Origin of the sequence: Kitasatospora sp. NPDC085895, from assembly GCF_040702125.1 — a bacterium.
Lineage (GTDB): Bacteria > Actinomycetota > Actinomycetes > Streptomycetales > Streptomycetaceae > Kitasatospora > Kitasatospora arboriphila.
This window is the reverse complement of sequence record NZ_JBFBJY010000002.1, coordinates 57672-113552: the sequence shown is the minus strand read 5'-3', so window position 1 is coordinate 113552 and position 55881 is coordinate 57672. Positions and strand designations below refer to the sequence as shown.

Annotated in this window: 50 protein-coding genes, 4 tRNA genes and 1 pseudogene (2 of these 55 running past the window's edge); 26 read left to right on the top strand and 29 right to left on the bottom strand. The window is 73.8% G+C overall.

The genetic code is table 11. From position 1 onward, the window contains the following. Positions 1–420 carry the final stretch of a site-specific integrase gene (locus tag AB0442_RS02050; protein WP_366159982.1) on the top strand. The gene continues 714 nt to the left of window position 1, outside the view, so only the last 420 of its 1134 coding nucleotides appear in the window; its start codon lies off the left edge, out of view; it ends in the stop codon at positions 418–420. Between the two features lie 87 nt (positions 421–507). Here the strand turns inward: AB0442_RS02050 and AB0442_RS02045 are convergent. Next, a tRNA-Val gene (locus AB0442_RS02045) sits at positions 508–579 on the bottom strand. 169 nt (positions 580–748) lie between these two features. Between AB0442_RS02045 and AB0442_RS02040 the strand changes: the two genes are divergently transcribed. From AB0442_RS02040 to AB0442_RS02030, 3 genes are all read left to right on the top strand, one after another. Beyond that, positions 749–2002: a hypothetical protein gene (locus AB0442_RS02040; protein ID WP_366159981.1), complete on the top strand. Its 1254-nt coding sequence runs from the start codon at positions 749–751 to the stop codon at positions 2000–2002. A 65-nt stretch (positions 2003–2067) separates the two neighbouring features. Next, positions 2068–2646: a DUF4442 domain-containing protein gene (locus AB0442_RS02035; RefSeq protein WP_366159980.1), complete on the top strand. Its 579-nt coding sequence runs from the start codon at positions 2068–2070 to the stop codon at positions 2644–2646. Positions 2647–2671: 25 nt separating this feature from the next. Then, positions 2672–2893: a zinc ribbon domain-containing protein gene (locus tag AB0442_RS02030; RefSeq protein WP_366159979.1), complete on the top strand. Its 222-nt coding sequence runs from the start codon at positions 2672–2674 to the stop codon at positions 2891–2893. A gap of 83 nt (positions 2894–2976) precedes the next feature. Here the strand turns inward: AB0442_RS02030 and AB0442_RS02025 are convergent, their stop codons facing one another. The 3 genes and pseudogenes from AB0442_RS02025 to AB0442_RS02015 all read right to left on the bottom strand — a co-directional run bounded on the left by AB0442_RS02025 (position 2977) and on the right by AB0442_RS02015 (position 7614). Then, the gene (locus AB0442_RS02025) at positions 2977–3831 is read right to left on the bottom strand and encodes an HAD family hydrolase (RefSeq protein WP_366159978.1); all 855 of its coding nucleotides are present in this window, start codon (positions 3829–3831) and stop codon (positions 2977–2979) included. Beyond that, positions 3831–6351: pseudogene (locus AB0442_RS02020) on the bottom strand (phosphoribosyltransferase). Before AB0442_RS02020 ends, AB0442_RS02025 begins: the two are co-directional and overlap by 1 nt. 96 nt (positions 6352–6447) lie before the next feature. Next, the gene (locus tag AB0442_RS02015) at positions 6448–7614 is read right to left on the bottom strand and encodes an HpcH/HpaI aldolase/citrate lyase family protein (protein WP_366159977.1); all 1167 of its coding nucleotides are present in this window, start codon (positions 7612–7614) and stop codon (positions 6448–6450) included. Between the two features lie 320 nt (positions 7615–7934). Here AB0442_RS02015 and AB0442_RS02010 point away from each other — a divergent pair, with 320 nt between their 5' ends. After that, positions 7935–8975 (top strand): TerD family protein, encoded by a 1041-nt coding sequence (locus tag AB0442_RS02010; RefSeq protein ID WP_366159976.1) that lies wholly within the window; start codon positions 7935–7937, stop codon positions 8973–8975. A 52-nt stretch (positions 8976–9027) separates the two neighbouring features. On the opposite strand, the gene AB0442_RS02005 is transcribed toward AB0442_RS02010, so the two are convergent. After that, entirely contained in the window at positions 9028–9768 is a 741-nt protein-coding gene (locus AB0442_RS02005; protein ID WP_363539929.1) for a Tellurium resistance, read from the bottom strand. A gap of 319 nt (positions 9769–10087) precedes the next feature. On the opposite strand from AB0442_RS02005, the gene AB0442_RS02000 reads away from it, so the two are divergent. Continuing rightward, entirely contained in the window at positions 10088–11152 is a 1065-nt protein-coding gene (locus AB0442_RS02000; RefSeq protein WP_363539931.1) for a DUF2637 domain-containing protein, read from the top strand. Positions 11153–11246: 94 nt separating this feature from the next. Here AB0442_RS02000 and AB0442_RS01995 read toward each other — a convergent pair whose 3' ends face one another. The 5 genes from AB0442_RS01995 to AB0442_RS01975 form a co-directional block, all read right to left on the bottom strand. Next, positions 11247–12341, bottom strand: a complete 1095-nt coding sequence (locus tag AB0442_RS01995; protein WP_344622691.1) for a DUF475 domain-containing protein — start codon at positions 12339–12341, stop codon at positions 11247–11249. A gap of 54 nt (positions 12342–12395) precedes the next feature. Beyond that, positions 12396–12971 (bottom strand): TerD family protein, encoded by a 576-nt coding sequence (locus AB0442_RS01990; RefSeq protein WP_344622690.1) that lies wholly within the window; start codon positions 12969–12971, stop codon positions 12396–12398. Positions 12972–13209: 238 nt separating this feature from the next. Beyond that, the gene (locus AB0442_RS01985) at positions 13210–13785 is read right to left on the bottom strand and encodes a TerD family protein (protein ID WP_030267520.1); all 576 of its coding nucleotides are present in this window, start codon (positions 13783–13785) and stop codon (positions 13210–13212) included. Between the two features lie 190 nt (positions 13786–13975). Continuing rightward, the gene (locus AB0442_RS01980; RefSeq protein WP_030267523.1) at positions 13976–14434 is read right to left on the bottom strand and encodes a peroxiredoxin; all 459 of its coding nucleotides are present in this window, start codon (positions 14432–14434) and stop codon (positions 13976–13978) included. Positions 14435–14668: 234 nt separating this feature from the next. Continuing rightward, entirely contained in the window at positions 14669–15106 is a 438-nt protein-coding gene (locus AB0442_RS01975) for a DUF3052 domain-containing protein (protein ID WP_366159975.1), read from the bottom strand. Positions 15107–15628: 522 nt separating this feature from the next. Here AB0442_RS01975 and aceE point away from each other — a divergent pair. Beyond that, positions 15629–18379 (top strand): pyruvate dehydrogenase (acetyl-transferring), homodimeric type, encoded by a 2751-nt coding sequence (gene aceE, locus AB0442_RS01970; protein WP_366159974.1) that lies wholly within the window; start codon positions 15629–15631, stop codon positions 18377–18379. Between the two features lie 95 nt (positions 18380–18474). Here the strand turns inward: aceE and AB0442_RS01965 are convergent, their stop codons facing one another. Then, complete coding sequence (locus AB0442_RS01965) at positions 18475–20253, bottom strand: serine/threonine-protein kinase (RefSeq protein WP_366159973.1); 1779 nt, start codon at positions 20251–20253, stop codon at positions 18475–18477. A 200-nt stretch (positions 20254–20453) separates the two neighbouring features. Continuing rightward, positions 20454–22067: an MFS transporter gene (locus AB0442_RS01960; protein ID WP_366159972.1), complete on the bottom strand. Its 1614-nt coding sequence runs from the start codon at positions 22065–22067 to the stop codon at positions 20454–20456. Positions 22068–22295: 228 nt separating this feature from the next. On the opposite strand from AB0442_RS01960, the gene AB0442_RS01955 reads away from it, so the two are divergent. Beyond that, positions 22296–22985, top strand: a complete 690-nt coding sequence (locus AB0442_RS01955; protein WP_344622685.1) for a TetR/AcrR family transcriptional regulator — start codon at positions 22296–22298, stop codon at positions 22983–22985. Positions 22986–23433: 448 nt separating this feature from the next. After that, positions 23434–24615, top strand: coding sequence for an alpha/beta hydrolase (locus tag AB0442_RS01950; RefSeq protein ID WP_359981363.1), 1182 nt, complete (start codon positions 23434–23436; stop codon positions 24613–24615). A gap of 122 nt (positions 24616–24737) precedes the next feature. On the opposite strand, the gene AB0442_RS01945 is transcribed toward AB0442_RS01950, so the two are convergent. After that, on the bottom strand, positions 24738–25712 hold the full coding sequence (locus tag AB0442_RS01945) for a YafY family protein (RefSeq protein ID WP_366159971.1): 975 nt from the start codon (positions 25710–25712) through the stop codon (positions 24738–24740). An 89-nt stretch (positions 25713–25801) separates the two neighbouring features. Here AB0442_RS01945 and AB0442_RS01940 point away from each other — a divergent pair, with 89 nt between their 5' ends. Next, on the top strand, positions 25802–26380 hold the full coding sequence (locus AB0442_RS01940; protein ID WP_366159970.1) for a TIGR03086 family metal-binding protein: 579 nt from the start codon (positions 25802–25804) through the stop codon (positions 26378–26380). A gap of 49 nt (positions 26381–26429) precedes the next feature. On the opposite strand, the gene AB0442_RS01935 is transcribed toward AB0442_RS01940, so the two are convergent. After that, positions 26430–27434, bottom strand: coding sequence for an aldo/keto reductase (locus tag AB0442_RS01935; protein WP_366159969.1), 1005 nt, complete (start codon positions 27432–27434; stop codon positions 26430–26432). Next, positions 27431–27850, bottom strand: coding sequence for a MerR family transcriptional regulator (locus tag AB0442_RS01930; protein ID WP_366160112.1), 420 nt, complete (start codon positions 27848–27850; stop codon positions 27431–27433). Before AB0442_RS01930 ends, AB0442_RS01935 begins: the two co-directional genes overlap by 4 nt. A gap of 206 nt (positions 27851–28056) precedes the next feature. Here AB0442_RS01930 and AB0442_RS01925 point away from each other — a divergent pair, with 206 nt between their 5' ends. After that, on the top strand, positions 28057–28890 hold the full coding sequence (locus AB0442_RS01925) for a serine hydrolase domain-containing protein (protein WP_363539946.1): 834 nt from the start codon (positions 28057–28059) through the stop codon (positions 28888–28890). Positions 28891–29012: 122 nt separating this feature from the next. Continuing rightward, on the top strand, positions 29013–29777 hold the full coding sequence (locus tag AB0442_RS01920) for a hypothetical protein (protein WP_366159968.1): 765 nt from the start codon (positions 29013–29015) through the stop codon (positions 29775–29777). Positions 29778–29790: 13 nt separating this feature from the next. On the opposite strand, the gene AB0442_RS01915 is transcribed toward AB0442_RS01920, so the two are convergent. Beyond that, positions 29791–30567: a pirin family protein gene (locus tag AB0442_RS01915; protein ID WP_366159967.1), complete on the bottom strand. Its 777-nt coding sequence runs from the start codon at positions 30565–30567 to the stop codon at positions 29791–29793. Between the two features lie 267 nt (positions 30568–30834). On the opposite strand from AB0442_RS01915, the gene AB0442_RS01910 reads away from it, so the two are divergent. The 5 genes from AB0442_RS01910 (at position 30835) to fabF (ending at position 35805) form a co-directional block, all read left to right on the top strand. Further along, positions 30835–32031 (top strand): CdaR family transcriptional regulator, encoded by a 1197-nt coding sequence (locus tag AB0442_RS01910; RefSeq protein ID WP_078660900.1) that lies wholly within the window; start codon positions 30835–30837, stop codon positions 32029–32031. A 90-nt stretch (positions 32032–32121) separates the two neighbouring features. Next, positions 32122–33063 (top strand): ACP S-malonyltransferase, encoded by a 942-nt coding sequence (locus tag AB0442_RS01905; RefSeq protein ID WP_366159966.1) that lies wholly within the window; start codon positions 32122–32124, stop codon positions 33061–33063. After that, positions 33060–34091 (top strand): beta-ketoacyl-ACP synthase III, encoded by a 1032-nt coding sequence (locus tag AB0442_RS01900; protein WP_366159965.1) that lies wholly within the window; start codon positions 33060–33062, stop codon positions 34089–34091. Before AB0442_RS01905 ends, AB0442_RS01900 begins: the two co-directional genes overlap by 4 nt. 87 nt (positions 34092–34178) lie before the next feature. Continuing rightward, on the top strand, positions 34179–34421 hold the full coding sequence (locus AB0442_RS01895) for an acyl carrier protein (RefSeq protein WP_030267568.1): 243 nt from the start codon (positions 34179–34181) through the stop codon (positions 34419–34421). Between the two features lie 115 nt (positions 34422–34536). After that, positions 34537–35805 carry a beta-ketoacyl-ACP synthase II gene (fabF, locus tag AB0442_RS01890; RefSeq protein WP_344622676.1) on the top strand — a complete coding sequence of 423 codons (1269 nt, stop codon included), beginning with the start codon at positions 34537–34539 and terminating at the stop codon, positions 35803–35805. A 130-nt stretch (positions 35806–35935) separates the two neighbouring features. Here the strand turns inward: fabF and AB0442_RS01885 are convergent, their stop codons facing one another. Then, entirely contained in the window at positions 35936–36430 is a 495-nt protein-coding gene (locus tag AB0442_RS01885; protein ID WP_366159964.1) for a DUF3145 domain-containing protein, read from the bottom strand. 353 nt (positions 36431–36783) lie between these two features. After that, complete coding sequence (locus AB0442_RS01880; protein ID WP_366159963.1) at positions 36784–37803, bottom strand: NADP-dependent oxidoreductase; 1020 nt, start codon at positions 37801–37803, stop codon at positions 36784–36786. 99 nt (positions 37804–37902) lie between these two features. Between AB0442_RS01880 and AB0442_RS01875 the strand changes: the two genes are divergently transcribed. Further along, complete coding sequence (locus tag AB0442_RS01875) at positions 37903–38349, top strand: MarR family transcriptional regulator (protein WP_366159962.1); 447 nt, start codon at positions 37903–37905, stop codon at positions 38347–38349. A 177-nt stretch (positions 38350–38526) separates the two neighbouring features. Beyond that, a complete protein-coding gene (locus tag AB0442_RS01870; RefSeq protein WP_366159961.1) occupies positions 38527–40056 on the top strand; it encodes an LCP family protein in 1530 nt (509 codons plus the stop codon). Here AB0442_RS01870 and AB0442_RS01865 read toward each other — a convergent pair. The 3 genes from AB0442_RS01865 to AB0442_RS01855 all read right to left on the bottom strand — a co-directional run bounded on the left by AB0442_RS01865 (position 40043) and on the right by AB0442_RS01855 (position 42313). Then, positions 40043–40966 carry a pyridoxal-phosphate dependent enzyme gene (locus tag AB0442_RS01865; RefSeq protein WP_366159960.1) on the bottom strand — a complete coding sequence of 308 codons (924 nt, stop codon included), beginning with the start codon at positions 40964–40966 and terminating at the stop codon, positions 40043–40045. The genes AB0442_RS01870 and AB0442_RS01865 overlap by 14 nt on opposite strands. A 22-nt stretch (positions 40967–40988) precedes the next feature. After that, the gene (locus AB0442_RS01860; RefSeq protein ID WP_366159959.1) at positions 40989–41687 is read right to left on the bottom strand and encodes a class F sortase; all 699 of its coding nucleotides are present in this window, start codon (positions 41685–41687) and stop codon (positions 40989–40991) included. A gap of 164 nt (positions 41688–41851) precedes the next feature. After that, complete coding sequence (locus AB0442_RS01855; RefSeq protein WP_366159958.1) at positions 41852–42313, bottom strand: hypothetical protein; 462 nt, start codon at positions 42311–42313, stop codon at positions 41852–41854. 302 nt (positions 42314–42615) lie between these two features. Between AB0442_RS01855 and AB0442_RS01850 the strand changes: the two genes are divergently transcribed. Then, positions 42616–43404 carry a polysaccharide deacetylase family protein gene (locus AB0442_RS01850; RefSeq protein ID WP_366159957.1) on the top strand — a complete coding sequence of 263 codons (789 nt, stop codon included), beginning with the start codon at positions 42616–42618 and terminating at the stop codon, positions 43402–43404. 482 nt (positions 43405–43886) lie between these two features. Here the strand turns inward: AB0442_RS01850 and AB0442_RS01845 are convergent. Next, positions 43887–43960: transfer RNA gene (locus AB0442_RS01845), tRNA-Ile, on the bottom strand. A gap of 270 nt (positions 43961–44230) precedes the next feature. On the opposite strand from AB0442_RS01845, the gene AB0442_RS01840 reads away from it, so the two are divergent. Beyond that, a complete protein-coding gene (locus AB0442_RS01840) occupies positions 44231–44974 on the top strand; it encodes a trypsin-like peptidase domain-containing protein (protein ID WP_366159956.1) in 744 nt (247 codons plus the stop codon). Between the two features lie 116 nt (positions 44975–45090). On the opposite strand, the gene AB0442_RS01835 is transcribed toward AB0442_RS01840, so the two are convergent. Together AB0442_RS01835 and AB0442_RS01830 are read right to left on the bottom strand one after the other, a co-directional pair. Further along, positions 45091–45163 (bottom strand) — tRNA-Asn (locus AB0442_RS01835). Positions 45164–45209: 46 nt separating this feature from the next. Next, positions 45210–45282 (bottom strand) — tRNA-Asn (locus AB0442_RS01830). Between the two features lie 291 nt (positions 45283–45573). Here AB0442_RS01830 and AB0442_RS01825 point away from each other — a divergent pair. Both AB0442_RS01825 and AB0442_RS01820 read left to right on the top strand, forming a co-directional pair. Further along, entirely contained in the window at positions 45574–45867 is a 294-nt protein-coding gene (locus AB0442_RS01825) for a hypothetical protein (RefSeq protein WP_344622666.1), read from the top strand. Positions 45868–45967: 100 nt separating this feature from the next. Further along, a complete protein-coding gene (locus AB0442_RS01820) occupies positions 45968–47404 on the top strand; it encodes an FGGY family carbohydrate kinase (protein WP_366159955.1) in 1437 nt (478 codons plus the stop codon). A 29-nt stretch (positions 47405–47433) separates the two neighbouring features. On the opposite strand, the gene AB0442_RS01815 is transcribed toward AB0442_RS01820, so the two are convergent. The 4 genes from AB0442_RS01815 to AB0442_RS01800 form a co-directional block, all read right to left on the bottom strand. Further along, the gene (locus AB0442_RS01815; RefSeq protein ID WP_366160110.1) at positions 47434–48648 is read right to left on the bottom strand and encodes a sigma-70 family RNA polymerase sigma factor; all 1215 of its coding nucleotides are present in this window, start codon (positions 48646–48648) and stop codon (positions 47434–47436) included. A 146-nt stretch (positions 48649–48794) separates the two neighbouring features. After that, on the bottom strand, positions 48795–50720 hold the full coding sequence (gene dnaG, locus AB0442_RS01810) for a DNA primase (protein ID WP_366159954.1): 1926 nt from the start codon (positions 50718–50720) through the stop codon (positions 48795–48797). 36 nt (positions 50721–50756) lie between these two features. Beyond that, complete coding sequence (locus tag AB0442_RS01805; protein WP_366159953.1) at positions 50757–52037, bottom strand: deoxyguanosinetriphosphate triphosphohydrolase; 1281 nt, start codon at positions 52035–52037, stop codon at positions 50757–50759. A gap of 48 nt (positions 52038–52085) precedes the next feature. Beyond that, on the bottom strand, positions 52086–52490 hold the full coding sequence (locus tag AB0442_RS01800) for a hypothetical protein (protein ID WP_366159952.1): 405 nt from the start codon (positions 52488–52490) through the stop codon (positions 52086–52088). Positions 52491–52584: 94 nt separating this feature from the next. Here AB0442_RS01800 and AB0442_RS01795 point away from each other — a divergent pair, with 94 nt between their 5' ends. Together AB0442_RS01795 and AB0442_RS01790 are read left to right on the top strand one after the other, a co-directional pair. Then, a complete protein-coding gene (locus tag AB0442_RS01795; protein ID WP_366159951.1) occupies positions 52585–53166 on the top strand; it encodes a helix-turn-helix domain-containing protein in 582 nt (193 codons plus the stop codon). Next, positions 53163–54467 (top strand): MFS transporter, encoded by a 1305-nt coding sequence (locus tag AB0442_RS01790; RefSeq protein WP_366159950.1) that lies wholly within the window; start codon positions 53163–53165, stop codon positions 54465–54467. Before AB0442_RS01795 ends, AB0442_RS01790 begins: the two co-directional genes overlap by 4 nt. Before the next feature lie 150 nt (positions 54468–54617). Here the strand turns inward: AB0442_RS01790 and AB0442_RS01785 are convergent, their stop codons facing one another. Then, positions 54618–55421, bottom strand: a complete 804-nt coding sequence (locus AB0442_RS01785; RefSeq protein WP_366159949.1) for a CbiX/SirB N-terminal domain-containing protein — start codon at positions 55419–55421, stop codon at positions 54618–54620. 159 nt (positions 55422–55580) lie between these two features. Between AB0442_RS01785 and AB0442_RS01780 the strand changes: the two genes are divergently transcribed. Beyond that, on the top strand, positions 55581–55881 hold the start of the coding sequence (locus AB0442_RS01780; RefSeq protein WP_366159948.1) for a molybdopterin oxidoreductase family protein. It continues 1781 nt past the right edge of the window; the window shows 301 of its 2082 coding nt (coding positions 1–301); the start codon lies at positions 55581–55583; the stop codon falls past the right edge of the window.

The following is a 55881-nucleotide window of genomic DNA, read 5'->3' as shown; positions in this document are numbered from 1 at the left end:
TACAGCGGCACGACGAAGAACGGGAAGCGCCGGCCGATCCCGCTCCCCCGGATCTGCGTGGTGGCCCTGCGCTGGCACCGCATGCGGCAGGACGTCCTCCGGCATCTGGCCGGCGCCGAGTGGCAGGAGAGCGACTACGTCTTCACCACCCGGACGGGGCGGCTGGTGGAGCCGACCAACGTCTACCGGTCGTTCCGGCGGATCGCGGCGGCGGCCGGCGTCCCGGTGGTGCGGATGCACGACGCCCGGCACGGCACCGCGACGCTGCTCGTCGCCTGCGGGGTCTCGCCGCGGATCGTGATGGAGATCCTGGGCCACAGCCAGATCGGGCTGACGATGAACGTCTACGCCCACGTCACCCAGGACTCCCAGCGGGACGCCCTGGCCAACATGGACAGGCTGCTGCGTCAGCGCCGCTAGCGCCGTTGATGTCAGATTTGGATGTCAAAAGCCCCGGCGGGGAACTTCGCGTTCCTCGTCCGGGGCTTTTCCGCTGGTCACAGCCGGTGGGCGCAGACGGTTTCGAACCGCCGACATCCGCCTTGTAAGGGCGGCGCTCTACCGCTGAGCTATGCGCCCGTGCCGCGGCACACGGGGTCCCCGGGTGCACGACGGAGGCCTAGCGTACCTGGTCCGGGGGGTTGCCCGCCGCCACCGTCCGGATGGCGTCGGACGGCGGGTCCCGGGCGGTGGGGGCGATCGGGAAGAATGGGCCTGGATCAGGCGTACGAGCAGCAGGGAGCGCGTGGTGAGGGTGGCCGGCGGTGGCGGCGGGCGGGGCGGCTGGTGGCGTCGGGGCGAGGGAGCGCGGGCCGAGGCGGTGGCCGCCCGGGATGCGGCGCAGCAGACCTTCTACGAACTCGACTCGGCGCAGCGCGACGCCCAGCTCGCCCTGGAGACGATCCGTTCCGCGGAGGACAGTGCCGCGGCGGGCCGGGCGCAGGCCGATTTCCAGGCGCTGACGGGACGGATCAACGAGGTGACCGTCGGCTACCTGTCGGCGCTGGACGCGTACGACCTGGAGGATCCGGAGCTGGACTCCTCCGCGGCCGGTCGGGCCCGCCGCCAGCTGGACCAGGCCAAGCGGGACCTGGAGGCGCAACGGTCGGAGCTGGACTCCTTCGTCCAGCGGCTGCAGCCGCTGGTGCAGCACGCGGAGTCGCAGCTGATCCGGGTGACGCCGGCGGTGGAGAAGGCCCGGCAGGCGCTGCTGGCGGCGACGACGGCGCTGGAGCAGGTGCGGTCGGCCGGGCTGAAGGCGGACGACCTGGCGGCGCGGCTGGCGGAGCTCGGCCCGGAGCTGACCCGGATGAACGAGGGGGTGGCCCGGCACGGGGTGCAGGCGACCCTGCAGCGGGCCGAGGATGTGGCGCGGCGGGCCGGGGCCGTCCGCGACCAGGCGGAGCAACTGCCGCAGCGGGCGAAGGAGATCGACCGCCGGGTGGCGAGCCTGCGGACGCGGGTGCAGGCGCTGGAGACGCGCGGGGGCACGGTGGAGCCGGCACTGAGCGAGCTGCGACGGCGGTTCTCGGTCTCCTGCTGGCAGGACCTGCAACAGGTGCCTGCGCAGACGGCGGAGGCGGTGGCGACGGCCTCGCGGAAGCTGGACGAGGCGGCGCGGGCCCGCGACGAGCAGCGCTGGGCGGACGCGACCGGCGCGATCGGGACGGTGCGCGCGGTGCTGGAGACGGCGGAGGGTTCGGTGACGGCGGTCAACGACCGGCTGCGGCAGCTGAACGAGGTGTCGCACGACCCGCACAAGGAGATCGAGCGGACGCGGTTCGCCCTGCGGGACGCCCAGCGCCTGGCCATGACGGGACGCCAGACCCCGGATCCGCGGCACGCGGCGCCGCTGGACGCGGCGGTGGCGCGGCTGGACCGGGCGGTCGCGGCACTGGAGGAGGCGGGCCGGCACCCGGACTACTGGCACTTCCTGACCGAGCTGGCGGCGGTTCGGGAGACCGCGGCCGGGGTGGTGGCGATGATCCGGGGGCCGCGCTGACGGACCGCCGGGGGCGTGACCCAGCACACATTACCGACCAGTAACTTAGTGCTAGAGTCGCGCCCATGGCACGCAAGCGCACGCTCTCCGCAGCCACCTTCCGGCGTGGCATCAACCTCTGGCCGCCGTTCCTGTTCGCCGGCATCAAGGTGCTGGCGGTCGACGACGCCTTCCGCAGCGCGAAGGTCCGGCTGCGGCTCGGGCGGCTGAACCGCAACTGGGTCGGCACCCACTTCGGCGGCTCCATCTTCGCGATGACCGACCCGTTCTGGATGCTGCTGGTGATGCAGAACCTCGGCCCGGACTACTACGTGTGGGACAGCGCCGCCGAGATCGACTTCGTCTCCCCCGGCCGCGGCGACATCACCGCCGAGTTCGTGCTCACCGACGAGCGTCTGGCGGAGATCCGCGAGCTGACGGCCGACGGCAGCAAGGCGCTGGTCTGGTTCGACACCGAGGTGCTGGCACAGGACGGCTCGGTGGTCGCCCGGGTCCGCAAGCAGGTCTACGTCCGGCCCAAGCCGGAGCGGGACCGGCCGGAAGCCACCGGGCGGGGCGGGCGGGACGAGCGGGGCGGGCGGGACGAGCGGGGCGGGCGGGACGAGCGGGGTCAGCGGCCCGAACCGGTCGCTACTGCCGTCTGAGCTGCCGCCTCGGTACCCTGCCGCTATGCCTCGCTACGACTTCCGCTGCCGCTCCTGCGGAGCCACCTTCGAACTCCGCCGCACGATGGCCCAGGCCAACGACCCGGCCGTCTGCCCGGAGGGCCACGCCGACACGGTGAAGCTGCTCTCCACCGTCGCCGTGACCGGCACCGCGGGCGGCGGCGCCGCCGTGGCCCCCGCCCCGAGCGGTGGCGGCGGCTGCTGCGGCGGCGGCTGCTGCGGCTGACCCCCCGAACGGAACAAGGCCCGAACGGAACAAGGCCGGAACGGAACGGGGCCCGGCACACGGCCGGGCCCCGGGCACGATGCTCAGGCGCGGACGGCAGCCCCGGCCCGCACCCGCTCCAGCATCCGCCGGACGATCTCCTCGCCCGCCGCGACACCGACCTGGGTGAGCGCGGTGACGCCGGGCGCCGCCCAGTCGGTGTCGGCGAGTTCGCCGTGGCCGGGCCGCCAGCCCGCGTCGGCGGCGAGCAGCAGCTCGGCGTCGAGCAGCGAGTCGCCGGCGGTCAGCACGGTGGCCGCACCCGTCCGGCGCTCGACCTCGGCGAGGGCCTCGCTCTTGGTGAGCGGGGCCGGCACCGCGTACACCTTGCGGCCCTGCAGCGAGACCGTCCAGCCGCGCTCGGCGCACCAGCCGGTGAGCTCCTCCAGCCAGCCCTCGGGCAGGTCGGCACGCTCGACGACGAGGTAGGCGAAGAGGTCCTCGGCGACCCGCCGCTTGTGCGTCCACTCCGGGTCGGCCGAGATGGCCAGGTGCTCGACGACCTCGGCGAGCGGGGCGCTGGCGGCGGCGAGCCGCGAGCGCACCTCGGCGTGCCAGTCGCGGTCCCAGACGCCGTCGACCAGCACGTGGCCGCCGTTGGCGCAGATCGCGTACTTCGGGATCCACCCCGGCGTCGGGCCGGGCAGGTTGACCCGCTCGTACTGGGCCCGGGTGCGGGTGGTGGCGGGCACGAACACGGCGAGCCGGGTCAGTTCGACGAGCAGCTCGGCGGCCTGCTCGGTCATGAACGAGAGCGCCCGGCCGTCGTTGACCTCCACCGAGAGCAGCCGGGGGGCGAGCCGGTCCGGCACGTCCAGGGCGAGCGCCCGGTTGGAGTAGATCAGGGTGCGGTCGAGGTCGCTCGCGACCAGGAACTGACTCGGCTGCTGATTCGGCATCAACTTTCCTTCGTGAGAACTTCGCCGCCCTCGGCGGTGTGCACCGCCGTGCCGTCGGCGCCGGTCGCCCCGCGGGTGTAGCGGGGGTGGATCAGGCCCACGCAGGAGTACGGCAGGTCGTCCACCTCCTCCACCGGGACGCCGCGCTGTGCGGCGAGCAGCCTGACGTGGTCGAGGTCGGCTCCGGCACCGCGCCGGGCCAGCACTCGCCAGGGCACCCGGCGGAGCATGACGCGGGTGGTCTCGCCCACCCCCGGCTTCACCAGGTTGACGTTGTCGATGCCGTACTCGGCACTGATCCGCTCGACGGCCGCCCAGCCCTCCCAGGTGGGGGTGCGGTCCTCGGCGGCGAGGGCGTCGGCGGCCGCGACGGCCGCGGCCCGGACGGCCGGGAAGTGCGCGGCGACGGCGGTGAGGAAGTCGTTCGAGACGTCGGCGACGGCGAGCTCGCGGTAGAACTTGGCGCCGTGGAAGTCGTCCGGGCCGATCAGGTCGGGACGCAGCACGGTGCGCGAGATCAGGCCGGAGACGGTGGAGTTGAGGCAGGCGGACGGGATGAGGAAGTCGTCCCGGGTGCCGTAGGTGCGCACGCAGCGGCCGGGGTCGGCGAGCACCGCGAGGTCGGGGTCGAAACCGGTGCCGTGCAGCGCCTCGGAGAGTTCGCGGGTGATGGCGCCCTTGCCCGTCCAGCCGTCGACGAAGACCACCGAGCCGGCGTCGTGGTGGGCGGCGAGGTGGCGCAGCGCCACCGGGTCGATGCCGCGGCCGCGCACGATGGAGACGGTGTAGTGCGGGACGTCGAGGCCGTGGGCGAAGCCGAGCCAGCGGCGGATCAGCACGCCGACCGGGGTGCCGGCCCGGGCCAGCGAGGCGAGCACCAGGCCGCGGCCGCGCTCGTGCAGCAGCGTCTCGGCGACGGTGCCGACGGCCAGCGCGATCCGCTCGCCGGAGGCGGCGAGCGCCTGCTTGTACAGCTCCTGGTACTCGGGGCTGGGCTGGTACTCGATCGGCAGCGACTCGGCGTAGTGGGCGCCGCCGGACTGCACGGCCTCCTCGCGCTCCTCGGTCGGCGCCTCCAGCGCCACCCCGGAGAGGTCCTTGAGCAGCCAGGTCACGTCCTCGGCCGGGTATGAGGAGAACGCGGGGCCGAACAGCGGCGCGGGCAGGGTGGTCGTCATGGTCGCCTTACGTGGGGAGGTGCGCTGTCGATGGTGGGGGACGGAGGCGTCAGCGGGGTGACCCGGGCCGGTACGCGGGGAGAACGGCGAGCACCACCTGGTCGGTGACGGCCCGCAGCTGGCGCAGCAGGGCGTCCTCGCCCTCGTGCAGGGCGGCGGTGTCGCCGGGGGTGTCGACCACCAGGACGATCGCGTCGAAGCGGCGGGCGGGGTCGCTGCCGGGGGCGACGTTGTAGGCGTACCGCTCGGTGGAGCGGTCGGCGGGGTCGTCGTGGGCCGGGAAGGCCAGCCGGGTGCGGATCGCGTAGCCCGGGTCGTCCACGGCGAGCACCGGCGAGCGGGTCGTCGTGGAGAAGCGTACGCGCTCGCCGCCGAGCCGGTCGGCGAGCGCTCCGGCGAGGCGCAGCGGCGCGTACATCAGCTCCTCGAAGCCGAGGACGAGGATGCGGCGGCGGTCGGCGAGCTGCTCGGCGAGCGGGGCGGCGAGGCCGGGCAGGGCGGCGTCGAGGCGGCGGCGGTGGTCGGCGGTGAAGCCGTGCCGGCCGCCGTCGGGCAGGTCGGCCGGCCAGTCGAGCTCGGCCCGGTGGACGGGGGCGAGCGGAGCGTCGGGCAGCGGTGCGGGCGCGGGCTGCGCGTCGACGATCTCCTGGGCGCGGGCCAGCACGTCGGCGGGCAGCCGGACGCCGCCGACCGCGCCGGCGACCAGGTCGAGGCGGGCGCCGAGCTCGGCGGCCGCCTTGTCGAGGCGCTCCCGGTCGGCCCCGGTGCGCAGGTCGACCAGGGCGACCACCACGTAGCGGTCCCGGGGGTGCGCGGCGTGCAGCGCGCGGACGGTGTTGAGCACGGTGTTGCCGGTGGAGAACTCGTCGTCGACCAGGACCAGCGGCCCGTCGCCGGCGAGCAGCGCCGGGTCCTCGGGCAGCAGCAGGTGCGAGGTGGCGTGCGAGTGCTCCTCCTCGAAGCCGCCGACCGGCTCGACGCCGTCGACCGGGCGGCGGGTGGAGTGCAGGTACGGGGCGTCCAGGCCGTCGGCGACGCTGTGGCCGAGCGCGGTGGCGGTCTCCGCGTAGCCGAGGACGACCGCCCGGGCGGCGTCCTCGGGGCCGAGCAGCTCGCGGACCCGGCGGCCGAGCTCCAGTCCGGCGCCGTGCACCACGGCGGGGAGCTGCGGCACGTGCTTGCCGAGCACGTGGGAGACCAGCAGGTGGGCGCGGCGCGGGTTGCGGCGCAGGGCGAGCCCGATCAGCTCCCGCAGCTCCGGCGAGCCGGTGAGCCCGATGCCGAGCCGGTCGGTGACCCACTGGCCGGTCCACGGCGCCGGGGCGGGGTGCTGTGCGGTCAAGGCTCCTGCTTTCGGTGGTGCGGTCGTGCAGAGGTGCGGTCGTGCGGTCGTGCAAAGGTGCCCAGGGTACGCAGGGGTGCCCGGGGTACGGCGGGGTCAGCCGCAGAGGCAGGCGCCCAGCAGCTCGGCGAAACTGACGTCCTCGCGGGCCACCCCGAAGACGTCGGCGCGCAGCAGCACCCGCTCCGCCCAGGCCCGGTGCGGCTTGGCCTCGTTCATCTTGTTGGTGTACGCGGAGCGCAGCACCCCGCCGCCGTCGCGGCTGAGGATGTCCTGCGCGTCGGAGTACTCCTCGTGCGTGACCACCGAGAGGGCGTGCACGGCGGGCACGTGGCTGGGGTGGATGCAGGTCTTGCCGAGCAGGCCGTTGGCGCGGTCGAGCTCGATCTCGCGGATCAGCCCGTCCAGGTCGTGCTCGATGATGCGCTGCCGGACGCCGTCGGCCGGCGGGTGCGCCTCGGCGAACGGGGTGCGGCGCAGCTGCGGCTTGAACATGCGCTCCTGCACCGGGAAGTACTCCCAGACCGGGCCGGTCACGGTGAACCCGGTGCCGTCGGCGCGGCCGAGCACGTTGACCACGTCGCCGATGACGCCGGCGACCAGGGCCACGTCGTAGGCGGTGAGGTCGGGCGAGCGGCGCAGTCCGTACGCGGAGCACAGGTCGGTGACGCCGAGCCGGACGGCGAGGATGCGCTCGCGGTGCTTGTCGAGCAGCCGGGCGACGGCGAAGAGCTGCTCGCGGCGGGTCTCCAGGTGGGCGAGCTCGGGCGACTCCAGCACCGGCATGGCGAACAGCCGCTGGCCGGAGCGCTCCTCGGCGGCGGTGAGCGCCTCCAGGAAGGCGCCGCCGCTCTCCTCGGTGAACTTGGGCACCACGTAGCCGGCCAGCAGCCGCACCGCGGGGCCGAGCCGTGCGGTGAGGTCGGTGATCTGCGCGGCGGCGCGGACCCGCACGAACAGCAGCGGCAGGCCGGTGGCGCCGGTGGCGGCGAGGGCGCCGAGCTGGGCGACGAGGTTCTCCTCGGCGGCCGGCACCTCGTGGTCGGCGATCGCGTCCTCCAGGCAGAGCACCATGGAGACCACGCCGCGGGCGGCCTGCTTGCGGATGTCGGCGGCCAGCGTGCTGCGGGTGGCGGGGCTGTAGAGGGTCGCGCCGAGCGCGGTGGAGAGCACGGAGGGTGCGCTGCCGAGGTCGAAGTCGACCGGCTGGTGCAGGAAGAGCCGTTCGCGGACGTCGTCGGCGAGGTGGCCGAAGTGGCGCAAGCTGCACTCCCTGCAATCGTGGTGGCGGCCCGGTCACCGGGCCGGATTGGGCTGACGTCCCGACAACGGGGACGAACAGCGGGGCCCGATGGTTTCGCGGGTGGGGGCGGCGCGGTCGCCCTCGCGTCCGCCGCGTCGCGTTCGCCGAGGTGGGTGGTGTACCGGGAGCCGTTGGCCGCTAATCGTACGGTCCTTCAGGGCTTTGCAAAGACCTGAAACATCGAATTCTCGGAAGGTTACCCGGTGCGACACAAAACCCCCCTCCGGGGCGGTGGCGGCCCGCATTGTCCGCGGAGGGCGGGGCCGGGCAGGATTGGGGCATGACGCACGTGATGGCGAAGGGCGCCAACATCCCGCTGACGGCCGCCGCCGTCCGCGCCGTGCTGCGCTGGTCGGCGACGCCCGGCGCACCCGACGTGGACGTCTCCGCGCTGCTGGTCGCCGCCGACGGCAAGGTCCGTTCGGATGCCGACTTCGTCTTCTACAACCAGCCGAGGCATCCCTCGGGCCTGGTGCGCCACCTGCCCAAGCAGCAGGCCGGTGCCGGGGACGAGGTGTCGGACGCGGTCGAGATCGACCTCGGCCGGCTGGCCGAGGACGTCGACCGGGTGGTGCTGGCGGGCTCCTCCGAGGAGGGTTCCTTCCCGTCGGTGCCGCGGCTGCGGGTGCTGGTCTTCGACGTCGCGGCCGGTGAGGGCGCCGATCCGCTCGCCGAGTTCCCCGTCACCGACAGCGGCGACGTCACCGCGCTGGTGGCCGGCGAGTTCTACCGGCGGGCGGGCGGGTGGAAGTTCCGGGCGGTCGGCCAGGGCTACGCCACCGGCCTGAGCGGGCTGGCCACCGACTACGGCATCGCGGTCGAGGACGGCGAGGAGGTCGCGGACGCGCTGCCGCCCGTGGACGGCCCGCCGGCGCCCGAGCCGGCCGTGCCCGCGGCCGACCTGCCGGAGGAGCCGGACATCTACACGCTGGCACCGGCCGCTCCCCAGGCGGCCCCGGCGCCACCGCCGCCCAGCACCCCGCCGACGGTGGGCACCCCTGCGGCCCCGGCGCCCGCCGGGTACGGCTACCCGCAGCCGTCCGCCGCGCAGGCCGGCGGGTACGGCTACCCGCCACAGCAGCCCCAGCAGCCCCGGCCCGGTGGCTACGGCTACCCCCAGCAGCAGCCGGGGTACGGCTACCCGCAAGGGCAGCAGCAGCCGGCGCCCGGCTACGGGTACCCGCAGCAGCAGCCCGCCCCGCAGCCCCAGCCACAGCCACAGCCACAGGCCCAGCAGGCCGCCCAGCAGCCGGCCCCGCAGCCGACGGGTGCGCCCGGCTTCGCGCTGCCGCCGCAGGGCCCGCAGTTCCAGCCGCGCTGACCGCCGGGGGCGCGCCGTCCGCACGGCGCGCCCCCGGACGCGTCCGGCCGGATCAGGCCGCCGGGCCGGCCGGGCCCTTGTAGCCGCGCTGCCACTGCATGCCGAAGCCGTACAGCCGGTCCAGATCCGACTGGAATCCGTGCACGTAGCGCACCTCGCGGCGGACGGTGAGCTGGCCGTCGCCGGAGTTCTCGATCAGCACCACCGCGCAGGAGCGCGCGGCCGGCGCCCGCTCGTCCAGCTTGATCTCGATCCGCGGACCGGTCTGCGGCACAATCGTCACCGTGGCGTGGGTGTGGCCGAACGCGGGCGTGTCGTCGTAGATGTAGACGAAGATCAGCAGCCGCCGGAACTGGTCCTTCTTCTCCAGGTTGACGTACATCGTCTCGCCGGACGGGGCGCCGTAGACGTCGTCGCCGCTCAGCTTGACGTACGGCGGCCGGTTGAGGTCGCCGAAGTAGCCGCCGAGCGGCTGGACGACCCCGCGGCTGCCGTCGGCCAACTCGTACATGCAGGCCAGGTCCAGGTCGACGCTGACCGGCGCCCGGTCCAGCGACTGCGGCGCCATCGGACGCAGGTTCCGCAGGTCGAACAGGTTGCGCAGACCGCCACCCCCGGACGGGCGATCCGCCGACCGGGTGGTCCAGTGCAGGTTGACGTACAGATACCCGGTGGTCGCCGCCGCACCGGTCAGCGCGTGCTGCGGTTGGGACTTGGTCAGCGTGACCTTGAACTGCCCCCCGGAGTCCACTCCTCTGCGGTCCCCCTTGAGGAACTCCCAGACCGAGACCATGGCGTCCGCCCTCCCCCTCTCCCGGCCGTCCGGCCGGTGATCGCCCTCCGTCGTGCACCGTGCTCGTATCGTCCCATCAGAGCCATACCCCACCGACGACGATGAGCCACCGTCAGTCCTCCGCCTGGCGGCCGATCGCCGCCTCCCGTACCATGCCGGGCCGTCGGACGCGCTAAGGTCGGTGCCGCACAGGAGTCCCCGACGTCCCGTGCGGCGGCGTCCACGACGCCCCGTCAGGATCCCGACCCGCCCGGGCCGCCTCCTGTGCCCGACCGCGTTCCATCCCCCCGTCCTGCGGAAGTTCGAGGCCCGACCCACGATGAACCTCTCCTCCATACAGCTGGTATGGGCCGTCATCGGCGGCGCAGCCCTGCTGTTCACCGCCGTCCTGGTGGCCGTGCTGCGCGTCAAGAACAACAAGGCCGACGAGAACACCGACTCCTGGGAGCGCAGCGAGGAGCGCCGCCGCCGCAAGGAGGCGGTCTACGGCGGTGCCTCCTACGTGCTGCTGTTCTGCTGCGCCGGTGTCGCGGCCGCGCTCTCCTTCCACGGCCTGGTCGGCTTCGGCCAGGAGAACCTGGGTCTGTCCGGCGGCTGGGAGTACCTCGTCCCGTTCGGCCTCGACGGTGCCGCGATGTTCTGCTCGGTGCTCGCCGTGCGCGAGGCCAGCCACGGTGACGCGGCGCTCGGCTCGCGCCTGCTGGTCTGGCTGTTCGCGGTGGCCTCGGCCTGGTTCAACTGGGTGCACGCCCCGCGCGGCGGTGCCCACGACGGCGCCCCGCAGTTCTTCGCCGGCATGTCGATCTCGGCCGCGGTGCTGTTCGACCGGGCACTGAAGCAGACCCGCCGGGCGGCGCTGCGCGAGCAGGGCCTGATCCCGCGGCCGCTTCCGCAGATCCGCATCGTCCGCTGGCTGCGGGCGCCCCGCGAGACCTACGCGGCGTGGTCGCTGATGCTGCTGGAGAACGTGCGCAGCCTGGACGAGGCGGTCGACGAGGTCCGCGAGGAGCGGCAGGCCAAGCAGGAGGCGAAGCTGCGGGCCCGCTCGGCGGACCGCCGCGAGCGCGCCGAGCTGAAGGCGATCGCCCGCTCGCAGGGCGGGGTGCTCTCCCGGGCGCGCGGCGGCCGCCAGGTGCCGGCGCTGACCGCGGCCGGTGCGGGCGAGTCCTCCGCTACGGAGCCTGCCCTAGCCGACGAGGACCCGATGGCCAAGGTCGGCCCCTCCGCGCTGGAGCCCGCCGCCCTCACCGCCGGCCGGCGCCCCCGCGCCGCCGTCGGCAGCTCCTCCAGCATCGACCTGACGCTGGACGAGGACACCCTGTCGATGCCGAAGCTGGACTCGCTGGAGCGCAAGCTCCGCGCGATCGAGCAGCAGCTCGGCTGACCCCGGCGACGCCGTCCCCCCGGCGACGCACCGGCGACACGAAGGGCCCCGCACACCGAGGTGTGCGGGGCCCTTCGCCGTGACCGCGCCCGGATCAGACCGAGGTCGTCTCCGGTTCGGAGGTCTCCAGCGCCTGCTCGCGCCGGTTGCGGACCACCGAGGAGGCGAGCGCCGCACCGATGAAGCCGACGCCGATCAGGCCGGTGACCAGCTCCGGGATGTGGTACTCGATCGAGGCCAGCAGGATCAGCGCCAGCGCGCCGATCGCGTAGTGGGCGCCGTGCTCCAGGTACACGTAGTCGTCCAGGGTGCCCTTGCGGACCAGGAAGACGGTGAGCGAGCGGATGTACATGGCGCCGATGCCCAGACCCAGGGTGATCATGAAGATGTCCTGGGAGATGGCGAAGGCGCCGACCACGCCGTCGAAGGAGAACGACGCGTCCAGGACCTCCAGGTAGAGGAAGAGGAAGAACGCGGCCTTGCCGCCGACCTGGACGATCGACTTGCCGGTCTTCTCGGCCTCCTCCTCGGCCTCCTCCTGCGCCTCCAGGCCGGACTCGAAGACGCCCGAGAGGCCGTTGACGGCGAGGTACGTGGCGAGGCCCATCAGGCCGGCCAGCAGCACCGTCTCGGCGTGCTCGGCGGCGAAGAGGCGGGCGGAGACGGCCAGCACGACCAGCGCGATGACCGAGGAGAGGGCGTCCAGCTTGCCGATCTTCTCGAGCGGCTTCTCCAGCCAGCGCAGCCAGTTGAAGTCCTTCTCCTCGAAGATGAAGTCGAGGAAGATCATCAGCAGGAAGATGCCGCCGAAGGCCGCGATGGCCGGGTTGGCCGCCTCGAGGTAGTCGGCGTAGGTCTGGCCGTTGTAGGTCTTGGTGGAGTCCAGGGCCAGCTCGATGACCGTGCCCGGCGCGAGGTGGGCCGTCAGGCCGACCACCAGCAGCGGGAAGATCAGGCGCATGCCGAAGACCGCGATCAGGACGCCGACCGTCAGGAAGATCTTCTGCCAGAAGGCGTTCATCCGCTTCAGGACGGTGGCGTTGACGACGGCGTTGTCGAACGAGAGGGAGATCTCGAGGATCGAGAGGATCAGCACGACGCCGAACCCTTCGGCCCCCCAGATCAGGCCGGCTGCGATGAGGCCGACGATCGTGATGGCGAAGGACCATCCGAATGTGCGGAGGAACACGGGGTCAGTTACCTTTCGATTTCATGTCCACGGGCGTGTTTTCGGCGGCGGACTTTACTGGACGTTTACGCCGAAATCCAGGGCGATGCCGCGCAGGCCCGAGGCGTAGCCCTGACCGACGGCGCGGAACTTCCACTCGCCCTGGTAGCGGTAGAGCTCGCCGAAGATCATCGCGGTCTCCGTGGACGCGTCCTCGGTGAGGTCGTAGCGGGCGATCTCGCGCCCGTCCGTCAGGTTGACCACGCGGATGTAGGCGTTGGACACCTGCCCGAAGTTCTGGATCCGGGCCTCGGCGTCGTAGATCGACACCGCGAAGACGACCTTGTCGACCTGGACGGGCACCAGGTCGAGGTTCACCTGAACGACCTCGTCGTCCCCGTCGCCGTCGCCGGTGAGGTTGTCGCCCTGGTGCTCGACCGACCCCTCCGGGCTGCGCAGGTTGTTGTAGAAGACGAAGTACTCGTCGCCGAGCACCCGGCCGCCGCCGCAGAGCAGCGCGCTGGCGTCCAGGTCGAACGGCGCGCCGGTGGTCGAACGGGCGTCCCAGCCCAGTCCGATCTGCACCTGCGTCAGGTTGGGCGCGGCCTTGGTCAGCGAGACGTTGCCGCCCTTGGCCAGCGTGACACTCATCTGGATTTCCTCCCAGTCCCCCCGTCCCCGGGGCCTCTCTGCCGGGCCGGCTCGGGCCTGCGACCGGCACGACGGGACGTACCCCAGATCTACGCCCCCGCACCGTCGCGCGATCCCGCACACCGGCCTGAACTTCCTGAACTACCTGCCCGCACCGCCGCGGACACGCAGCGGCCGGGGCCGGTACGGGAGTGCACCCGTACCGGCCCCGGCCAAGAGTATGCAGCCGCCCGCGCGGTCAGACGTTCACGCCGAAGTCCTGCGCGATGCCGCGCAGGCCGGAGGCGTAGCCCTGGCCGATGGCGCGGAACTTCCACTCCGCGCCGTTGCGGTAGAGCTCGCCGAAGACCATCGCCGTCTCGGTGGAGGCGTCCTCGGAGAGGTCGTACCGGGCGATCTCGGCGCCGCCGGCCTGGTTGATCACGCGGATGAAGGCGTTGCGCACCTGGCCGAAGTTCTGCTGGCGGTTCTCGGCGTCGTAGATCGACACCGGGAAGACGATCTTGGCGACCTCGGCCGGGACGCCGGCGAGGTTGACCTTGATCTGCTCGTCGTCGCCCTCGCCCTCGCCGGTGAGGTTGTCGCCGGTGTGCTCGACCGAGCCGTCCTGGCTGGTGAGGTTGTTGAAGAAGACGAAGTCGGCGTCGGAGCGGACCTTGCCCTGGTCGGTGCAGAGCAGGGCGCTGGCGTCCAGGTCGAAATCGGTGCCGGTGGTGGTGCGGACGTCCCAGCCGAGGCCGACGATCACGGCCGTCAGGCCAGGGGCCTCCTTGGTGAGGGAGACGTTGCCGCCCTTGCTCAGGCTGACACCCACTAGTCCTCCAAAGGTGCGGGAGGCACGTGCCGGTGCCCCCGGTGGTGCAGGTCCGGGCAACCCCGTGCGGGGCACCCGTCCTGCCAACGGCCCGATCGTAGTGCCGGGTTCCCCACCGGTCCGCCAGGAAAACCCGGCGCGTCGGACAACCGTCCGAACGCGCCGGGCCCGGGCGGGGCGTCCCCGACGATCAGAGCGCGCCGAGGGCGGCCAGGTACTCCTGCTCGTCGCGGGCGTCCGGCAGCCCGTTGACCACGGACCAGCGGACGGCGCCGGCCTTGTCGATCACGAAGGTGCCGCGGACCGCGCAGCCCTTGTCCTCGGCGAAGACGCCGTAGGCGCGGGAGACCTCGCCGTGCGGCCAGAAGTCGGACAGCAGCGGGTAGTCCAGCCCCTCCTGGTCGGCGAAGACGCGCAGCGTGAACGGCGAGTCGTTGGAGACCGCCAGCACCTGGACGTCGTCGTTCTGCAGGCGCGGCAGCTCCTTCTGGATCGCGCACACCTCGCCGGTGCAGACACCGGTGAAGGCGAACGGGTAGAAGACCAGGACGACGTTCTTCTCGCCCCGGAAGTCGGAGAGCTTCACGAGCTCGCCGTGCTGGTTCTTGAGCTCGAAGTCCGGAGCCTGGGTGCCGACCTCGATGGCCATGGATGGGACCTTCCTCGTCGTGGTGCCGCGGCCGCGGAGCGCGGCCTCGGGACAGGGGCATCCTCGCATCCGTCCGGGTGGTTTCGGCCGTTCGGGTGAGATGGGCGGAGGCCCGGCCCCATGGTTCCGCCCTCGGTGAACATCCGCACCGGCGGCAGCCACAACATGGCGGGGCATGCCGAAGGACCCCGCTGGAGGATGCTCCAGCGGGGCCCTCGACGGTCGTTCCGTAGGTCAGCGCTTCCCGGAGCGCGCGGCCTTCGGGGTGGCCAGGCGGGTGCCGGCCCAGTCCTTGGCGATCGCGACCGAGCTGGTCTGCGACAGGCCTGCCGTCTTGGCGGCGTCGGCGATCTCGTGCGCCTCGACGTGGCCGTCACGGCCGGTCTTGGGCGTCAGCAGCCAGATCAGACCGCCCTCGGCGAGGTACTCCAGCGCGTCGACGAGGGCGTCGGTGAGATCCCCGTCCTCCTCGCGGTGCCACAGCAGGACGCCGTCGGCGACGTCGTCGTAGTCCTCGTCGACGAGATCGGTGCCAGTGATGGACTCGATGCCCTCGCGGAGCTCCTGGTCACTGTCTTCGTCGTACCCGAGCTCCTGGATGATCTGGCCCTCTTCGAAGCCGAGACGAGCTGCCGGGTTGGACTTGTCCGCGGGGTCCGCGGTCGCGCTCACGGGAATAACCTCCAGTATTCGGCTCGGCGTCCATGCCGAGGCTGTGGGCGTAGTCCACACGTGCGCGGCGGTTCGCGCAAGTACCCGACACCCGATCCCACCCAAAGGTTGACGTGGGGAAGGGGGACACGCCGAGTGATGTGTTGGGAATCACACCCGTTTGCCCTTTTCTGCCCCGACCAATCATGCTTCGACCCCCGGCCCAGGTCCAGCACCCGCCGCACACGTGCCCGAGATGCGAACGGCATTCGGGGTCACCGCTCCGGCGGGCGTAGAGTCTCCTGTTGGCCCTCAGCCCGACCGCCCTTCCGGGCGGGAGGGACCCAGGTCGGACCACCTCTTCGTAACACCACAACCGGGGGTGCGCAGGACGGGCGACGACGCCCCCCGCACCACCCCCCGACCGGCCCGCCCACCAGGCGGAACGGTTACCGATCGGTAGAGATGACGGATCTCCGAGTCGCGGTACACGATGGAGGCGGCGCGACACACCTCAGTTTCGACCGACAGTGAAGGAACAGCGTGGCTTCCGGATCCGATCGCAACCCGATCATCATTGGCGGCCTTCCGAGTCAGGTCCCGGACTTCGATCCCGAGGAGACCGCGGAATGGCTGGAGTCGCTCGACGCGGCCATCGACGAGCGGGGGCGTGAGCGCGCCCGCTACCTGATGCTCCGCCTGATCGAGCGCGCCCGCGAGAAGCGTGTCGCCGTGCCCGAGATGCGCAGCACGGACTACGTCAACACCATCGCGACCAAGGACGAGCCGTTCTTCCCCGGCAACGAGGAGATCGAGCGCAAGATCCTCAACGCGACCCGCTGGAACGCGGCCGTGATGGTCTCCCGGGCGCAGCGCCCGGGCATCGGCGTCGGCGGCCACATCGCCACCTTCGCCTCCTCCGCGTCCCTGTACGACGTGGGCTTCAACTACTTCTTCCGCGGCAAGGACGCCGAGGGCGAGTCCGGCGACCAGATCTTCTTCCAGGGTCACGCCTCCCCCGGCATCTACGCCCGCGCGTTCCTGCTGGACCGACTCACCGAGCAGCAGCTCGACGCGTTCCGCCAGGAGAAGTCGAAGGCCCCCTACGGCCTCTCCAGCTACCCGCACCCGCGGCTGATGCCGGACTTCTGGGAGTTCCCGACCGTGTCGATGGGCCTCGGCCCGCTCGGCGCGATCTACCAGGCCCGGATGAACCGGTACCTGGAGCACCGCGGCATCAAGGACACCTCCGACAGCCACGTCTACGCCTTCCTCGGCGACGGCGAGATGGACGAGCCCGAGTCGCTCGGCCAGCTGTCGCTCGCCGCGCGCGAGGGCCTGGACAACCTGACCTTCGTGGTCAACTGCAACCTGCAGCGCCTCGACGGCCCGGTCCGCGGCAACGGCAAGATCATCCAGGAGCTGGAGTCGCAGTTCCGCGGCGCCGGCTGGAACGTGATCAAGCTGGTCTGGGACCGCAGCTGGGACCCGCTGCTCGCGCAGGACCGCGACGGCGTCCTGGTGAACAAGCTGAACACCACGGTGGACGGCCAGTTCCAGACGTACGCCACCGAGACCGGCGCGTACATCCGCGAGCACTTCTTCGGCGGCGACCTGCGCCTGCGCGCCATGGTCGAGAACATGTCCGACCACGAGATCCAGCACCTGGGCCGCGGCGGCCACGACCACCGCAAGGTCTACGCCGCGTTCAAGGCCGCCCGCGAGCACAAGGGCCAGCCGACGGTCATCCTCGCCCAGACGGTCAAGGGCTGGACGCTCGGCCCGAACTTCGAGGGCCGCAACGCGACGCACCAGATGAAGAAGCTGACGGTCGAGGACCTGAAGCGCTTCCGCGACCGCCTGCACCTGCCGATCACCGACAAGCAGCTGGACGAGGGCTACGCGCCCTACTACCACCCGGGTCGCGACTCGGAGGAGATCCAGTACATGCACGACCGCCGGCGCGAGCTCGGCGGCTACGTGCCGACCCGCAAGGTGCGCCCGCGCAAGCTGGAGCTGCCCGGCGACGACGCGTACAAGGCGGTCAAGAAGGGCTCCGGCAACCAGACCATCGCCACCACCATGGCGTTCGTCCGGCTGCTCAAGGACCTCATGCGGGACAAGGGCATCGGCAACCGCTTCGTGCCGATCGCGCCGGACGAGTACCGCACCTTCGGCATGGACTCGCTCTTCCCGTCCGCCAAGATCTACAACCCGCTCGGCCAGACCTACGAGTCGGTCGACCGCGAGCTGCTGCTGGCGTACAAGGAGTCCCCGACCGGCCAGATGCTGCACGACGGCATCTCCGAGGCGGGCTGCACCGCCTCGCTGATCGCCGCCGGCTCGTCCTACGCGACGCACGGCGAGCCGCTGATCCCGGTGTACGTCTTCTACTCGATGTTCGGGTTCCAGCGCACCGGCGACCAGTTCTGGCAGATGGCCGACCAGCTGGCCCGCGGCTTCGTGCTCGGCGCCACCGCCGGCCGCACCACCCTGACCGGTGAGGGCCTGCAGCACGCCGACGGCCACTCGCACCTGCTGGCCTCGACCAACCCCGGCGTCGTCGCGTACGACCCGGCGTACGGCTACGAGATCGCGCACATCGTGCAGGACGGCCTGCGCCGGATGTACGGCTCCAGCGCGGAGTTCCCGAACGGCGAGGACGTCTTCTACTACCTCACCGTCTACAACGAGCCCATCAAGATGCCGGCCGAGCCGGAGGGCGTCGACACCGACGGCATCCTCAAGGGCCTGTACCGGCTCAAGGGCGGCGAGGCCGGGGCGATCCCGGCGCAGATCCTCGCCTCCGGCGTGGCCGTGCCGTGGGCCCTGGAGGCCCAGCGCATCCTCGCCGAGGAGTGGAACGTCAAGGCCGACGTGTGGTCCGCGACCTCGTGGAACGAGCTGCGCCGCGACGCCGTCGAGGTGGAGGAGTTCAACCTGCTCCACCCGGAGGAGCCGCAGCGCGTCCCGTACGTGACCGCCAAGCTCCAGGGCGCCGAGGGCCCGTTCGTCGCGGTGTCCGACTGGATGCGCGCGGTGCCGGACCAGATCTCGCGCTGGGTGCCGGGCACCTGGCAGTCGCTGGGTGCGGACGGCTTCGGCTTCGCCGACACCCGCGGTGCGGCCCGTCGCTTCTTCCACATCGACGCGCAGTCGGTCGTCCTCGCGGTGCTCACCGAGCTCGCCAAGCAGGGCAAGGTCGAGCGCAGCGTGCTGAAGTCCGCGATCGACCGCTACCAGCTGCTCGACGTGGCCTCGGCCGACCCGGGTGCGGCCGGCGGCGACGCCTGATCCGCTGAATCCGGTCCGGAGGGCCGGCCGCCCCGCAGGGGGTGGCCGGCCCTCCGGCGTTCCCGGCTCACGCCGTCCGGTTCACGCCACGTCGTTCACGTCACGGTGAAGGTGTTCAGGACGGTGGAGAACTGCTGCCGGGCGACCGTCCAGTCCTCCTCGGGCGAGGCCGCGTAGATCGCGTACTCGGTGCCGTCCGGGGCGATGAACGCCTGGTCGATCGCGTGCCGCGGGTTGCCCTGCCGGTCGGTGGAGGTGAACTCCCAGAGCGCGCCCTCGCGGCCCCGGTAGACGTTCGACTGCAGGACGACCCGGGTGTAGTCGGGCTGGGCGGAGACGGTCTGCTCCAGCTCCAGGAAGTGCGCCTCGGGCGACTGGGCGGCACCCGGTGCGACGCCGAAGCGCAGCAGGTGCAGGCCGCCGTCCGGGGAGTAGTCGATCTGGCCGCCCGACTCGCTGCGGGTCCAGCCCTGCGGCACGGCCACCCGGAATCCCGCCGGGTCGTCGCTCCACCGGAAGCCCGCCGGGGCCGGGGTGCCGGCCGGCGTGGGCGTGGGCGTCGGGCTGGGTGTCGGACTCGGCGTGGGGGTGGGCGTCGGGGTGGGCGTGGGGGTCGGGGTGGGTGTGGGGGTCAGGGTGGGCGTCGGCGTCGCGGTGGGGGCGGTCGCGGTCGGGGAACCGGCGGTCGAGGAGGTGTCGGGCTCGTCCGAGCCGCCGAGCAGGGCGAAGGCCACGCCGCCGGCCAGTGCCGCCGCCACCAGCAGGGCTGCGGCGATCAGCCAGGCCCGGCGTCGGCCGCGCGTCGGCCCGGCCCCGTCGGCGGGCTCCTGCGGCGGTTCCGCGGCTGTCGGCTCCCCCGACGGCGGGGCGGCCGCGGACAGCGCTGCCGGGGCGGGGACGGGTGTCGGCGGCGTCGCCACGGTGGGCACGCCGAGGACGGGAGTGGCCCGCTCGGTGGGCGCCTGCACGGCCCGCGGCCGGCCTCCCGCGAGCTCGTGCAGCATCGCCAGGGCCTCGGGGGCGGTGGGCCGCTCGGCCGGGTCCTTGCGCAGCAGCGCCTCCAGGACGGGCGCCAGCGGGCCCGCGTTGCGCGGCTCCGGCAGCGGGTCGGCCACCACCGCCTGCAGGGTGCTCATGGTGGTCGTCCGGTGGAAGGGCGACTGCCCCTCGACCGCCGCGTACAGCGTCGCGCCGAGCGACCAGAGGTCGGACTCGGGACCGGGCCGGTGGCCGGTGACCCGCTCCGGGGCCACGTAGTCGGGCGAGCCCACGATGTCGCCGGTGCGGGTCAGACCGGGGGCGCCGGCCAGCACGGCGATGCCGAAGTCGGTGAGGACGGCCCGTCCGCCGCGCTCCAGCAGGATGTTGGCGGGCTTGACGTCGCGGTGCAGCACGCCGTTGCGGTGCGCCTCGTCGAGGGCGGCGAGCACCTGCTCGCCGATCCGGGCGGCGTCCTTGGGCAGCAGGGTGCCCTCCTCGGCGACGACCTCGGCGAGCGAGCGGCCGTCGATCAGCTCCATGACGATCCACGGCCGGCCGGCCTCCTCCAGCACGTCGTACACGGTGATCACACCGGGGTGCTTGAGCATCGCGGCCGCGCGGGCCTCCTGCTCCATCCGCGCCCGCACGGCGGCGAGGTCCTCCTCGGGCAGGCCCGCGACGCTCAGCTCCTTGACCGCGACCTGGCGGGCGAGCTTGTCGTCCCGGGCCACCCAGACCGTGCCCATGCCGCCGCGGCCGAGCCGCCGCCCGAGCCGGTAGCGCCCCGCGAGCAGACGGCCGTCGGCGCCGCCCGCGTCACCCGTGCCGTGCGTGCCGTTCGAGTCGTCCGCCCCGCCGTCCGCCGGGGGCCCGCCGCTGTCCGCTGGGTCCATCGCCGTCCCCTGTGCCCCGTCAGAAAATCCGTCCCGCCGCTCCGGCCGGACGGCCCCGCCCGGCTCCCAGTCTGGGCCCGGTGCCCCGGCCCGGCGACCGGGAGCGGCGGGACGGCGACGCAGCGCACCCGGCCGGGAGCGGACTCCCGACCGGGTGCGTGGGTGGTGCGACGGGCCGTGGTGCGCGGGCTGCTCGGGCGTCAGATGTGGACGGCCGGACCGGCGTCGTTGGCGCCGCGCTTGGTGAGCAGGCCGAGGCCGGCGGCGGCGAGCGCCACCACGGCGGCGACCACGAAGGCGAGTGACATGCCGCTGACGAAGGAGGTGTGGACGGCGTTCGCCATCGCGTCCACCGCCTGCTGCGGGGTGCCGGCCGGGGCGGGCGGGGCGATGCCGAGCTGGGCGGCCTGGTTGAGGCCCTCGGCCTGGGCGCCCCGGACGGGCGGCAGACCGGCCTTCGCCCAGTTCTCCGGCAGCACGTCGGTGACCTTGGAGGCCATCACGGCGCCGAGCACGGCGGTGCCGAGGCTGCCGCCGACCTGCATGGCCGCCTGCTGCAGGCCGCCGGCCACGCCGGACAGCTCCAGCGGGGCGTTGCCGACGATCACCTCGGTGGCGCCGACCATGACCGGGCTCAGGCCCAGGCCCATCAGCACGAACCAGAGCGACATCACGCCGGTGCCGGAGTCGGTGGAGAGGGTCGACATGCCGAGCATGGCGGCGGTGGTGAAGAGCATGCCGGCGACGATCGGGATGCGCGGGCCGAGCTTGCCGATCGCGGCACCGGCGACCGGGGCGCCGACGATCATCATGCCGGTCATCGGCAGCAGGTGGACACCGGCGTCGACCGGGGCCATGCCGTGCACGTTCTGCAGGTAGAAGGTGACGAAGAAGACGCCGCCGAAGAAGGCGAAGGCCATCAGCACCATGAGCAGGGTGCCGGCCGACAGCGGCACCGAGCGGAACAGGCTGAGCGGGATCAGCGGCTCCTTGGCCTTCGTCTGCCAGAAGGCGAAGACGGCCATCGCGAGGACGGCGCCGCCGAGGAAGACCAGGGTCGCCGGGTCGCCCCAGCCCCAGACCGGGGCCTTGATGATGCCCCAGACCAGCATGAACATCGCCCCGGAGAGCAGCACGATGCCGGGGACGTCGAAGGACTTCGCGGCGTTCTCGGTCCTCACGTCGCGCAGGATCCACAGGCCGAGTGCCAGGGCGATCAGGCCGACCGGGATGTTGATGAAGAAGACCGACTCCCAGTTGACGTGCTCGACCAGCAGGCCGCCGACGATCGGGCCGGCCGCGGTGGAGGCGCCGATCACGCCGCCCCAGATGCCGATCGCCATGTTCAGCTTCTCGGCCGGGAAGGCGCCGCGCAGCAGGCCGAGCGCGGCGGGCTGCAGCAGCGCGCCGAACAGGCCCTGCAGCACGCGGAACAGGATGACGGTCCGGATGCTGCCGGCGAAGCCGATCGCGGCGGAGGTGGCGGCGAAGCCGGCCGCACCCACCAGGAAGGTCGACTTGTGGCCGAACCGGTCACCGATCTTGCCGGCGGTGATCAGGAAGACCGCCAGCGCCAGCAGGTAGCCGCTGGTCACCCACTGGATGTCGGCGGGCGAAGCGCCGAGGTCGGCCTGGATGGCCGGGTTGGCGATGGCGACGACGGTGCCGTCGAGGGCCACCATCATCACGCCGACCGCGACGGTCAGCAGGGTCAGCCAGGGGTGGCCCTGGAGGCCCCGGGAGCCGGTCGGCGGGGTGCCGGCGGACCGCGACGGCGCGTCCGCCTTCCCGGTCTTGACGACGGACGAACTCATGCGTGCCCTCCGGGCTTTCGGACGAGACGAGGGTGACGTGCTGCGGACGTGGCGAGGTGGCGCCGCGGGCCCACCCGTCCCCACGGCTGTCCGGCCCCGGCGGCGCCACTCGCGGGAACATTATGTCAGCTACTGACATTCGGCAATTCATGTCGTACGTCTGGCGCTGACATTTGGCAGAACCGCTATCGTGGTATCCGTCCCGCTCTGCCAGGAAAGGCGCCCTGCATGGCCCTGCCGCTCACCCCCTCCCGCACCGGGCAGCCGGCCTCCGACTGCCGGGTCCTCGGACTGCGCGAGCGGAAGAAGCAGCGCACCCGGGACTCCCTCGTGGCGGCCGCCCACGGCCTCTTCCTCCGGCAGGGCTACGCCCGCACCACCGTCGACGAGATCGCCGCCAACGTGGACGTCTCGCAGCGCACCTTCTTCCGGTACTTCGCCAACAAGGAGGAGGTCGCGCTGGCCGTCCTCGCCGACGCCGAGGACTACTTCGTCGAGTGCCTGCGGCGCCGGCCCGCCGAGGAGACGCCGTTGCAGGCCATGCGGGCCTCCATCACCCAGACCTGGCAGGTGATGAGCCGGGACGAGGGCAGCGGACCGGGCGGCGTGCAGGCCGCACTGGAGCTGATCGACCTCATCGAGTCCACGCCGATGCTGCTCGCCGCCCACCTGCGGCGCACCATCGAGCAGGAGGGCGTGGTCACCGCGATCCTCGCCGAACGCGAGGGCCTCGACCCCGCCACCGACGTCCGGCCGCGGGTGCTCGCCGCCGCCTTCGGCGCCGTCATCCGGGTCTCCCACCTGTCGTGGACGGCCGACACCGCCGCCCACGCGGCCGGACCCGACGGCATGATCGCCATCATCGAGCGCCACCTCGACCAACTCGGCCCCGCCCTCGCCGGCCCCTGGCGCAGCTGAGGGGTCACGAGCACCCCACCAGGGGGCGCGGGGGCCCGAGCGGCGCTCAGGGGCGTGCCACCCGGCACCTCCGGGCTTGCGGCACGGTGACGTTCGATCAATTCCTGGAGACGGGTCTCGCCCTGCCCTCGGCGACCGAGCGGCTCACCCGGGAGACCGAGGTGACCCTGCGGGTCGGTGGGTCGAGCTCGGCCGGGTCACCGTGGACGAGCTGCGCGAGCCGGTCACCGAGGCCTGGCGCAGCACCGCGCCCGAGCGACCGGTCCGGACGTTCGACGCCGAACGGGCAACCTGACGCCACGCCAGGTCCCTCTTCGGTGTGACCCATCCCACGGTTTAGACTCTGCTCACCCCCAGCTCGGGCGTTCTACCCTGGCTGGCACAGCAGTCGTACCACCGTCGGGCCCCGCCCGCTGTCACGGCCACCGGCCCGAGGGAGAGTACGCCCATGCAGCGCAGGCGGGTCAAGCGGATGCTGATAGGCGCCTTCGCCGCCTCCGCCGTCCTGCTGGACGCCGGAGCGGCCGCCGCCCAGGCCGCCGCCTCGAACGAGCAGGTGGCGATCACCACCCCGCCGGCCGGCAGCGCCGCCTGGGTCGAGGACGAGTCGCTCGGCCGCGCCCTGCCCGACCCGGCCACCGCGGACGCGCCCGCCGTCGCCGCCTTCTTCGCCGGCCTGAGCGAGGCCGAGCAGGACCGCCTCGCCGAGGTGTATCCGCTGGTCGTGGGCAACCTCGACGGCGTCCCGGTGGCCCTGCGCTACCGCGCCAACCGGATCGCGGTCACCGAGGAGGTCGAGCGGGCCCGCGAGCGCGCCGCCGACCACCGCCTCTCCCCGGTCGAGCGCGCGGCCGCCTCCGTCCGCGCCGACGACACCGAGCGGCTGCTCAAGCCGGGCCGGCAGATCCTCGCCTTCGACCCGCGCGGCCGCGGACTGGTCAGCGAGGCGTACGGCGACCTCGCCACCGCCGACCGGATCTCCGTGCTGGTGCCCGGCTCGGACGCGGACCTCGCCCACTTCGACCAGACCGCCGACCCGCTGCGCTCGGTGACCGGCATGGCCCGGGCCCTGCTCGCCGAGGAGCACCGGCAGTCCCCGGGCACCCGCACCGCCGTGATCGCCTGGACCGGTTACGTCACCCCCTCGGGGCTCGGCCCGGACGCGGTGACCTCGCGGCTGGCCGAGGCCGCGGCGCCGCGGCTGCTGCGACTGCTGGCCGGGCTGCGGGAGACCGGCAGCGCCACCCTCCCGCCGACGCTGTTCTGCCACTCCTACGGTTCGGTGGTCTGCGGCACCGCCGCCCCGTCGATCCACGGCTCGGCCCCGGCCGACGTGGTGGTCTTCGGCAGCCCGGGCATGGGCGTGCAGACCTCGGCCGAGCTCGGGCCGGGCGTGCGGGTGTGGGCCACCCGCAACCCCACCGACTGGATCGGCAACGTGCCGTACCTGGAGTTCGGCGGCTTCGGCCACGGCGCGGACCCGACGACGCAGGAGTTCGGCGCCGTGGAGGTCTCCTCGCTGGGCTCCAACGGCCACACCGGCTACTTCGCGGACGGCACCCAGAGCCTCCACAACTTCGGTTCGATCGCCCTCGGCGACTACGGCGACGTCACCCGCCGCCAGCCGTAGGGGGCGTGTCTTCGGAGGTCAAGGGTGCACGGCAAGGGGCGCGGGGAACTGCGCGATCCGGATGCGGCACCGTGCCGACCGGGGTGCTCGGATCCGCCAGGGGCACCACCGCTCAAGCACGTTCAGGCGCTCTCCTTCGGCCCGTAGAGGGCGAGCGCCTCGGCGGCCGCCCGGCGCAGTTCGTCCCGGACCTCGGGCGGCGAGACCACCTCGACGTCGGCGCCGAAGGCCAGCAGGGAGCGGGCCGCGGGCAGCGCCCGGAAGCCGAGCACCGTCTCCAGCCAGGCGCCGTCCCCGACCGGCAGCACCGGGGCGAGGACGTGGTTGGCGTGGATGCGCAGCACCAGGTCGGCCCGCTCGCGGCGGATGCGGACGGCGGCCTCGACCTCGTCGGGAATCCGCTCGACCTGTTCCCGCAGGCCCTCCCACACCTCGGCGAGCTGCCGGCCGGGACGCCGGCGCACCGGCTCGTCGAGGACCTCGGCGGTGAGCGTCCGCTCGGCCCGGAACAGCCGCGGCGCTCCGTCCAGGTCGGCCACCAGGTACCAGACGCCCGCCTTGTTGACCAGGCCGTACGGGTCCAGGGTGTAGTCACTCGGCCCGTCCGCGCCGCTGTGGCGGTAGCCGAGCCGCAGCCGCCGGTCGGCGAAGACGGCGCTCTGCAGTGCGCCGAGGTCGGCCCGGACGACGGGCCCGGGGCGCAGCCAGCGGGCCGGGTCCACCAGGATGCGTTCGCTGGTGCGTTCGGCGGCCGGGCGGTGCGGTGCGGGTAGTGCGGCCATCACCTTGCGCAGGGCGGAGCCGATCGCCTCGCCGAGGCCGAGCGCCTCGTGCGCGCCCTGGGCGGAGAGCACGAACAGCGCGCGGGCCTCGTCGCCGGTCAGGCCGGTGACGTCGGTGCGGTAGCCGGGCAGCAGGTGGATGCCGCCGTGCCGGCCGCGCTCGGCCCAGACCGGGACGCCGGCCGCGGAGAGCGCCTCGACGTCCCGGTGGACGGTGCGGACGGAGACCTCCAGCCGCGAGGCGAGTTCGGGGGCGGTGACCCGCCCGCGGGTCTGCAGGAGCAGCAGGATCGACAGCAGTCGGTCGGCTTTCACCGGCCGAAGAATAAACCTGACAGGGGATGTCAGGTATCCCGGGGAGAGTGTCCGGCGTCAGAACGTCCCTCCCGACGAGGAGTTGTGCCATGGACACCACCGCAGACCCCCGCCCGCCGTACCTGCGCGCGCTCGGCCAGCTGGAGAAGCTCGCCACCGCCGTCACCCCGGAGATGCTGGAGCGGCCGACCCCGTGCAGTGCGTACGACCTGCGGGCGCTGCTCGGCCACACCGTGGGCGGGGTGCACCGCAGCGCGTACACCGGCGAGGGCGGCCGGGGGATGGACGTGGCCACCGCGGTGGGTGCGGTGGCGGACGACGACTGGGCGGGGGCGTTCGGCCGGGCCCGGGAGCGCTGGGCGGCGGCATGGCGCGAGGACGCCACGCTGGAGCGGGTGGTGGAGGTCCCGTGGGGACGGGTGCCGGGGCGGCTCGCGGTGGGCGGCTACATGATGGAGGCCGTCACCCACTCCTGGGACATCGCGCAGGTGGTGGACCCCGGCACCGCGCTGGACGAGGAGTTGGCGCACATGGTGCTCGGCATCGCCCTGCAGGTGCTGCCGGCCGAGGGCCGCGGCGAGGGCGTGCCGTTCGGCCCGGTGCAGCCGGTTCCGGACGGCGCCGGGGTGTACGCGCGGATGGCGGCCTGGCTGGGCCGCACGGTCTGAGCCCCGGTGTTCCGGGCGGCCGCGCCGCGGGCGCGGCCGCCCCTCCGGACTACTCGCGGCCGGCCGAGGTCGAGGACATGTCGGCGTAGCGGTCGCCGGCCACCAGGCCCGCGATCGGCTCCAGCTCGGCGAGCTCCTCGGCGGTGAGCCGCAGTCCGGCCGCGGCCGTGTTCTCGGCGAGCCGGCTGCGCTTGCGGGTGCCGGGGATCGGCACCACCGTCAGCCCGTGGACCTCGGCCCGCTGGTGCACCCAGGCCAGCGCGACCTGCGCGGCCGTGACGCCGCGCTCCGCGGCGACCTTCTGGATCGGCGCCACCAGGGCCGCGTTGCCCGCCGCGTTGGCACCGGAGAACTGCGGGTGGTAGCGGCGGTAGTCGTCCGCGCTCAGCTGCTCGGCGGCGGTGAACGCGCCGGTCAGGAAGCCGCGGCCGAGCGGCGAGTACGGCACGAAGGCGACCCCGAGCTCGGCGGCGGCGGGCACCGCGGTGCGCTCGACGTCCCGCGAGAAGATCGACCACTCGGACTGCAGGGCGGCGATCGGGTGCACCGCGTACGCCTCGCGCAGTTCGGCGCCGGTGACCTCGGAGAGTCCGAGGTGGCGGACCTTGCCGGCCTGCACCAGCTCGGCCATCGCGCCCACCGACTCGGCGAGCGGCACCTGCGGGTCGCGGCGGTGCATGTAGTAGAGGTCGATCACGTCGATGCCGAGGCGCTGCAGCGAGGCGTCGACCGCGCTGCGGATGTACGCCGGGTCGTTGCGGACGCCCCGGTACGTCGGGTCGTCGGCGCGCCGCTCGATGGCGAACTTGGTCGCCAGCACCACGCGGTCGCGGTTGGCGCGGACGAAGGGGCCGACCAGTTCCTCGTTGTGGCCGGAGCCGTAGATGTCGGCGGTGTCGAACAGGGTGACGCCCAGGTCGAGGGCGGCGTCGAGGGTGGCCAGCGCCTCCTCGGTGTCGGTCGGGCCGTAGAACTCGCTCATTCCCATGCAGCCGAGGCCCTGGATGCCGACGACGGGGCCGTTGGTGCCGAGCGGTGCGGTGGGGAGGGTCATGCGCTCTTCTGCTTCCTGCCGGGTGCGTCCGCGGCAGCGGCGTCGGCCGAGGGGCCGGTCGCGCCGTCGCCGGGGAGGCTGGACGAATAGATGTCGATCTTGTGGTCGAGCACGGCGAGCGTGGCGTGCAGATCGGCGATCCGCTGCCGGACCTCCTCGCGCTGCGCGACGAGGATGTCGTGCCGCTCGCCCGTGGTGTGGTCGCCTTCCCGGACCAGCTCCACGTAGCGCAGCATGTCCGCCACCGGCATCCCGGTCAGCCGCAGCCGGCCCAGGAAGGCCAGCCGGGCCAGGTCGGCGCCGTTGTAGCGGCGCTGTCCCGAGTGCGAGCGGTCCACCGGGTCGAGCAGGCCGATCCGCTCGTACCAGCGCAGGGTGTGCGCGGTCAGACCGGTGGTCGCGGAGACCTCGCTGATCGTGTGCCATTCGCTGCGCGCGGGCTCGGCCGGCTCGTCCTCGTGCGTGCAGGCGAGCGGATCGGCGAGAACGGACGCGGAGCGGACGGGCGGTGCCACGACGGGCCTCCTCGGTGGTCGGCGACGGCTACGACGCTACTGAGTTGGAGTGCACTCCAAGCAAGCCTGCCACGCGGCGCCGGCCGGCGGGCGGCTATGGTCGGCGCATGCAGAGCTTGCGGATGATCGAGGACTGGCCGGTGCCGAACGCGGCGGCCGCGGTGGTGCGGGGCGCGGACGGGGCGGTGCTCGGCGCGCACGGGACGCAGGAGCACCTCTTCCCGCTGGCGTCGGTGACCAAGCTGCTGTCCGCGTACGCCGCGCTGGTCGCCGTCGAGGAGGGCGTCTTCGAACTCGACGACCCGGCGGGGCCCGAGGGATCGACCGTCCGTCACCTGCTCGCCCACACCTCGGGGCTGGCCTTCGACGAGCACCGGGTGATGGCGCAGCCCGGCACCCGGCGGCTCTACTCCAACGCCGGGTTCGACGTCCTCGCCGACACCCTGGAGAAGGCCTCCGGCATCCCGTTCGCGCAGTACGCGCAGGAGGCCGTCTTCCGGCCGCTCGGGATGCACGCCACGCTGATCAACACCGCGCACCGGGCGCCGGCCGGCGCGGGCGGCCTGTCGACCGTGGCCGACCTCGCCCTGTTCGCCGCGGAGCTCCAGGCCCCGCGGCTGCTCGACCCGACCACCGTGCGGCGGGCCACCCGCGAGGTCGCCTTCCCCGGTCTCGGCGGTGTCCTGCCCGGCTTCGGTCACCGGCGGCCCAACGACTGGGGGCTCGGCTTCGAGATCCGCGGCGACAAGGACCCGCACTGGACGGGGACCACCAGCTCGCCCGGGACCTTCGGCCACTTCGGCCAGTCCGGCACCTTCCTCTGGGTCGACCCCGCCGCCGGTGTGGCCACCGTCGCCCTGACGGACCGTGACTTCGGCCCCTGGGCCGCCGAGGTCTGGCCGCTCTTCACCGACGCCGTCCTCGCCGAACTCCGGGGCTGACGGGGCCGTTCCGGGCGCGCGGGCACCCGGCCCGTGCCCGGAACGGGCCTTGCGCGGCCGTGCCCGGCTGCGGTAGGTCATCGGTCGTGCATTCGACGTCCGTGTCGCGGATGCGGCAGCTGATGACGGTTCATGGCTACCGCGGGCCCGTCCTGCTCGCCCTGCTCGTCCTCCTCGTCGCGGCCGTGCCGCGGGCGACCGGGATCGTCGCGGTCGGTGGTGCCGTGGTCGCCGTGTGCCTGGTGGCGCTGGCGGCCCTGGGCTGCATCGCCGCGCTCGTCGCCGCCGCCGTGCCCGTCGCCGCCGCGACCGCCCTGTGGCGCCGCCGCGGTCGGCTCCGCAGGCCCGGCAACTCCGTCCTGGCGGGCTGCGCGGTCCTGGCCGCTGCGGCGCTGCTGGCGTTCAGCCTGCCCGCGGCGGACTGGGCGATGGCCTTCGTGGCGCTCGCGGGCGGCGGAGCCGCCGTCGTGCTCTGGTTCGGCCGGCTGTTCTCCGACGCGCCCGCCGCCGCCGTGCGGCCGGCCGGCAACTGGCGGTGGGCGGTGCCTCCGCTGCTGCTGGCGGCCACTGCGGTGCTGCTGCACTTCCAGGTGCCGCAGCAGGCCCGGTTCGCGCTGGCCCGTCCGGCGCTGAGCTCCTTCGCCGAACGGGCCGGACACGTGGCGGCCGGCAACGGCGGGCTGCCGCAGCCGTCGTACCTCGGCACGTACCCGGTCGACGACGTGACCGCGGTGGGTGTCCGCGGGTTCCGGTTCACCGTGCCGGGCAGCGGCCTGCTCGAACGCACCGGCTTCGCGTACCTGCCGGACGGGCCTCCGGAGGACGACGTGACCTACACCCACCGGTCCGGGCCCTGGTACACCTGGTCGGACCACGGGGACTGGTGAGGATCCGGCGGCCTCAGCCGTAGGTCAGCGGTGAGTGCATCTCCCAGAACAGGAGTTCGGCGCCCTCCGGGCCGGCGGTGGGGTCGGTGAAGGCGTCGCCGGTGATGCGGACGGCGTCGCCGGGTTCGAGGGAGCGGCCGGCGCCGTGCGGTCCGGGGACGGTCCGGTATCCGAGCGAGCCGGCGGTCAGGTGGACGTACCGGTAGGGCGCCTCGGGGAGCGCGGGCAGCGGCTGCCACGGGCCGGCGGTGACGAGGTACAGGGCGGCGTCGGAGCGGCGCAGCCGCAGGGCGTCCGACGCGGCGTCACGTTCCAGGCCGGAGGCGAGCAGGGTGAGCCCGTCCTCGGCGGGTTCGACCTTCCGCAGGCCGTACGCGGGCGGGGTGCCGAAGGTGTCGGGCTGCAGCCACATCTGGACGAAGCGGACGGGCACGGCGGAGCCGCCGAGGTTGCGTTCGGTGTGGCCGATGCCGGAACCGGAGCTGAGGTGCTGGACCATGCCGGGGCGGACGACCCCGGCGTGCCCGTCGCCGTCGCGGTGGGCGAGCGCGCCCTCCAGCACCCAGGTGAGGATCTCGGTGTCGCGGTGGCGGTGCTCCTCGAAGCCGGCGCCGGGGGCGAGGGTCTCCTCGTTGCAGGCGAGCAGCGCGCCGAAGTGGGTGTTCTTCGGGTCGTAGTGCCCGGAGAAGGAGAAGGAGTGCCGGGTCTCGATGCCCTCGGCCGGGGTGGAGCGGTAGCGCTCGGGCGCCCGGCGGAGGTCGGCACGGCCGCGGTCTCGGGTCTCGGTCACCCGCTCACGGTAGCCGGTGCGGCGCTGCGGGCGGCCGGTGCGGTCCGGCGCGCCGGGTTCCCACCGGCGGGGGGTGTGCACGAGCACGGCGTGCGGTGAGGCAGTCTTGTTCCTGTGCCAGCCGCATCAGCAAAGCCCGACAGCCCGAAGCCCGACAGCCCGAAGCCCGAGAGCCCGAGGGCCGACGGCGCGAAGGCCGACAAGAAGGCGGCCGCCCGCAAGGCGGCGCCGGCCGGGGAGTCGCCGCGCCCTCCGCGAGGTGGTCGGCTGACCGCGCAGGAGCGCAGACTGGCCGCCGAGCGGGCCGAGTTGCGCTCGGCGACGCTGAAGCGGCTGGAGAAGTCCTCGGGCAAGCTGGCCACCGCGGCGATCGCCCGGATGGACGACCAGCTGTCCTGGTACCGGCGGATGCCGCCGGAGCACCGGTCGTGGATCGGCCTGGTCGCGCAGGCGGGCATCGCGGCGTTCACCGAGTGGTACCGGCATCCGGAGGCGCCGCAGGCGATCTCCACGGACGTCTTCGGGACGGCGCCCCGCGAGCTGACCCGGGCGATCACCCTGCGGCAGACCGTGGAGCTGATCCGCACCACCATCGAGGTGATGGAGGAGGCCATCGAGGAGGTGGCCGCCCCCGGCGACGAGGCCGGGATGCGCGAGTCGGTGCTGGTGTACGCGCGGGAGATCGCCTTCGCGACGGCCCAGGTGTACGCACAGGCGGCGGAGGCCCGGGGTGCGTGGGACGCGCGCCTGGAGGCGCTGGTGGTGAACTCGCTGCTCTCCGGCGACGCGGACGAGGGCGTGCTGTCGCGGGCGGCGGCGCTGGGCTGGGGCCAGCCGAGCCAGGTGCGGGTGGTGATGGGAAGCGCCCCGGACGGGGACAGCGAGGCCGTGGTCGAGGCGATCCGACGGGCCGCCAGGTACGCCAAGCTGCAGGTGCTGACGGGCGTGCTGGGCCGCCGGCTGGTGGTGGTGGTCGGCGGCGACAAGGAGCCGGTGCACACCGCGAAGGCGTTGATCGGGCAGTTCGCGCCGGGCCCGGTGGTGGTCGGTCCGAGCGTGCCGGACCTGCTGTCGGCGACGCGCTCGGCGCAGGCCGCGGCGGCCGGGCTACGGGCGTGCGCGGCGTGGCCGGACGCGCCGCGGCCGGTGCTGGCCGACGACCTGCTGCCCGAGCGGGCGCTCGCCGGGGACCGGGCGGCCCGGCGGCAGCTGGTGGAGGAGATCTACACACCGCTGGACGAGGCGGGGTCGGCACTGCTGGAGACGCTGAGTGTCTACCTGGAGCAAGCGTCCTCGTTGGAGGGCGCGGCCCGGATGCTCTTCGTCCACCCCAACACCGTGCGCTACCGGCTGCGTCGTGTGACTGACGTCACGGGCTATGCTCCGTCCGACGTGCGCTCGGCGTTCACCCTGCGCATCGCCCTTGCGCTGGGCCGTCTCGGAGCCGTCGCCGACCAGGGCTGACCGCGCTGTAGGGACTGCACAACCCGGCGTGCTTTTCTTCGTTGTCGTCGCCTACCCGCCCACGGGTGCCTGGCGAGAGAGGGTTGAACCGTGCTCGTAATCGTCGCCCCTGGACAGGGTGCTCAGACCCCCGGATTCCTCAGCCCCTGGCTCGAGCTGGACGGCGCCGCCGACCGCCTCGGACAGTGGTCCGAGGTCGCCGGTCTCGACCTCGTCCGCTACGGCACCGAGGCCTCCGAGGAAGAGATCAAGGACACCGCGGTGGCCCAGCCGCTGCTGGTGGCCGCCGGCCTGGTGACGGCCGGCGTGCTGTTCGCGGACGGTGACTTCCGCTCGCTGGTCGGCGGCGTGGCCGGTCACAGCGTCGGCGAGATCACCGCGGCCGCGCTGGCCGGCGTGCTGAGCGCCGAGGACGCGCTGGCGTTCGTCCGCGAGCGGAGCCTGGGCATGGCCGAGGCAGCCGCCGCGCGGCAGACCGGGATGACCGCCGTCCTCGGCGGCGAGCCGGACGCCGTCGCCGCGAAGCTCGCCGAGCACGGCGTGACCGCGGCCAACAACAACGGCGGCGGCCAGATCGTGGCGGCCGGCACGCTGGAGCAGCTGGAGGCGCTGAAGGCGGACCCGCCGGCCGGCGCCCGGCTCATCCCGCTGAAGGTGGCGGGCGCGTTCCACACCGAGCACATGGCTCCGGGCGTGGAGCGCCTGGAGAAGTTCGCCCCCGGGCTGGCGGTCTCCGACCCGGCCGTGGCGTACGTCTCCAACAAGGACGGCGGCGTGGTGGGCTCCGGTGCCGAGGTGCTGGCCCGCCTGGTGTCGCAGGTCTCCAACCCGGTCCGCTGGGACCTGTGCATGGACGCGATCCAGCAGCTCGGTGCTACGGCCGTGATCGAGCTGTCGCCCGCGGGCACCCTCACCAACCTGGTCAAGCGCAACCTCAAGGGCGTGGCGACGCTGGCCCTCAAGACCCCTGCCGATCTCGACAAGGCCCGCGGGCTGGTCGCCGAGCACGGTGCTCAGGAGAACAACGGATGACAGCGCCCCAGATCAAGCCGGCCACCGGTGCCGCGCACTCGCGCATCCACGGCGTCGGCGGCTACCGCCCCGTCCGGGTGATTCCCAACGCCGAGGTGCTCAACTGGATCGAGTCCTCGGACGAGTGGATCCGCACCCGCAGCGGGATCGCCGAGCGCCGCTGGGCCGGCCCGGAGGAGTCCGTCGCCGAGATGTCGGTGCAGGCCGCCGGCAAGGCGATCGCCCAGGCCGGGATCACCCCGGAGCAGATCGGCGGCGTGATCGTGGCGACCGTCTCGCACCTGAAGCAGACCCCGGCGATCGCCACCGAGATCGCGGACCGGCTGGGCTGCGGCACCGCCCCGGCCTTCGACATCTCGGCCGCCTGCGCGGGCTTCGGCTACGGCCTGGGCCTGGCCGACGGCATGGTGCGTGGCGGCAGTGCCGAGTACGTGCTGGTCATCGGCGTGGAGCGGCTCAGCGACCTGACCGACACCTCCGACCGTTCGACCGCCTTCATCTTCGGTGACGGCGCGGGCGCGGCGATCGTCGGTCCGTCCGAGACCCCCGGCATCGGCAAGGTGATATGGGGCTCGGACGGCTCGCAGCGCGACGTCATCTCGCAGACCCAGGCCTGGGACACCGCGTTCGCCAAGGAGGACGCCGTCAACGGCGCCGGCGACGAGGCCAAGTGGCCGGCCCTGCGGATGGAGGGTCAGACCGTCTTCCGCTGGGCGGTCTGGGAGATGGCGAAGGTGGCCCAGCAGGCGCTGGACGCCGCCGGGGTCACCGCCGACCAGCTCGGCGCCTTCATCCCGCACCAGGCGAACATGCGCATCACCGACGCCATGATCAAGGCGCTGAAGCTGCCCGAGTCGGTGCCGGTCGCGCGCGACATCGCCGAGACCGGCAACACCTCCGCGGCCTCCATCCCGCTGGCGATGGAGCGCATGCTGGAGAGCGGTGAGGCCAAGAGCGGCGACCTCGCCCTCATCATCGGCTTCGGGGCGGGTCTCGTGTACGCCGCCGCAGTCGTTACTCTCCCCTAGGCACCCTCCCCGGGCGCCCACGCCCCCGAAATCCCGCGACGGTCCGCCGGACCGCTCGCTGTCTACACCCGAAGAGGAGCAGCCGCTATGGCTACCAAGGACGAGGTTCTGGAAGGTCTCGCCGAGATCGTCAACGAGATCGCCGGCATCCCGACCGAGGACGTCGAGCTCGACAAGTCCTTCACCGACGACCTGGACGTCGACTCGCTGTCCATGGTCGAGGTCGTCGTGGCCGCCGAGGAGCGGTTCGACGTGAAGATCCCGGACGACGAGGTCAAGAACCTCAAGACCGTCGGCGACGCGGTGGACTACATCCTCGCCAACAGCTGAACCCGCGGCCGGCCCGTCCGGCTGTCTGCGGTCGGCCGGGGCGCACCCAGCCCCGGCCGGCCGTTCCCCCACGGCCCCTCCGCCACCCCTTGCACACGTGAGAGAAGAAGAACCAGTGACCGCTGAAAACCGCACCGTGGTAGTCACGGGTATCGGCGCCTTCACGCCGCTGGGCGGCGACGCCGCCTCGTTCTGGGAGGGCCTGCTGGAGGGCCGCTCCGGCGTGGGCGCGCTGACCGAGGAGTGGGCCGCGGACCTGCCCGTCCGGATCGCCGCGCGCACCGCGGTGGACCCGGGCGAGGTGCTGCCCCGTCCGCTGGCCCGCAAGCTGGACCGCTCGGCGCAGTTCGCACTGATCGCCGCTCGTGAGGCATGGGCCGACGCGGGCTTCGAGACCCCGGCCACCGACGAGTCCTCCAAGCTCGCGCCCGAACGCCTGGGCGCCGTGATCGCCTCCGGCATCGGCGGCGTGACCACCCTGCTCGACCAGTACGACGTGCTGAAGGACAAGGGCGTCCGCAAGGTCTCCCCGCACACCGTCCCGATGCTGATGCCGAACTCCCCCGCGGCCAACGTGGGCCTGGAGGTCGGCGCGCGCGCCGGCGTGCACACCCCCGTCTCCGCCTGCGCCTCCGGCGCCGAGGCGATCGGCTACGCGATCGAGATGATCCGCACCGGCCGCGCCGACGTCGTGGTGGCCGGCGGCACCGAGGCGGCGATCCACCCGCTGCCGATCGCCGCGTTCGCCAACATGATGGCGATGTCCAAGAACAACGACGAGCCGCAGCGCGCCTCGCGTCCGTACGACAAGGCCCGGGACGGCTTCGTCCTCGGCGAGGGCGCGGGCGTCGTGGTGCTGGAGTCGGCCGAGCACGCGGCCGCCCGCGGTGCCCGCGTCTACTGCGAGGCCGTCGGCCAGGGACTGTCCTCGGACGCCCACCACATCGCCCAGCCGGAGCCGACCGGTGCCGGTGTCGCCCGGGCGATCGCCGACCTGTTCGAGCACAGCGACCTGGACAAGGCCGAGGTCGTGCACGTCAACGCGCACGCCACCTCGACCCCGCAGGGCGACACCGCCGAGGTGAAGGCCCTCTCCAAGGAGCTCGGCGAGCACCTCGGGCACGTGGCCATCTCAGCCACCAAGTCGATGACCGGCCACCTGCTGGGCGGCGCCGGCGGCATCGAGACCGTCGCGACCGTGCTGGCGCTGCACCACCGCACGGCCCCGCCGACCATCAACGTGGACGACCTGGACGACGAGATCGAGGCGGACATCGTCCGCGGCGGTCCGCGCGACCTGCCCGCCGAGGGCCGGATCGCGGCGCTGAACAACTCCTTCGGCTTCGGCGGCCACAACGTGGTCCTCGCCTTCCGCACCGTCTGAGAATCGCTCACTCGGCACCGGTAGCGGTACCAAGGAGGGGCGCGGGGGACCGCGCGACCGGCGGGGCACGGCATCCGCCCCGACGGTCGCGCGGTCCCCGCGCCCCTTTCGCGTGCGCGGGCCCGGCCGGTCAGACCACCTGGTGCAGCCAGCGGACGGGGGCGCCCTCGCCGGCGTAGCGGAAGGGTTCGAGTTCGTCGTCCCAGGGCTTGCCGAGCAGCCGGGCGAGTTCGGCCTCCAGGTCGCCGCCCTCGGTGCGGGCGCGCAACAGCACCGCGCGGAGCCGGTCCTCGGGGATCAGGATGTCGCCGTGGATGCCGGTGACGGCGTGGAAGATGCCGAGGCTCGGGGTCGAGCTGTAGCGCTCGCCCTCCGCGCTCGCGCAGGGGTCGCTGGTGACCTCGTACCGGATGAGCTGCCAGCCGCGCAGGGCCGAGGCCAGGCGCGAGGCGGTGCCGGGCTCGCCCTGCCAGGAGAGTTCGGCACGCCAGTGCCCGGGCGCGACGGGCTGGCGGATCCAGTCGAGGCTGACCCGCACGCCGAGCACGCCCGCGACCGCCCACTCGACGTGCGGGCACAGCGCGCGGGGCGCGGAGTGGATGTACAGGACACCACGTGTCGTCACCGGGACCTCCAGGCTGTGGACGAGGGTCGCCTTCCCCAGCTGCCTCGTGCCACCTGCCGGCAGGTACTGCCTACCATCGTGACGCTCAACTTACTCGACATTAGGTAATCAAATTGAGCAAAACGGACAAGCTTTCACCCAATGCTAGTCGAATCCCCCATCAGGTCCACCCCCTTGCAAGTGCTCTCCCCCGAACGGACCTATTCCGTCCGCGGGCGCACCATCACCCGTCGCGGTGACCGGTGCTGACGCCCCGTCGACGCCGCGACCAGGCCGTTCGCCGATCCGCCCGTACGCGGACCACCCCCGCGGGCGGCGGCCCGCGGGGGTGGTGGTGACACGGCGTCAGCAGGTCAGAGCTCGACGACCATCTTGCCGGTGTTGTCACCGCGGAGCAGGCCGAGGAAGGCCTCGGCGGTGTTCTCGACACCCTTGACCACGGTCTCGTCGTAGCGCAGGCTGCCGTCCTTCAGCCAGCCGGCCACCTCGGCGACGAACTGCGGCTGCAGGGCGGCGTGGTCGCGCACCAGCATGCCGCGCAGGTTCAGCCGCTTGCCGATGGCGAGGGCGAGGTTGCGCGGGCCGGCCGGCGCGGAGGTCTCGTTGTACTGGGCGATGGCGCCGCACAGGGTGACCCGGCCGTGCGGGTTGAGGGCGCCGATCGCGGCCTCCAGGTGGTCGCCGCCGACGTTGTCGAAGTAGACGTCGATGCCCTCGGGGGCGGCCGCGGCGAGCTGCTCGGCGACCGGGGCGTCCTTGTAGTTGAAGGCGGCGTCGAAGCCGTACGAGCCGGTCAGGGTGGCGACCTTCTCGGCGGAGCCGGCGGAGCCGATGACGCGGGAGGCGCCCTTGAGGCGGGCGATCTGGCCGACCAGCGAGCCGACCGCGCCGGCCGCGCCGGAGACGAAGACGGCGTCGCCCTCCTTGAAGGAGGCGACCTCCAGCAGGCCCGCGTAGGCGGTGAGGCCGGGCATGCCGAGCACGCCGAGGTAGTAGGAGAGCGGGGCGAGGGCCGGGTCGACCTTGACGCCCTGCGCGGCGGGCAGGGTGGCGTACTCGCGCCAGCCGAGGCCGTGCAGCACGGCGTCGCCGACCTCGAAGCCCTCCGCGGCGGAGGCGACGACGTAGCCGACCGCGCCGCCGTCCATGGGCGCGCCGATCGCGAACGGCGGGACGTACGACTTGACGTCGTTCATCCGGCCGCGCATGTACGGGTCGACCGAGAGGTAGGCGTTGCGGACCAGGACCTCGCCCGGGCCGGGCTGCCGGACGGGCGCCTCGACCAGTGCGAAGTCGCTCGGAACGGGCCGGCCGACGGGGCGCGCCGCCAGGTGCCACTCGCGGCCGGTGGTGGGGATCGCCTGCTCTGCCATTGCTGTCTCCATGGTGCATCGACCTGAAAGGTTGAGTTACTGAAGCAATCGTGGACACGAATAGTTCATGTTGTCAAATGTTCAGGTACAGTGGACGGCATGGAGACGCAGCAGCCGCCCACGGACCCGGTCACGCTGGAGGTCACCGACCTCATGGCGAACCTGGTCGGAATCTTCCACCGCGAGTACGAGGAGGCCGCCGCCGCCCGCTCGCTCACCGGCGCCCAGGCCAAGGTGCTCGCCCTGCTGCGGCGCGGACCGATGCCGATGCGCCACATCGCGCAGACCCTGAGCTGCGAGCCGTCCAACATCACCGGCATCGTCGACCGGCTGGAGGCCCGCGGCTTCGTCACCCGCGAGGCCGACCCGCAGGACCGCCGGGTCAAGCTGGTCGCCGCCACCGGTACCGGCACCGCCGCCTCCGTGGAGCTGCGCGAGTCGCTGCACTTCGCCCGCGAGCCGCTCGCCGCCCTCGGCCCCGAGGAGCGGATCCAGCTGCGCGACCTGCTCCGCCGGATGCTGGCCGGCGCCGTGCCGCCCGCCTGACCGGCGGAGCGCGACGCAGGGGGCGATCGGATCGGATCCGGGCCGGAAGAGCCCGTATCCGATCGGGTCCGCATGTAACCGAACGGCCCGCCGGGCCGTCTTTCTGGTGGGGGCACACAGGAGTGCCGGCCAATTCCCTTCCGGGCCGGGCACGGCCGTACAGAGAGCAACTGTGTGATGACCGACAAGAGCGGGTCCGCCGCGTCCTCCCGCGGGACGGGCCGCCGCCTGGCGCGGATCGCCGGCGCCACCGCCGCCGTCCTGGTGCTGGCGACCGCCGGCGCCGGCGCCTGGTTCTACCACCGCCTCGACCAGAACATCAGCACCTTCTCCGCGGACGGCATCGCCACCAGCCGCCCGCCGGCGGGCCCCACCACCACGGGCGGCGGCCGTCCGGTCAACGTCCTGCTGCTCGGCTCCGACACCCGCTCCGACGGCAACGGCGACCTCGGCGGCGGCGAGGAGGGCGTCGGACACTCGGACACCGCGATCCTGCTGCACGTCTACGCCGACCACCGGCACGCGGTGGGCGTCTCCATCCCCCGCGACACCCTGGTCACCGTCCCCCCGTGCAAGCTGCCGGACGGCACCTGGAGGAGCGAGCGCACCAACCAGATGTTCAACTCGGCCTTCACCGTCGGCCTCTACCCGCAGGGCAACCCGGCCTGCACCCAGAACACCGTGGAGGCGCTCACCGGCCTGCGGGTGGACCACACGATCGTCGTCGACTTCAAGGGCTTCGCGGCCATGACCGACGCGGTGCACGGCGTCGACGTGTGCGTGCCCAACGACGTCGACTCCTACGGCATACGCCTCACCAAGGGCCGCCGGACGCTCAGCGGCCAGCAGGCGCTCGACTACGTCCGGGCCCGGCACGGCTTCGGCGACGGCTCCGACATCGGCCGGATGAAGCGCCAGCAGGCCTTCCTCTCCTCGCTCATCAAGAAGGTCCAGGGGCAGGGCTTCGACCTCACCACCCTGCTGCCGCTCGCCGACGCCGCGACCCGCTCGCTCACCGTCGACGAGGAGCTCGGCAGCGCCATGAAGCTCGCCACCTTCGCCCAGTCGCTCCAGGACATCAAGCTGGCGGACATCTCCTTCGTCACCGTGCCCTGGGAGTACGCGGGCGCCCGGGTCGCGCTCGTCCACCCGGACGTCGACACCCTCTGGGAGCTCCTCCGCCAGGACCGCACCCTGGACGGCCAGGCGACCGCCCCGGCCGGCACCGCGACGCCCTCCGCCCCGGCCGCGCCGACGCCGTCGGCCACCGCCTCGCCGTCCGCCGGGGTCTCGCCCTCCGCCACCCCCGGCCAGACCCGCGCCGCCGAACCGGACGCCACCGCCGTACCGGTCACCGTGCACAACGCCTCCGGCGCCACCGGCACCGCGGGCCGCGCCGCGACGGCGCTCAGGGCGCACGGCTACCGCGAGGTCGTGCTCGGCGCCAACACCAAGGGCCGGAACACCACCACGGTCGGCTACTCCCCCGGCCACGAGGCCGCGGCCGAGCAGCTCGCCGCGCTCTACCCGGGCGCCACCGTCCGCCCCGACGCCGACGCGGACGGACTCGTCCTGACCCTCGGCCAGGACCACGCCTCCGGCGACACCTCCGGCCCGGTCGCGCTGCCGAGCGGCATCCCCACCGGCATCTCCTCGAACACCCGGCCCGCCGACAGCGACCTCTGCGCCGACCTCAGCTACGGCTGAGGCCGGTCCCGGCAGCCGTCGGACCGTCCGGCAGCCCGGTGACCACCAGCGTCACCCGGCTGCCGGGCGGCAGCGCCGCCGTCCCGGCCAGTCCGTACACCGCCTGCAGCGCCTTGGCCACGTACCGGCGCTCCACGCCGATCCCGTGCCGTTCGCCGAAGCCGGCCGCGAACTCCTCCAGCGCGGCGGGCACCTTCCCGTAGCCGCCGCCGTGGTGGCCGTGGTCGATCCGCCAGTTCGCGAAGGTGCGTCCGTACGCCGCCCGGTGCAGTGCGGCCACCTCCTCCTCCAGGTAGCCCTCACCGCGCAGCACCGCGACGCCGAGCGCCCGTGCCCCCGGCGGCAGTCCGGCCGCGATGCCTGCCAGGGTGCCGCCGGTGCCGACCGCGCAGCAGACGGTGTCCCGCCCGTCCAGGTCGCCGAGCTCGGCCGGCAGCGCGGCGGTGCCGCGCACGGCGAGCGCGTTGGAGCCTCCCTCGGGGAGCACCAGGCAGCGCCCCCAGCGCTGCGCGAGCGGCCGGCCGAGGTCGCGGACGAGCTCGCGGTAGGCACCGCGGGCGACGAACTCCAGCTGCATGCCGTCGGCCTCGGCCGCCGCCAGCGAGGGGTTGCGCGGCCGGTCTGCGAGCTCCTCGCCGCGGACGACGCCCACCGAGGCGAGCCCGAGCGCCCGGGCCGCGGCTGCGGTGGCCCGCAGGTGGGTGGAGTAGGCGCCGCCGAAGGTGACCAGCCGGGTGTGTCCCTCGGCGAGTGCGTGCTCCAGGTTGGGGGTGAGCTTGCGCCACTTGTTGCCCGGCACCGTCGGGTGCAGCAGGTCGTCGCGCTTCAGCCGGAGTTCGACGCCGACCCGGGCCAGCACCGGGTCCCGGATCGGGGTGAGCGGGGTCGGCAGGTCGGCGGGCAGCGGCATCCCGCCATGGTAGGGGCCCGCGTCAGGCCGGCCGGGTGGAGCTGAGGTGGGCGAAGACCACGACGTTGTCGGCGTAGTCGTGGGTGGCCCGGTTGTACTCGCCGGCGCAGGTGATCAGCCGCAGCTGGGCGTCCGGGGTGTCGCCGTAGACCAGCTGGTCGGGGAAGGCGTTCTTGGCGAAGGTCTGCACCGAGTCGACGGTGAAGACGGCGACCGAGCCGTCGGCGCGGGTGACCTCGACGGGGTTGCCGGGGCGCAGCACGTACAGCATCAGGAAGACGGCGGGGCCCTTGGTGGTGTCGACGTGCCCGGCGACGACCGCGGGGCCGCGTTCGCCGGGGGTCGGACCGTCCTTGTACCAGCCGACGAGGTTGCGGTCGTCGGCCGGCGGGGCGGCGAGGCCGCCGGTCGGGGTGAGGCCGAGCTCGGTGAAGGGGGCCTCGACGAAGAGCTGCGGGATGCGCAGCTTCACCGGCTTGGAGCGGGACATCGCGGGGACGACCGGGGTGGTCCGGGAGGGCGGTGCGGTGGGCACCGGGCTCGCACTCGCGACGGCCGCCGGGCCGCCGTCGGCGGAGCGGGGGGCGGCGGGGGTGGTCTCCACGGACTGGTACATGACGAACACCCCGACGGCGGCGAGGCCCATCGCCCAGCGCAGCGGGCTGCGGCCGGGGTCCTTGCCCGCGGACCGTTCACCGGTGCCGGATGTCTGCTGGCCCATGGCGGCCGCCTCTCACGGGGTCCTGCGGGTCCTGCGGATTCTCTGGGGAAGACGCGTCCGGCCGTGCCCGGCTTCCGGGGCGGGTACGGCCGGACGCGGCCGGTGGGCGGCGCGGTCCACGGGGACGGGACGGCGCCGCGGGGGGCGGTACTAGCGGATCGGGATCAGGACTCGGAGCCGCGGCGGCGGCGCAGCGCGACCGTGCCGACGCCGAGACCGCCGGCGAGCAGCGCCGCACCGGTGGCCAGGCCGCTGCCGGAGACGGCGATCCCGCCGCCGCCGGTGTGGACGCCGCCGTGCGGGGCCTTGTCCGCCCAGGAGCCCTCGGCCTTGGTCTCCTCGCCGGAGTCCTTGCCCTCGGACTTGCTCTCGTAGGTCATGTCGGACGTGCTTCCGGACTTGGTGTCCGACTTCGTCCCGGCCTTGTGGTCCTCGGGGGCGGACTTCTGCTCGGCGGTCGAGCCGGGCGCCTTCTCCGGGGCCTTGTCGGCGGGGGCCTGCTCCGTCCACACCCTCTGGTCGTCGCTCCCGGGACCGGTGGGCGGGTCGGCGTAGGCGGCCGGGATGGCGATGGCCAGGGCGGCGGCGCCGGCCGCTCCGGCGAAGAGGATGCGCTTGGGCAGCATGGGGTTTCCTTCCGGCGCCTCCGTGCGACAGCCGGCCTCGGTGCCGGCGCAAGGGATCGCGGATGCGCCGTGACCACCGTGGTTCACACCCCGTCAGGCCGCCACCGCAGGTCATCGCCCGTGCGGGGGACGTGGCAGCGGACGGTCCGGGCGTCCCGCCAGCGTGCGTCGGAGTGTCGCGGCCCCGGCCGCGACGGTCCGCCCGTGGCGGGCGCTGGGCCGTTGGGGTGTAGCTGCGGGAATCGGCGCGCCATCGCTGCAGCCTCGGGCATGCATCCGTCATGCTGTCACATCATCAGATCATGTCCCGTCGGCTGTTGCTGAGCGTCGCCGGGATGGGCCTGCTCTCCGCGGCCGGGTGCCAGCTGGCCTCGCACGACGGCGGCGACGGAGCAGCACCGGGCGGCCTCCTGCCCTCCGACCCGGCCTCCCCCCCGGCGTCGTCCGCCCCCGCCGCGGCGAGCCCCGCCTCCGGGCCGGTGCCGCCGCAGCCCCGCAAGGTGAGCAACCCGCTCTTCTCGCTCGCCTCCGACGACCGGCTGGTCGCCCTCACCCTCGACGACGGCCCGGACCCGGTGCACACCCCCGTGGTCCTGTCCGTCCTGGAGCAGTACCGGCTGCGCGCCACCTTCTTCCTGATCGGCGAGAACGCCGAACGGCAACCCGCCCTCGTCCGCGAGATCGCCGCCCACGGCCACCACATCGCCAACCACACCTGGAGCCACCCGGACCTGCGCGGCATCACCGACGCCAAGGTCCGCGACGAACTGCTCCGCACCTCCGACCTGCTCGGGACCACCACCGGCCGGACCCCCACCTGGTTCCGCGCCCCCGGCGGCGACTGGTCGGACGCCTCCCTGCGGATCTGCGCCGAACTCGGCATGCGCCCCATGGGCTGGTCCGTCGACCCCCAGGACTGGGCCCGCCCCGGCACCTCGCTGATCACCCGGCGCGTGCTGCAGACCATCGGCCCCGGCTCGATCGTCCTCAACCACGACGGCGGCGGCGACCGCTCCCAGACGATCGCCGCCCTGCGCACCTACCTCCCCGTCCTCCTCGACGAGGGCTACCGCTTCACCGCGCCGCAGTAGGGGCCCACGGCCGGTGCCGACCGGTCGCCGACCAGGTACTCCACCGCGGACACCAGGAAGTCGCCGTAGCCGTGGACCGCACCCCGCCTGTCCATCGCCTCGTGCACACGGGCGGGGACGGGGTGGTCGGAGCCGAGGAGGCTGCGGACGACAAGGCGCAGCGCCGGCTGCCGGCGAGGACCAGACCTCCGGGCGTTCGTACGGAGTCGCGGCGGTCCTGGTGGAACTCGCCTGCCGGTCGGGTGATGCCGAAGTCGGACTCGGCCGCTTCGGCCGTGCCGTCGGCCATTCCCCCGGGTGACGGTCCGCCAGCCGATTCGGATCCCTGTCCGGCAGCGGCCCGGAGCGACCTCCACGGGCGGGTGAATCCCGGCGTGGTGCGCGGCTCGCGGGCCGCGCGGTGCTCTAGAGTGGGAATCACCGGCTTGGGCGTTTTGGCTGGTCAGATGCCCTTCTGGGCTGACAGGCCGTCGGGTCGGAGGTAGGGCGGGTGGGACTCGAACCCACGACCAAGGGATTATGAGTCCCCTGCTCTAACCGGCTGAGCTACCGCCCCCCGATCCGGCCTGCCGCAGCGGCGCGAAGGCCCTTGCAGCAGCAGACGGCCCCTCAGGGCCGTCACCGGCAGCATAGCCGGTCGATCAGTCGGAATGCGCGCCGGGTGCGCATCCGGGTACGCCCGCGCACTTCTGCCGTCGGCGCCCGCCGCCCGTCCCGGCCGCCGGCCGGCCCCGCCGCCATCTCTGGCGCCGCTCCGGAGGGTCCTGATTAGATCTTGCAGGGGCCCGCATCCGCGGCTCGGCGGCGAGGGAAGCGAGACAGGCTGATGGCAGGCAGGCGGCGGACGGGTGCCCTGGCACTGCTGCTGGCGGCCGTCGGCTGGGCGACCGCCTCCTGTGCCTGGCCCGGCGGCGGCCCCGACACCCCCGGCTCCCACCCGGCCCCGCGGAACACCGCGAGCGACCGGATCGGAGCACTCTTCCTCGGCAGCGCGGACGGCCCGCGGATGTGCACCGCGAGCGTGGTCAGCAGCCCCCGGCACAACCTGCTGGTGACCGCCGCCCACTGCGTGGAGACCCTCGACCGGGGCCGCGAGGAGGGCCTGGTCTTCGCCCCGGGCCTGCGCGACGGCCGGACCCCGTACGGCGTCTGGCCGCTCACCGGGATCACCGTGGACGAGCACTGGACGGACTCCGAGGATCCGGAGTACGACGTGGCCTTCCTCACCGTCGCCGACGTCGACGGGCAGGAGATCGAGGACGTGCTCGGCGGCAACCGGCTCGGCACCGGCCGCGGCTTCGGCCTGCCGGTCTCGGTCACCGGCTACCCGAACGACAGCGAGGAGCCGATCACCTGCACCACCCGGACGGCCTCGCAGAGCCCCACCCAGGAGAGTTTCCGCTGCACGGGCTACAGCGTGGGCACCAGCGGCAGCCCCTGGCTCACCGCGGACGGCGCGGTGATCGGCGTGATCGGCGGCTATCAGCAGGGCGGCTACGAGGACGAGGTCTCCTACAGCGTGACCTTCGACGACCGGGTGTCCGCGCTCTACCGCCGGGCGACGGCCTGATCCCCGGCCTGCCCGGCCGCCCGACGGCGGCGGAACGGCCCCGGGCAACACGAAGACCCCCCGGCCGTGCCGGAGGGCCTTCGCTCTGCGCTGATCACCCAGTACTCCGGGTGAAGCTCCCCCAATTGGACTCGAACCAATAACCTGCCGATTAACAGTCGGCTGCTCTGCCAATTGAGCTATGGGGGACTGCTGTTACCACAAACGAACGGGCGGCCACGAGGACCGTCCGGAGCTCCCCCAATTGGACTCGAACCAATAACCTGCCGATTAACAGTCGGCTGCTCTGCCAATTGAGCTATGGGGGATCGAGCTTCCGCCCCGGCTTCCGGTTCTCCCGGGCCCGTGGCGCTCGCTGCGGGACATACATTAGCGCACTGAGGGGGGTGGTCCGCCAATCGCTTTCGCCCGGTCCCCGCGGTCGGGCCCCGCCGCCCCGCCCGGCGCGCCCCGCGCGCGGCCGCCCGCCCCGCCGGGGATGCTGGTGCCACGGCGGCGCCCCCGCCCGGCGGGCGGCTGCCGCCCGGGCGGTTCGCCGCCGGGCACGACGGGTAGGCGCAACGCGGCAGACGACCGCGTGGAAGGGCGGAGAACAGAGCATGTGGAAGGTCACGTTCATCGTGGGGGTCGGGGTCGGCTACGTCCTCGGCGCCAAGGCGGGCCGGCAGCGGTACGAGCAGATCGCCCGGACCGCCCGGAAGGTCTCGCAGAACCCGAAGGTCCAGGACGCCGCGGGCAAGGCCAAGCAGCAGGCGGGCGCGGTGGCCGGCAAGGCGGCCGGCGCGGTCGCCGACAAGGTCGGCGACAAGCTGCCGAACGCCGTCACCGACCGGGTGTCGGCCTTCCAGCGCAACCATGCGACCGACGACAGTTGGGGCACCGTCCGTCCGTAGCGGAAGGACGCACACCGGACCTCCGCGGATCCTGTACCGACTGGGCAACACTTGACGCGGCGGGCCACGCGCGGGCCGTCCGCTGAGGCATGATCGCATCATGGCCATCGTTGCGGGCATCGACAGCTCCACCACTCGCACCAGGATCGTCGCGTGCGACGCCGAGACCGGCGCCGTCCTCCGGGACGGCAAGGCGCCGCACCCGCTCCCGGAGGGGGCCGATGCCCGCGGCACCGAGGTGGATCCGCAGACGTGGCTGCACTCGCTCGGCGAGGCGGCCACCGGCGGCCTGCTGGAGGGCGTCACCGCGATCGGCGTCTCGGCCCAGCAGCACGGCCTGATCGGACTCGACGCCGGCGGCGTGCTCGTCCGGCCCGCACTGCTGTGGAACGACCCCCGCTCGGCCGGTGCCGCCGCCTCGCTCATCGACGCGCTCGGCGGCCCGGCCCCGTGGGTGGAGGCGATCGGCTCGGTGCCCTCCCCCACGTACACGATCGCCAAGCTGCGCTGGCTGGCCGAGTTCGAGCCGGTCTCGGCCAAGCGGATCGCCGAGGTGCTGCTGCCGCACGACTGGCTGGTCTGGCAGCTGCTCGGTCACCCCCGCCGGCGCACCACCGACCGCGGCGACGCCTCCGGCACCGGCTACTGGTCGCCCGTCACCGGTGAGTACCGGCAGGACCTGATCAAGCTCGCGCTCGGCCACGAACTGCACGTCCCGGACGTGCTCGGCCCGGCCGAGGCCGCCGGGCACACCCCCGAGGGCCTGCTGATCTCGGCCGGCACCGGCGACAACATGGCCGCCGCCCTCGGCCTCGGGCTGCGCCCCGGCGACGCGGTGGTCTCGCTCGGCGGCAACGGCACCGTCTTCGCCGTGCACGAGCAGGCCGTGGTCGACGTCACCGGCGCCGTCTCCTCGTTCGCCGACGCCACCGGCCGCCACCTCCCGATGGCCGGCACCCTCAACGCCGCGCAGGTGCTGCGCTCGACCGCCGCGATGCTCGGCTGCGACCTGGAGGCGCTCAGCGACCTCGCCCTGCAGTCCTCCCCCGGCTCGTACGGCCTGGTGATGCTGCCCTACCTGGACGGCGAGCGGACCCCGAAACTGCCGCACGCGGCCGGCACCCTGACGGGCCTTCGGGCCGAGTCGATGGGCCCTCAGCACCTGGCCAGGGCCGCCGTCGAGGGCATGCTGTGCAACGTCGCCGAGGCGCTGGACGTGCTGCGCACGCACGGCGTCCCGGTCGGCCGGGTGTTCCTGCTGGGCACGGTCGGACGGCTGCCGGCCGTCCGGGAGGTGGCCCGGCAGCTGTTCGGGGTGCCGGTGCTGATCCCGCCGCCCGGCGCGCACGCGGCGCGGGGCGCCGCCCGGCAGGCCGCGTGGGCGCTGGCCGGCACCCCGGAGCCCCCGGAGTGGGAGCTGCCGGAGGTGGTCGTGCTGACCCCGGACCCGGACCAGGACCTGCCGATCGGCAACGCGGTGCGCCAGCAGTTCAAGGCCGTCCGCGAGCAGATCCACCCGGAGACGGCGGCCGGCTGAGCGCCCGCCGGCAACCGGGCCGCCGGCGGTCAGTCGAGGTAGGCGCGGAGCTGCTCGGCGTAGGCGTGCGCGCGGAGCTTGCCGAGCGCCTTGGACTCGATCTGCCGGATGCGCTCGCGGGTGACACCGAACAGCGTGCCGATCTCCTCCAGGGTGCGCGGCCGGCCGTCGTCCAGCCCGTAGCGCAGCCGGGCCACCTGGCGCTCCCGCTCGCCGAGGGTGGCGAGCACGGCCTCCAGGTGCTCGCGGAGCAGCAGCAGGGCGGCGCTCTCCGCGGGCGAGGCGGCGTCGGCGTCCTCGATCAGGTCGCCGAGCGCGACGTCGTCCTCCTCGCCGACCGGGGTGTGCAGCGAGACCGGCTCCTGGGCCAGCCGCAACACCTCGCGGACCCGCTCCTCGGGGAGCTGCACGGCCAGCCCGACCTCCGCCGCGGTGGGCTCCCGGCCGTTCTCCTGCAGCATCGTGCGCTGCACCCGCAGCACCCGGTTGATCTGCTCCACCACGTGCACCGGGACGCGGATGGTGCGGGCCTGGTCGGCGAGCGCCCGGCTCATCGCCTGGCGGATCCACCAGGTCGCGTAGGTGGAGAACTTGTAGCCGCGGGCGTAGTCGAACTTCTCGACGGCGCGGATCAGGCCGAGGTTGCCCTCCTGGACGAGGTCGAGGAGGGTCAGGCCGCGGCCGACGTACCGTTTCGCCACGGACACCACCAGACGGAGATTGGCCTCGATCAGGCGGCGTTTGGCGATCCGTCCGATCACCACCAACCGGTCGAGGTCGCCGGCGAGGGCGCCGTCCAGCGGTTCGCCGTCGGCGGCGGCGCGGTCCAGGGCCTCCTCGGCGAACAGGCCGGCCTCGATGCGGCAGGCCAGCTCGACCTCCTCCGCGGCCGTGAGCAGCCGGATCCGGCCGATCTCCCGCAGGTACTGGCGGAGCAGGTCGGCGGCGGGCCCGGTGGCGTCGTCGAGCGACGGGAGACGGGCTCCGGGGTAGGACTCCTCGGCGTCGGGCTGCTCTGCACCGGGCTGCTGGGCGTCGGGCTGCTGGGCGTCGGGCTGCTCGGTCGGCCCGACGTCCGCAGCGGCCGGCCCGGGTGCGCGGGGGCCGTCCTCGGCACCGGGCGGGCCGGCCTGCGGGGGCACCCTGGTCCCGGTGTCCGGCGGGCCGGCGGCGCGGTCGTGCACGGTGCCGTCGTCGCGGGCGACGGCCTGGGGCCGGCGGGCTGCTGCTAGCTCCACGGGAATCCCTTCGGGCCGCGCGCGGCAGCTGGGGGACGCCGCGCCACACGGGACTGGGATACCCACGAGTGTGGGCCGCGCCACACGCGGGGCGCCGGCATTCCTGGAGATGTACGGACAGCCGGGCCGTCGGCCCCGCCACGAGGGGCCGTCTAGAGCGCCGCGGCGCCGCGGGAGCGGAGCTGGTGGCCGTACTGCTGGAGGGCGTACAGCTCGCTCTGCACGGCGTTGAGCTCCTCGGCGGAGGCGCGGCTGCCGAGCCGCTGGAGGTGGGCGCGGGCCTCGGTGACGCGCCGGTCGACGGCCTGCAGGCGGAGCTTGACGAGGAACTCGCCGGCGTAGATCTCGTCGGCCTTCCGGCGGGAGCGGATCGGCTCCACCGTCAGCTCCAGGACGAGGCGGCGCACCTCGTCGTCGGGGCAGGCCTCGCGGACGGCGCCGGTGAAGTCGGGCAGCGCGGCGCCGTACGCCGTTCCGCCGGCCTGGCCGATCGCCCGGCGGACGGCCCGGTACGGCGGGGTCGGGAACTCGTCCTCGCCGTACTGGTCGAAGGCGGGGCTGACCAACTCGGGGTGCTGGAGGGCGAGTTTGATGAGTTCGCGCTCGACGAACTGGGCCGGGTCGCGCGGGTTCAGCCGGTAGGCGGGCGCGGCCGGGCGGACGGGCTGCGGGGCGGCCTCGGCACGGCGGGCGCCCGGGCGGGCCCGGTCGTTCTGCTGGTTCTCGCGCTGCCAGCGGGCGAGCTGGCCGATCCGGCGGACGACGAACTGCTCGTCGAGGATGCCGAGCATGCCGGCCAGCTGGACGGCGTACTCGTGCTGGATGGAGCGGTCCTTGATCCGGACGATGATCCGGGAGGCCTCCTCCAGCGCGGCGGCCCGGCCCTCGGCGGTGTCCACCCGGTGCCGGGCGACGGCCTGACGGAGGGCGAACTCGAAGAGCGGGACGGGGTTCTCGATCAGCTCGCGCACGGCGTCGTCGCCCTTGGCGAGCCGCAGTTCGCACGGGTCCATGCCGTCGGGGGTGATGGCGATCGAGGTGCGGGCGGCGAACTTCTGGTCGTCCTCGAAGGCGCGCAGCGCGGCCTTCTGCCCGGCGGCGTCGCCGTCGAAGGTGAAGACCGTCTCGCCGCGCCCCAGACCATTGGCGGTGTGGGAGGTGTCCATCAGGAAGCGGCGGATGACCTTGATGTGCTCCTCGCCGAAGGAGGTGCCGCAGGTGGCCACCGCGGTCTCCACACCGGCGAGGTGACAGGCCATCACGTCGGTGTAGCCCTCGACGACCACCGCCCGGCCGGACTTGGCGATCTCCTTGCGGGCCAGGTCGATGCCGTACAGCACCTGGGACTTCTTGTAGAGCGGCGTCTCGGGGGTGTTGAGGTACTTGGGGCCGTTGTCGTCCTCGCGCAGCCGGCGGGCGCCGAAGCCGATGACCTCGCCGGCGGTGTCCCGGATCGGCCAGATCAGCCGGCCGCGGAAGCGGTCGATCAGGCCGCCGCGCTGGCCCTTGGAGGCCAGGCCGCCGAGCAGGATCTCCTTGTCGCTGAAGCCCTTGCCGCGCAGGTACCGGACGAGGTGCTCCCAGCCGGCCGGGGCGTAGCCGACGCCGAAGCGCTTGGCCGCGGTCTCGTCGAAGCCGCGCTCGGCGAGGAAGCGGCGGCCGATCTCGGCCTCCGGGGAGGCGAGCTGCTCCTCGTACCAGGCGGCGGCGGCCTTGTGGGCCTCGACCAGGCGGGTCCGCTCGCCCTGCTGGTGGCGCGGCGAGTAGCCGCCCTCCTCGTAGCGCAGGGTGATGTTGGCCTGGGCGGCCATCCGCTCGACGGCCTCGGCGAACGAGCAGTGCTCGATCTTCATCAGGAAGGAGATGGTGTCGCCGGCCTCGCCGCAGCCGAAGCAGTTGAAGACGCCCTTGCCGGGGTGCACGTAGAACGAGGCGGACTTCTCGTCGTGGAAGGGGCAGACGCCCTTCAGCTGCGCGCCGCCACCGTTGACGAGCTGCACGTAGTCGCCGACGACGGCGTCGATCGGCAGTGCGCTGCGCACCGCCTGCACGTCCTCGTCCCTGATCCGCCCGGCCACCCGTGAAGTGTAGGCGACCGGGCGCGACCGGCGGGGTCAGCGGTGCTGGACGAGTCTGGCGTGCAGGGCGAGCGCGGAGGCGTCGGTGAGGGTGGCGATCTGGTCGATCACGGCGCGCAGCGCGGCCCGGTCGTCCTCGGCCTCCTCGTGCACGGCGGCGAAGACCGGGTCGAGGCCGTGCGGGGCGCTGCGGGTGAGGGCGTCGGCGAGCTCGGCGATGACGATCCGCTGCCGGGAGCGGAGCTGGGCCTGCTCGTCGCGCTGCATCACGTAGCGGACGGCGACCGCCTTGAGCACCGCGCACTCCAGCCGGACGGGGCGCGGGACGACCAGCTCGGCGCCGTACCGGGTGAGCCGGCCGGGGCCGTAGCGGGCCCGGGTGGCCTGCTCGGCGGCCAGGCAGAACCGGCCGATGAGCTGGGAGGTGAAGTCCTTCAGCCCGGCCCGGGCACGGGCGCTGCCGTCGTAGCTGCGCGGCCACCACTCCTGCGTCTGGAGGCGGTCGAGGGCCTCGGCGAGCTCGGCGGGGGCGGCGTCGGGGGCGTACCGCTCGGCGATCTTGAAGAGTTCGGCGCGCTCCTCGGCGGAGCGCAGCGCGTTCGGGTCGATGTGGCCGGCCTGCAGGCCGTCCTCGACGTCGTGGGTGGAGTAGGCGACGTCGTCGGACCAGTCCATCACGGTGGCCTCGAAGCACTTGCGGCCGTCCGGCGCGCCGGCCCGCATCCAGCGGAAGACCGGCAGGTCGTCGCCGTAGACGCCGTACTTGGTGGAGGACGGGTCGGTGGGGTGCCGGCCGCGCGCCCACGGGTACTTGGTGGCGGCGTCGAGGGCCGCGCGGGTGAGGTTGAGGCCGACGCTGCGGCCGGGCCTGGGGGCGAGCCGGGTCGGGCTCTCGTCGGCGGGGGCGAAGCGCTTCGGTTCGAGGCGGGTGAGGATGCGCAGCGACTGGGCGTTGCCCTCGAACCCGCCGCACTCGCGGGCGGCCTGGTCGAGGGCCTCCTCGCCGGTGTGGCCGAACGGCGGGTGGCCGATGTCGTGGGCGAGGCAGCCGGTCTCCACCAGGTCCGGGTCGCAGCCGAGGGCGGCGCCGAGCTCGCGGCCGACCTGGGCGCACTCCAGGGAGTGGGTCAGTCTCGTCCGCGGGAAGTCGCTCTGCAGCGGGGCGACCACCTGGGTGGTGCCGGCGAGCCGGCGCAGCGCGGCGGAGTGGAGCACCCGGGCGCGGTCGCGCTGGAAGGCGGTGCGGCCGGGGCGCTTGTCCGGCTCGGGCACCCAGCGGGCCTCGGCGTTGGGGTCGTACGGCGTGGTGTCGTCCATATACCCGCCACGGTACGCCCGCTGACCGACATCCAGGGATGCGCCGCGCTACGGCCGGGCGGCCACCAGACGGCGCCACCGGGGCTGCTCGGCGACCAGGCAGGCGGCGGCGAGCACGGTGACCGGGACGGCGGCCCGGGCGGGCCAGGCCGCCCAGGCGCCGGCGACCGCGGCGACGAGCTGGAGCAGCACCAGGCCGACGGTGACGTACCCGGGGACGGGGACGACGACCTGCTTCTTGTCTCCGGGGGTGGCGAGGACGGTCGGCAGGCCGATCAGCAGCAGGAGCGCGGCGGCGGAGAGCCAGGGCGAGATGCCGGCGAGGGCCCAGGGGGTGGCGACCCAGGCGACGAGCTCGGTGAGGAAGCGCAGCGCGTCGGGGAGCCGGACGGGCTCGGCGGGGTCTGCGGGCGTGGCGGGGTCTGCGGGTGTGGCGCTCCTGGGGTCGGCCATGCGGCCAACTCTGGCACAGCGGTGGGGAGTCACGCACCGAAGAATGTTGCAGAGGAGTCTTTGCAGAGACTTCTCTGCACTGTACGGTGGAGCCATGACCGCACCCGAGAACCAGCGTCGGATCGACGCCCGGAGCCTGCGCGCCCTCGCCCACCCGCTGAGGGTCCGCATCCTCGACGCCCTCGCCGCCGAGGGCCCCGCCACCTCCGCCCGGCTCTCCGAGCGCCTCGGCGAGAGCACCGGCACCATCAGCTGGCACCTGCGCCTGCTCGCCGAACACGGCTTCATCGAGGAGGACACCGCCCGCGGCACCCGCCGGGAGCGCTGGTGGCGCCGGGTCCGCAGCAGGAACGTGCTCAGCACCACCGACTTCGCCGACGACCCCGAGTCGCGCGACGCCGCCGCGGTCTACCTCCAGGAGATGCTGCGCGGACAGTTCCGGCGGGTCTCCGACTCGCTGGCCGCCGAGTGGACGGGCGCATGGCGCGACTCCGGCTCCGTCAGCGACTGGAACAACCTCGTCCTGACCGCCGACCAACTCCGCGCCCTGAGCGAGGAGTTGTCGCAGGTGGTGGCCCGCCACACCCCCGACCCGGACGCCGAACCCGACCCGGCGGCCCGGCCCGTCGTGGTGCAGATCCAGGCCGTCCCGCGGGCCGAGGGCGGTGCCGCATGAGCACCGCCGACGACCGCCGCCGCGGCGGACTGCTGCGCCGCCACCGCGACTTCCGCCTGCTGTGGGGCGGTGAGACCGCCAACCGCTTCGGCTCCGCCGTCACCGGACTCGCGATGCCGCTCATCGCCGTCACCGCCCTGCACGCCACGACCTTCCAGGTCGCGCTGCTCGGCGCCGCCGGCTGGCTGCCCTGGCTGGTCCTCGGCCTCCCCGTCGGCGTCTGGGTGGACCGGATGCGGCGGCGGCCGGTGATGCTGGCCTCCTCCGCCGTCTCGCTGGCCCTGCTGCTCACCGTGCCGGCGGCGGCCGCCGCGGCCGGCGTGCTCACGCTCGCCCAGTTACTCGCCGTCGCGGTCGGCACCGGCACCGCCGGGGTCTTCTTCCAGACCGCGTACACCGCCTACCTGCCCGGCCTGCTCGACCCTGCGGACCAGGCCGAGGGCAACGCCAAACTGCACGGCAGCGCCTCCGCCGCCGGCATCGCCGGACTCGGCTCGGGCGGCCTGATCTCCCAACTCGCCGGACCGGTCGGCGGCCTGGTCGCCAACGCCGCCACCTTCGTGCTCTCGCTGTGGTGCACCGCCCGGATCCGCCACCGGGAGGTCCTGCCGCCGGCCCGCGAGCGCTCGCTGCGCCGCGAGGTCCACGACGGACTCGGCCTGGTCTTCGGCGACGTCTGGTTCCGGACCCTGACCCTGTGGGGCGCCGCGTGCAACCTCGCCCTCACCGGCTTCCAGTCGATCCTGGTGGTCTTCCTCGTCCGCGAGGTGCACCTGCCGCCCGGCGCCGTCGGCAGCCTGGTCGCGGTCGGCTCGGTGGGCGGGATCGCCGGCGCGGCCGTCGCCCGGCGGGTGGCCGCCGCGATCGGCACCGCCCGGGCCATGCTGGTGTTCGAGATCGGCCTGCCGCTGCTCACCCTGCTCGTGCCGCTCACCACGCCCGGCGCCGGGCTGGCGTTCTACCTGGTCGGCGCGTTCGCGGTGTCCGCCGGAGTGGTCGCCGGAAATGTCGTCAAGTCGACCTTCCAGCAGCAGTACTGCCCGCCGGAGCTGCTCGGGCGGCTCAGCGCGAGCAGCTCGGTGCTCAACTTCGGCGCGATCCCGGTCGGCGCGGTGCTCGCCGGCCTGCTCGGCACCGAGATCGGCCTGCGGCCCGCGATGTGGGTGCTGACCGCGGGGGTGCCGCTGGCCGGACTGATCCTCTGGTGGTCGCCGGTGCGGCGCTGCCGGGACCTGCCGGTGCGGATGCGGGGTGCGGTGGCGGCGGGGAGCCCGGGGCAGGAGCGGTGTGCGGCCCGCTGACGCGGGGAGGGCCCGCCGCACCGGGCCGGAGGTCGCGGGTGGTGGAGGTCGCGGGTGGTGGAGGTAGGAGCCGGGCGGGCTGCGCCGGGGTGGCCGGTCGCGCGGTTCCCCGGGCCCCTGGTGGGTGGGCCCTTGCAGGCGGGGGCTCCGTCAGGCGGCGGTGGGGAGCAGGGCGGGGACGCCGGTCCGGTAGCGGTCCAGGACGAGGCGGACCACGGCGTCGTGGGCGCCCAGCGGGGCGGCGGCGAGGGGGGCGCCGGCGGCGGCCGCGAGGCGGGCGAAGTCGCCCGGGGCGGTGAAGTAGCCGGCCACGGCGGGGCGGCGGCCCTCGGCGGCGAGGCGGGCGACGGTCTCGGCGACGCTGCGGCCGCCGGCGGCGACGTGGCCGGGGTGGACGGGCACGCCCAGGCGCAGTGCCAGGAGCCGGGCCTGCTCGGCGGTGTCGAGGGCGGCGGCCGGGTCGCGGGAGCCGGAGGCGGCGAGCACCACGGCGTCCCGGCCGTCGGCGCCGCGGCGCCAGCCGGCCTCGGCGAGCCGGGCGGCGAGTGCCTCGGCGAGCAGCGGGTGCGGGCCGAGCGGGGCGGCGACCGTGCCGGTGACCTGCGGGGCGGCGGCGAGCGCGGCGGGGATGTCGACCCTGGCGTGGTAGCCGCGGCTGAGCAGCAGCGGGACGAGGACGGCCGGGCCGCTCAGGCCGTCGAGGACCTCGGGGAGCAGCGGCGCGTTGAGGCCGAGGTGGCCGAGCCGGACGTCGAGTTCGGGTCTGGCGGCGCGCAGCCGGTCCACCAGGCGGGCGATCTCCGCTCCGGCGGCGGGGTCCCGGGAGCCGTGCGCGACCAGCACCAGGGCCGGGCGGCGGGCCGCGTGCAGGACCCGTACCGGCCGCGGCGGGGCGGTGGCCCCGGCGGCCGTGACGGTGGCGGGGGCGGCGACGAGCGCGGGGATCGGCGTCATGCCGTCCAGCGTCGTCCACCACTGTTTCCCCGCCGTTGCCCGGTGGTCACGACCGGTTTCCCTGGCCTCACAGCCGCCGCGGGCCCTGGTGAGGGCGGTGTGCGGGGGCCGTAACCTGCGGGCCGCGGCGGCGAAACAGCGCGGTAGCACCGTGGGGGCATGAACGATGCCGCGACCGACACCCACTGCCCGTACTGCGCGCTGCAGTGCGGGATGGGGCTGCGCCGCACGGACGGGCCCGTCCCGGTCGCCGTGGTGGAGCGGCCCGGCTTCCCGGTGAACCGGGGGGCGCTCTGCGGCAAGGGCGCGAACGCCGCCGCGGTGCTCGCGCCCGGCGCCCGGCTGACCACCCCGCTGGTGCGCACCGGCGGCGAGCTGCGCCCGGCCTCCTGGGACGAGGCGCTGGACCGGATCGCCGGCGCGGTGACGGCCACCGCCGCCGCGCACGGCCGGGACGCCG

Bases quoted from the DNA above. Each gene is read 5' to 3' on its own strand.
- AB0442_RS01790 (WP_366159950.1), top strand. From the start codon at position 53,163: ATGAGCACCGCCGACGACCGCCGCCGCGGCGGACTGCTGCGCCGCCAC.
- AB0442_RS01880 (WP_366159963.1), bottom strand. From the start codon at position 37,803: ATGGCAGAGCAGGCGATCCCCACCACCGGCCGCGAGTGGCACCTGGCG.
- AB0442_RS01925 (WP_363539946.1), top strand. From the start codon at position 28,057: ATGCAGAGCTTGCGGATGATCGAGGACTGGCCGGTGCCGAACGCGGCG.
- AB0442_RS01950 (WP_359981363.1), top strand. From the start codon at position 23,434: ATGCAGCGCAGGCGGGTCAAGCGGATGCTGATAGGCGCCTTCGCCGCC.
- AB0442_RS02005 (WP_363539929.1), bottom strand. From the start codon at position 9,768: ATGGTCTCGGTCTGGGAGTTCCTCAAGGGGGACCGCAGAGGAGTGGAC.
- AB0442_RS01840 (WP_366159956.1), top strand. From the start codon at position 44,231: ATGGCAGGCAGGCGGCGGACGGGTGCCCTGGCACTGCTGCTGGCGGCC.
- AB0442_RS01805 (WP_366159953.1), bottom strand. From the start codon at position 52,037: ATGGACGACACCACGCCGTACGACCCCAACGCCGAGGCCCGCTGGGTG.
- AB0442_RS01850 (WP_366159957.1), top strand. From the start codon at position 42,616: ATGTCCCGTCGGCTGTTGCTGAGCGTCGCCGGGATGGGCCTGCTCTCC.
- AB0442_RS01785 (WP_366159949.1), bottom strand. From the start codon at position 55,421: ATGACGCCGATCCCCGCGCTCGTCGCCGCCCCCGCCACCGTCACGGCC.
- AB0442_RS01855 (WP_366159958.1), bottom strand. From the start codon at position 42,313: ATGCTGCCCAAGCGCATCCTCTTCGCCGGAGCGGCCGGCGCCGCCGCC.
- AB0442_RS02035 (WP_366159980.1), top strand. From the start codon at position 2,068: ATGGCACGCAAGCGCACGCTCTCCGCAGCCACCTTCCGGCGTGGCATC.
- AB0442_RS01795 (WP_366159951.1), top strand. From the start codon at position 52,585: ATGACCGCACCCGAGAACCAGCGTCGGATCGACGCCCGGAGCCTGCGC.
- AB0442_RS02030 (WP_366159979.1), top strand. From the start codon at position 2,672: ATGCCTCGCTACGACTTCCGCTGCCGCTCCTGCGGAGCCACCTTCGAA.
- AB0442_RS01900 (WP_366159965.1), top strand. From the start codon at position 33,060: ATGACAGCGCCCCAGATCAAGCCGGCCACCGGTGCCGCGCACTCGCGC.
- AB0442_RS01935 (WP_366159969.1), bottom strand. From the start codon at position 27,434: ATGACCCTCCCCACCGCACCGCTCGGCACCAACGGCCCCGTCGTCGGC.
- AB0442_RS01800 (WP_366159952.1), bottom strand. From the start codon at position 52,490: ATGGCCGACCCCAGGAGCGCCACACCCGCAGACCCCGCCACGCCCGCA.
- AB0442_RS01870 (WP_366159961.1), top strand. From the start codon at position 38,527: ATGACCGACAAGAGCGGGTCCGCCGCGTCCTCCCGCGGGACGGGCCGC.
- AB0442_RS01875 (WP_366159962.1), top strand. From the start codon at position 37,903: ATGGAGACGCAGCAGCCGCCCACGGACCCGGTCACGCTGGAGGTCACC.
- AB0442_RS01990 (WP_344622690.1), bottom strand. From the start codon at position 12,971: ATGAGTGTCACGCTGGCCAAGGGCGGCAACGTCTCGCTGACCAAGGCC.
- AB0442_RS01955 (WP_344622685.1), top strand. From the start codon at position 22,296: ATGGCCCTGCCGCTCACCCCCTCCCGCACCGGGCAGCCGGCCTCCGAC.
- AB0442_RS01860 (WP_366159959.1), bottom strand. From the start codon at position 41,687: ATGGGCCAGCAGACATCCGGCACCGGTGAACGGTCCGCGGGCAAGGAC.
- AB0442_RS01980 (WP_030267523.1), bottom strand. From the start codon at position 14,434: ATGGCCATCGAGGTCGGCACCCAGGCTCCGGACTTCGAGCTCAAGAAC.
- AB0442_RS01895 (WP_030267568.1), top strand. From the start codon at position 34,179: ATGGCTACCAAGGACGAGGTTCTGGAAGGTCTCGCCGAGATCGTCAAC.
- AB0442_RS01940 (WP_366159970.1), top strand. From the start codon at position 25,802: ATGGACACCACCGCAGACCCCCGCCCGCCGTACCTGCGCGCGCTCGGC.
- AB0442_RS01865 (WP_366159960.1), bottom strand. From the start codon at position 40,966: ATGCCGCTGCCCGCCGACCTGCCGACCCCGCTCACCCCGATCCGGGAC.
- AB0442_RS01920 (WP_366159968.1), top strand. From the start codon at position 29,013: ATGACGGTTCATGGCTACCGCGGGCCCGTCCTGCTCGCCCTGCTCGTC.
- AB0442_RS02025 (WP_366159978.1), bottom strand. From the start codon at position 3,831: ATGCCGAATCAGCAGCCGAGTCAGTTCCTGGTCGCGAGCGACCTCGAC.
- AB0442_RS02000 (WP_363539931.1), top strand. From the start codon at position 10,088: ATGAACCTCTCCTCCATACAGCTGGTATGGGCCGTCATCGGCGGCGCA.
- AB0442_RS01965 (WP_366159973.1), bottom strand. From the start codon at position 20,253: ATGGACCCAGCGGACAGCGGCGGGCCCCCGGCGGACGGCGGGGCGGAC.
- AB0442_RS01960 (WP_366159972.1), bottom strand. From the start codon at position 22,067: ATGAGTTCGTCCGTCGTCAAGACCGGGAAGGCGGACGCGCCGTCGCGG.
- AB0442_RS01820 (WP_366159955.1), top strand. From the start codon at position 45,968: ATGGCCATCGTTGCGGGCATCGACAGCTCCACCACTCGCACCAGGATC.
- AB0442_RS02010 (WP_366159976.1), top strand. From the start codon at position 7,935: ATGACGCACGTGATGGCGAAGGGCGCCAACATCCCGCTGACGGCCGCC.
- AB0442_RS01825 (WP_344622666.1), top strand. From the start codon at position 45,574: ATGTGGAAGGTCACGTTCATCGTGGGGGTCGGGGTCGGCTACGTCCTC.